A 55,802-nucleotide genomic window follows, 5' to 3' on the forward strand; every position below is an offset into this window, starting at 1 on the left:
GGGTGCTGGGCGGCTTCACCACATTTTCGAGCTTTTCGCTCGACACCATCGCGCTGATCGAGCGCGGCGAGATCGGCCAGGCCCTTCTCTATGTCGGGCTGTCGGTTGTTCTGTCGCTCGGCGCCTTGGCGCTGGGGCTGGTTGTGATGCGGGGAGTGCCGGCATGAGCGGAGTGCGTCAGCAGATCGTCGCGCGCGACGAGGATGGCATGCGGCTCGACCGCTGGTTTTCGGTGCATTTCCCGCAGATCGGCTTCGGCCATCTCCAGAAGATCCTGCGCTCCGGCCAGGTGCGCGTCGATGGCGGCCGCGTCAAGGCCAATGCAAGGCTCGTTTCGGGGCAGGTGGTGCGCATTCCGCCCGTCGAGCCGGCGCCCGACCGCGTCGCGGGCGTGCCCGACAGCAAGGATGCGCAATTCCTGCGCGAGCTGATCCTTTATGAGGATGACGATCTCTACGTCTTCAACAAGCCCCATGGCCTCGCCTCGCAGGGCGGTTCGGGCACCAAGCGCCACATGGATGGGTTGCTCAAGAGCCTCACCGGTCGCGATGGCGAAGCCCCGCGGCTTGTCCACCGGCTCGATCGCGATACGTCGGGCTGCCTCGTAGTGGCCAAGACCCGCGCTGCCGCGACCCATTTCGGCGCCGTGTTCAGCTCGCGTTCGGCCCGCAAGATCTACTGGGCGGTGGTTGCCGGCAATCCCACCCCGCGCCAGGGCCGCATCTCGTGCTTCCTCGCCAAGCAGCAGAAGGGCGATGGCGATGGCGAACAGATGGTGGTCGTCTCCAACGGCACGCCGGGCGCGGTGCACTCGATGACCCATTATTCGGTCACCGACACCGCCAGCCGCCGCTTTGCCTGGGTGACGCTGAAGCCCGTCACCGGCCGCACCCATCAGCTGCGCGTGCACATGGCCGAGCTCGGCACGCCCATCATCGATGATCCGCGCTATTTCAACATCGAGAACTGGCAGCCCGCGCCCGGGCTGGGCGAGGGGCTGCATCTGCATGCTCGCCGCATCAGCCTGCCCTTGCGCGATGGCTCGCGGCTCGATATTTCGGCGCCGCTGCCCCCGCATATGCAGCAGAGCTTTGATGCGCTGGGTTTCGATGCCGAGCGCTATGACGTTCAGGATGTGGATCCGGAGACCGCCTGATGCTCGTGATGTTCGACATGGATGGCACGCTGATCGATACCCAGGGCCTGATCTGCGAGCACATGGCGGGCGCCTTTTCGGGCCACGGCCTGCCGGCTCCCACAGATGCCGATGTGCGCTCGATCATCGGGCTCTCCCTGCCCATCGCCATCGGCCGGCTCGCCGCAAGCGAGGATGCGGTGCTCATCGATGGGCTGGTGTCGAGCTACAAAACGCTCTATCGCGCCTCGCTCGAACTCAATGCCGATCGTGAGCCGCTCTATCCGGGCGCCCGCGATGCGCTCGACCGGCTCAACGCTAAAACCGAGACGCTGCTCGGCATCGCCACCGGCAAAGGGCTCAACGGCGTCAATCGCATCCTCGGGCTGCACGGGCTCGAGAAGCACTTCGTCACCCTTCAGACCCCCGACCACAACCCCTCCAAGCCCCATCCCGGCATGCTCCTGCGCGCGATGGGTGAGACCGGCAAGGCGCCGGGCGAAACCGTTATGATCGGCGATACCGCCTTCGACATGGAGTTGGCCAAATCCGCCGGCGCCTTCGCCATTGGCGTCACCTGGGGCTATCACGACCGCGAGTTGCTGCTGGGGGCGAAGGCCGACATCCTTATCGACAGCTATGACGATCTCGATGCCGCCATAGAGAAGGTGATGGCCTGATGCGCGACCAGCTCGAAGACGCCGCCCTGCACCGCGACGATGGCTATGGCCGGGCGCAAAAGCATATTCAGCAGACCTTCCCCAAGCGCTTCTATGCCGAAACCGGCGTCGCCGAGACGCCCGAGGGCTGGGCGGTCACCCTCGATGGCAAGCCCATGCGCACCCCGGGCCGCAAGCCCGTGCGCGTGCCCACCCGCGCGCTGGCCGAAACCATCGCCACCGAATGGGCCGGCATGGGCACGCATATCATGCCCAACCAGATGCCGGTGACGCGGCTGGTCAATTCCGCCGTCGAGACCGGCCCCGAGGGCGCCGCCGCGCTGCGCCAGTCGATCCACCAATATGCCGCCGGCGATCTGCTGCTCTATCGGGCCGAATACCCGACCGATCTCGTGGCAGCGCAGGAGGCGGCCTGGGACCCGATCCTCGTCGGCCTCGCGCGCCGGTTCGAGATCGTCTTCCAGCCCACCATCGGCATTCTGCACCAGCAACAGCCGGCCACGACGCTCGCCCGGCTCGCGGCCCTGCTCGAGCCCGAGGATCATTTCGCGCTGGCCTCGATGGTCGCCATCACCGGCATCACCGGGTCGGGGCTCATCGCCATCGCCTATCGCCACAGTCTTGTCACCCGCGAGCAGGCGCTGACCGCCGCCTATGTCGATGAAGACCACAATATCCGCATGTGGGGCGAAGATGAGGAGGCGGCCGCCCGCCGCGCCGACAAGATCGCCGATTTCGATGCGGCGCTGGCGCTGCTGGCTAGGCTGCCCGGCGCCCCGTCCGCATGAGGTCTTCGAGAAGCGCCACGGCATTGGCCGTGCCGTTCTCCTTGGCGAGCTTGAAGGCGAGCCGCTCCGCCGCCAGCGCATAATCCGGGTCGGTCGTCAGATCCTTGAGCTTTGCCGCGAGGATCTCGGCCGTCAGCGCCTTGAGCGGCACAGGTGCCGGCCCGCAGCCCAGCGCATGCACGCGCGAGGCCCAGAACGGCTGGTCCACCGTCTGCGGAACAATGAAGCCGGGGCGCCCCAGATGCAGCCCGGCAGAGGTCGTGCCGGCCCCGCCATGATGCACCACGGCCTTCACATGGGCAAAGAGCCGGTCATGCGGGGCGTGTTCGATGGGAAAGACCGTCGCGGGCAGGGCGCTGGGATCGATCCCGCCCCAGCCGCGTGCCACCACCGCCCGCCCGCCCCAGAGCGCCATGGCCTCTTTCAGGATCTGCGTGTTGCGGGCGGCCCCGAACGGCATCGAGCCGAAGCCGATATAGACCGGCGTGTCGCCGGCCGAGAGAAAGGTTTTGAACTCGGCCGAAGGCTGCCAGCCGCTGTTGTCGGCCAGCCGGTAATATCCGGTTACATGGGCGCTGGCCGGCCAGTCTGCCGGGCGGGGTGAAACCAGCCCCGAATAGCAATGCAGGACCGGCAGCAATCTGCCGTCGACATCCTTGAAGAACCCGCCGCGCCTGAGCGGGGGCAGGGCCAGCAGCTCGGCCCGCAGTCTCTTGCGCGCGCGGTTGAAATAGGCCTGCTGCGCCTCCATCCCCCGGTAGGAAAGGCGGTTGAGGGCCCGCCCCATCTGCCGGGCGCCGAAGATGCAGAGCGGAAAATCCCCCGTCGGCACCAGCGGCTGGGGCGCAATCATCGCCACGGGCACCTGGAGCGCCTCGGCAAAATCGATGCCGAAGCTCGTATTCATGTTGAGCACGATGAGGTCGGCGCCCTGGCACATCTGCCAGCCGGCCCGGCCGGCTGCGTCCACGAGTTCAAGCCCCTGCTTCAGAAGGGCGGGCACGTTGGAGAGGGCGCGCGAGGACATCGCCTTGTCAAAGCGCGTCTGGCTCAAAAGCGCCTGGATATTGCCACCCAGCGACTGGTAGGGCACCCCATAGCTCGTGACGAAGCGCTCGAAATCGCCGGGCGCGCCCAGCACCACCTCGTGCCCGCGCGCCTTGAGCCCCAGCGCGAGCGCCAAGAAGGGCTGCACGTCGCCCTGCGTGCCGATGGTCATCAGCGCTATGCGCATCGCGCCGTCACTTCCCGGGCCATGCGGCCCCATTTACTTCCGCGCCGACGCAGCCTACAAAGCCCGCCTGTCGTTCGCCTACACGGCGATGAGCATCAGGGCAAGTCCGGATGGCGCTGGCTGTCTCCGCAGCATCGATCGGGATGAGGGCGCGCGCCGCAGGCGCCGTCGCTATTGGGCTCTTCCCGATGGCCGCCTAGCGGCCGGGAAGAGCGGATCGAAAGCCCGCCGCATCGCGCGGCACAGGCCCTGTCGGGCCATTCATCCTTTACGAACCACAATTCCGCGATAATCGCGGAGTCCCCTGATCAGGACCGGCCCGGGCTGCGCAGAGGCGCGCCGCCGGTCGATCTGGCCGCTCTGGCCGCCGAGGAGCATCATGTCTTACGATTTTCACCGCATCCGCCGCCTCCCGCCTTATGTGTTCGCCCATATCGACCCCATCAAGGCCAAGGCGCGCGCCAATGGCGTGGATGTCATCGATCTGGGCATGGGCAACCCCGATATGCCCACCCCGCAGCACATCGTCGACAAACTCAAGGAGACGGTGAAAGACCCGCGCACCCACCGCTATTCCTCGTCCCGCGGCATTCCGGGGCTGCGCAAGGCGCAGGCGAGCTATTATGGCCGCCGCTTCGGGGTGAAGCTCAATCCCGATACCCAGGTGGTGGCGACGCTGGGGTCCAAGGAAGGCTTCGCCAACATGGCCTCGGCCATCACCGCCCCGGGCGATGTGGTGCTGGTGCCCAACCCCACCTATCCCATCCATTCCTTCGGCTTCATCATGTCGGGCGGCGTCGTGCGCTCCATGCCGGCCGATCCCAATGAAGATTTCATGCGCTCGCTCGATCGGGCCGTGCGCCACTCGATCCCCAAGCCCATCGCGCTGGTGCTGAACTATCCGGCCAACCCCACCGCCTACACGGCCACTCTCGATTTCTACAAGGAAGTCGTGGCCTATTGTAAGGCGCACAACATTTTCATCCTCTCCGATCTCGCCTATTCCGAGATCTATTTCGATGGCGAGGTGCCGCCTTCGGTGCTCGAGGTGCCGGGCGCCATCGACATCACCGTCGAGTTCACCTCGATGTCCAAGACCTATTCGATGCCCGGCTGGCGCGTCGGCTTTGCGGTGGGCAATGAGCGGCTGATCGCGGCTCTGGCGCGGGTCAAGTCCTATCTCGATTACGGCGCCTTCACCCCCATCCAGGTGGCCGCCGCCGCCGCCCTCAATGGCGATGATTCGGTCATTTCCGATGTGCGCGAGATCTATCAGGCGCGCCGCGACGTGATGGTCGAGAGCTTCGGCCGCGCCGGCTGGGCTCTGCCCTCGCCCAAGGCCACCATGTTCATCTGGTCGCCCATCCCCGACCAGTATGCCCATCTGGGCTCGCTCGAATTTGCCAAGCTCCTCATCCAGGAGACAGGCGTGGCCGTGGCGCCCGGCGTCGGCTTCGGCGAATATGGCGACCAGTATGTCCGCCTCGCCCTCGTCGAGAACGAGCAGCGCATCCGCCAGGCGGCCCGCAACATCAAGAAGTTCCTCAGCACCGGAGCCAGCGGCCGCAGCAACGTCGTCCCGCTGCCCCAGGCTGCCGGCTGATCATGCAGGGGGCGGCCGAGGACATCTTCGCCGCCCCCGCCTTCACGCCTTTGCGCCAGCGCTGGGCGCTCGGCCTTTCGATCTTCTTTGCGCTGCTGTTTCTCGTCGGCGCCATCGCCGTCTGGCATCGCTTCCCCGACGAATTCTATTCGTGGACAGAACTGATGCTCTCCTATGCCGGCGGCTTCATGCGCCGCGGCCTTCTGGGAGAGCTGGCCTGGCAACTGCGCCACGTCATTTCTCCCCAACTGCTGCTGACCGCTCTTGTCTGGCTCGCCCATACCGCGGTCGCCATCTGGTTCGTGCGCCTCGTCCTCGGCCGGCCCGGCCTTGCGAGCCTGATGTTCCTCTTTTCCCCGGCGCTCCTGCTGCTGCCGCTTTATGATTTCGAGGCTTTCGCCCGCAAAGATGCGTTCATCGTCCTCGCCGTCTGCCTGTCGATCTCGGCGGCGCGCCATGTGCGCGCGCTCGGGCTCGCCATCGCCCTCATCATCCTCGCCTTCACGATTGCCGGGCTCATCCACGAACTGGCCTTCTTCTACATGCCGCTGGCGCTGGTCCCCATCGCGCTGCGGCTCCATCACACGCGCGGGCCTCGGGCGCTGTGGCCGCTCGCGCTCGGCACGGCCGCCTATCTCGCCTTGATGCTGGGCTTCTCCATCGTCTTCAAGGGCGATGCCGGCGATGGCGCCCTGATGATCGAGACCTGGCGGCAACTCTATCCTGGGGCCTTCAGCGAATGGCCCGGCGCCTTCGGCTTCATCGGCAATTCGCTGGGGCAGGGGCTGGCGCTGCAGGCGTTCTTTGTCGGCCGCTTCCAGTCCTGGGGTGCCTATGGGATGGGCCTGCTCCTCACGCTCTTGCCGCTGCTGCTCTATCTGCCGGGTCGGGGGCTTGATCGGCATTTCGATCATCGCCTGCTGCGCATCGGGCTCGTGCTCGCGATCGTGAGTGCGCTCATGCCCTTCGTCATCGCCGGGGATTGGGGGCGCATCATCAACATGTTCGGGCTTTCGCTCGGCGCGCTGGTCCTGTCGCTGCGCCCCACCGAAGCCGGCCCCGATGCCGATGGCTGGTGGCGCGCGAGCCCCGGTGCCTTCTGGGCCGGCTGGGCGCTGTTCGGCCTTTACGTCCTCTCCTGGCGCATCCGGCATTCGTCGCCCGAAGATATTGCGCTTATGCCCGGCACGATTTTCCTGATATTCGGTCTTGCGCCGTGATGGACCGGTCGATTGCCTATTGACGGATAGGCCTGTTCCTATTCATCTGCCGGCCATGAGCGACATCCAGAGTTTCCGCCAGTCCGTCGAGGCCTTCATCGCCAGCCGCGGCTGGACCCCCACCCGGTTCGGCCGTGCCATAGCCGGCGATCCGCTGTTCGTCTTCGATCTGCGCGAAGGCCGCGAGCCGCGCAGCGAGACCCGCCAGCGAATCCTGCGCGCCATGCAGGACATGGCCGAAACCGGCGACACCGCGCCCTTGCGCATCGGCGTCGCCGGGCTGGGCAATGTCGGGGCGACCCTTGTGCGCATCCTGCAAAAGGATGGCGACATTCTCGCCCGCAAGCTCGGCCGCCGGTTGGTCGTCACCGCCGTTGCCGCCCGGTCCCGTTCGCGCGATCGCGGCATCGATACCGCCGACATCACCTGGTTCGATGATCCGGTGGCGCTGGCCAAATCCGATGGCATCGATCTCTTCGTCGAGCTCATCGGCGGGGAAGATGGGCCGGCGCTCGCTTCCGTCAAGGCCGCGCTCGAGCTCGGCCGCCCGGTCGTTACGGCCAACAAGGCGTTGCTGGCCCGTCATGGCGTGGCGCTCGCCCGCGTCGCCGAGGAGAGCGGCGCCCAGCTCGGTTTCGAGGCGGCGGTAGCCGGGGGCATTCCCGTCATCAAGACGCTGCGCGAGGGCCTCGGCTCGGCCCGTATCGCACGCGTCTATGGCATCATGAACGGCACCTGCAACTACATCCTTACCCGCATGGGCAATGAGGGAATCTCCTTTGCCGAATGCCTCAAGGATGCGCAGGCGCTCGGCTATGCCGAGGCCGACCCGAGCTTTGACGTCGAGGGCTACGACACCGCCCACAAGCTCGCCATCCTCGCCAGCCTCTGCTTTGGCTGCGAGATCGCTCCCGACGAAATCCTCGTCGAGGGCATCACCGGCATCACCCAGGCCGACATCAAGGTGGCGGCTGATCTGGGCTATCGCATCAAGCTGCTCGGCATCGCCCAGCGCAGCCCGGAGGGTATCGAGCAGCGCGTGCATCCCACCCTCGTGCCGCGCTCCAGCGCCATTGCCGGGGTCGATGGCGTGCTTAATGCCATCGCGCTCGAAACCGATCATGTGCACGAGCTGCTCCTCGCCGGCCCCGGCGCCGGCGGCCCGCCCACCGCATCCTCCGTGCTCTCGGATATTCTCGATATCGCGCGCGGCACCCGCGTGCCGCCGCTGGGCGTCCCCAGCCATGAGCTCACCCCTTATCGCCGCGCGCCGATGCGCGCCCATGAGGGCGGCTATTACATCCGACTAAATGCCAAGGACGTGCCCGGTGCGCTTGCTGCTATAGCCAGTCGCATGGGGGAAAGCGGCATTTCGCTCGAAAGCGTCATCCAGCGGCCAGATCTTCAGGTTACCGCCGAGGAGGGTGGTGGCGCTGGCACGCGGACGGTGATTCTGCTGACCCACTCCACCTTCGAGGCGGTGGTGCGCGAGACCATTGCGCGCATTGCCGGCGATGGTTTCACCGTGGGTGAGCCCCAGCTCATCCGCATCGAGGCGCTCTAGCCCGCTTCCAGGCGAACCGGCGACCGGTTCGCGATCGGGATGCGCAGCAAGAAGGCGGCGCCAGTCGAGCCTGCCGGGGCCCTTGGCTTTGGCGGGGGGCAGAGGCAGTGATGACGCTCAGGAAGACCGAAACCGCCCGCAGCCCCGCCCTCATCGACCGTTCGCTGACCCTTGAACTCGTGCGCGTCACCGAGCGCGCCGCGATCGCCGCTGCCGCCTGGCGCGGCAAGGGGCAGGAGAAATCGGCGGATGGCGCCGCCGTCGAGGCGATGCGCGCCGAACTCGAGCGGGTCCACATTTCGGGTCGCATCGTCATCGGCGAGGGCGAGCGCGACGAAGCGCCGATGCTCTATATCGGCGAGCAGGTCGGGTCGGGCGACGGGCCGGAGGTCGATATCGCCGTCGATCCGCTCGAAGGCACCACGCTCTGCGCCAAGAACCAGCCCGATTCCATCTGCGTGCTGGCGATGGCCGAGCGGGGCGGCCTGCTGAACGCGCCCGATGTCTATATGCAAAAGATCGCGGTGGGGCCCAACTATCCGCCCGGCGTCGTCGATATCGATGCCTCCGCGCTCGACAATGTGCGTGCGCTTGCCGCCGCCAAGGGCGTGCCGGTGGCCGAAATCACCGCCTGCGTGCTCGACCGGCCCCGCCACGGCGCCCTCATCGAGGATCTGCGCTCGGCCGGCTGCGCCATCAAGCTGATCTCCGATGGCGACATCGCCGGCATCATCCATGCGGTCAATACCGAGGATACCGGCATCGATATCTATCTGGGCTCGGGTGGGGCACCCGAAGGCGTGCTGGCGGCCGCCGCGCTGCGCTGTATCGGCGGGCAGATGCAGGGGCGGCTCATCCTCGACAGCGCCGAAAAGCGTGCGCGCGCCCGCCGCATGAGCATCACCGATCCCGATCGTCGCTACAGCGTCGGTGATCTGGCCTCGGGCGACGTGCTCTTTGCCGCCACCGGCGTCACCGATGGCACGCTGCTCGCAGGGGTCAGATATCGCCAGAACGCGGTGCGTACGTCCACCATCGTCATGCGCTCCTGGAGCCAGACGGTGCGCTGGATCACTGCCCAGCACGCCCGCTGATGCCCCGCCGCAGCGATGCCGAGGCCGTCGCCGACTGGCTCGCGGGGCTCGATCCCCCGCGCCGCCCGCTGGTCGATGCGCTGCGGTCCGCCATCCTCGCGGCCGGCCCGACTCTTTCGGAACGCATCAAGTGGAATGCGCCGAGCTATCATCGCGACGGCATCGATCTGGGGGCCATGAACCTGCGCGAGCCTCAGAGCCTGCGTCTGGTGGTCGTCTATCCCCACGGCGCCCCCACCGACCGCTTCGGCCTCCTCGAAGGCGACTGGCCCGACCGCCGCATCATGGGTTTCACCTCGCCCGAGGATATCGCGACCAAGTCGCCAGCCCTGTCTCAGGTCATAGCCGACTGGCTCGCCCGCGCCTGATCCGCACCCATCTTCCAATCTCCGATATCATTCCTGCCACTGAGGAATTTCTGTTCTCAGGGCGAGCACCGCAAACGGAGGTCCCTGCTTTCGCAGGGACGACAGTGTAAAGCGGCGGCACAGCCGGCGCTTTACCTCTCCCCTGGGGGGAGAGGTCGGCGCGTAGCGCCGGGTGAGGGGGCCTTGCCACAGGCGAGATCGCGGGCCCCTCACCTTGTCCGTCTCCCCGGCAGGGAGAGGGGACGCAGGGGCCAAGGCATCCAGGCGCCAAAACACAGAGCCCTCATGGTGAGGAGCGGCGCTAGCCGCGTCTCGAACCATGGGGGCGGCGCCCCCCAAACAAAAAGCCGGGCCTCTTTCGAAGCCCGGCTCGATCATTCGCGCTAAAGCCCGATTACGGCTCTTGCACCGCCGAGAGCAGCCACTCGCCGCCGCGCTCGCGGCGGAAGGTCCAGATCTCGGTGGTGGCGCTCAGCTCTTCGGATCCCGAGACGATCGCGCCGCTCGCTACGTTCCGCATCACGTCGCGCGATTCGTAGCGCAGCGCCACGGTCGCGTAGTCGACATTGCCCTCGGTCCAGGCCTCGGCCACGCTGCCATCGAGCAGCTTGACGTCATAGACCTCGTTGCGCACGCCATTGGCGGCGTTTTCCTCGAGTTCTTCGCTGAGAAAGCCGAGCACTTCCGGCGTCGTCAGGGCGGCGAGGCGCTGCCGGTCGGCATGCGAAAACGCATCCTGCACCGCCGAGAGCCGGCCTTCGAACAGCGCCAGGTCGGCGTCGCTGACTTCATAGACGCTCGTCGACGGCCGGCTGGCGGCGCTGCCTCCACCAAGGCCGAAGCCGCTGAACGGCTTGCCGCCAAAGCCCGTGGCGCCAGCGTTCGGCGCGCGCGGCGCCTCGAACTTGAAGCCCTGGGCGGGCTTGGGTCCGCCCGCTGCCGCCAGCTTGCGGCGGCCGAAAAAGGCCAGCGCCAGCCAGACGAGGCCGCCGATCAGCACCACCTGGAACAGCAGCGACAAAAGCCCGCCGATCCCGCCGAAGCCCGCGCCCATCAGCAGGCCGAAAAGCCCGCCGATGAAGAGCCCGCGCATCAGCCCGCCACTGAAGAGGCCGGGCGCGCGCTGGCCGGCGGCCGGGGTGGCGCTGGCGGCGCGATTGGACGTCGAGGGTTCGGCGGTGGTGCGCTGCACCGGCGCCGTCGTCGTCGGCGAGGTGCGGGTCGCCGGCACGCTTTCGGTCGTGCGCACGCCGCGATTACCGAAACCACCAAGGCCGCCGCCCATGCGACGCGCCTCGGCCGTATCGATGGTCACCATCGAGAATACCACCAGCAGGCTGGCAAAGAGCGAAAAGAGCCGGAACTTGCCGGAAGTGAACATATACGGGGTCCCCCCTTCAAAGGTCTGCCGATATATGGGGGCACCGGCGCCAGAACGGTAGACGTCTTTCCGCCGCATCCTGAATTTTTCCATAGGCTTCATGTCCGCTCCCCACCGCCACTTCCTCGATGTCGCCCGCTCGGTCACCGGCAAGGCCTGGGTCGACCGGCTCGATGCGGAAGCGGCGCGCCATGCCGGCGCCATCGCCCAGCAGCAGGAGATTTCTGAAATCCTCGGGCGCATCGTTGCGGGTCGCGGCATTGGGCCGGACGAGGCCGCGAGCTTCCTCACCCCTACCATTCGCGATCTCATGCCCGATCCCTCGAGCCTCACCGACATGGATCGGCTGGCCGAGCGGGTCGTCAGGGCCATAACCGACAATGAGCGGGTCGCGCTGTTTGGTGATTACGATGTCGACGGCGCCTGCGCCTGCGCGCTGATGGCGCGCTATCTGAGGCATTTCGGACTCGAGCCGGTGATCTACATTCCGGACCGCATTTTCGAGGGCTACGGCCCCAATGTCGCAGCCATGGATCAGTTGATCGAGCAGGGCGCGACCCTCATCCTCACCCTCGATTGCGGCACGGTCAGCGATGGGCCGATCGCCCATGCGCGGGGGCGGGGGGTGGACGTGCTCGTCATCGATCACCACCTCTCCGATCATGAGCTGCCGCCGGCCACCGCGCTCGTCAATCCCAACCGCCCCGACGACATTTCCGGGCTGGGGCATCTTTGCGCCACGGGCGTCGTCTTCATGGTGCTGGTGGCAACGAGCCGCATGCTGCGCGAGCGGGGCGACAGCGGCCTTCCCGACCTGATGGGCCTCACCGATCTCGTGGCTCTTGCCACGGTGTGCGATGTGGTGCCACTCAAGACGCTTAATCGCGCTTTCGTGCTCCGCGGGCTCGATGCGGCGCGGCGCGGGGGCAATCGCGGCATTGCGGCGCTGGCGCTCGCCGCCCGCATCAACGGCCCGCTCAACCCCTATCATCTGGGCTTCCTCATCGGTCCGCGCATCAATGCCGGCGGCCGTATCGGCGATGCGGCGCTGGGCTCGCGGCTCCTCTCCCTGCATGACGAGCATGAAGTGCTGGCGATTGCCGCCCGCCTCGAGGAGCTCAACCAGGAGCGCCAGCGTATCGAGCGCGAGGCGCTCGAAGAGGCCATCCGCGCTGCCGAGATCGAGATCGGTATCGGCGAGGGTCCACCGGTCCTCGTGCTCGCTTCGGCCAACTGGCATCCCGGCATTGTCGGTCTCGTCGCCGCAAGGCTGCGCGAGCGGTTCGAGCGCCCCACCTTCGCCTTCGCGCTCGGGCCCGATGGCGGGGGCACCGGGTCGGGGCGATCGATGTCGGGCGTCGATCTCGGGCGCGCCGTCATCGCTGCGGTTGAGGCCGGCATTATCGCCAAAGGCGGCGGCCATGCCATGGCGGCTGGCGCGACCGTCCGGCCGGGGCAGATCGGCCCATTCCGCGCCCACCTGACCGAAGCGCTCGCCGCATCCGTCGGCACCGCGCGCGCCGCCTCCGCCCTAAGGATCGACGCGGCGCTGACCGCCCGCGGTGCAACGACCGCGCTTTGCGGCGAGATCGAGCGGGCAGGCCCGTTCGGTGCTGGCAATCCACAACCGGTTTTTGCCTTCCCTGCCCACACCGTCCGCTTTCCCGAAATCGTCGGGCAGGGGGGCCATGTCCGGTTCACGCTCTCATCGGGCGATGGCGGCCGGGTCAAGGCCATTGCCTTTCGCGCCGCCGATACCGATCTGGGGCGTGCGCTGCTCGGTTCGGGCGAGGCCCCGCTGCATCTGGCCGGCACCTTGGCGCTCGACCATTACCAGGGGCGCGAATCCGTGCAATTTCGCGCCATCGATGCTGCCGTGCCCTGAAACTTCACGGTGATCCGTGTCGTCTCTATACCCGTTGAAAACACTTGGATTTCGCCGAGGTGCAGTTTATGGCGCGTCGTATAGCGGTCATCGGTTGCGGAGTGTCCGGGCTCTCGACGGCCTGGCTCCTGGCCGGCGGCAACGCCGTTACCGTCTATGAAAAGGCCCAGCGTCTCGGGGGCCACATCAATACCGTCACGGCTGACACTCCCGACGGCCCGGTCGCGGTCGATACCGGCTTCATCGTCTACAACGAGCGCAACTACCCCAATCTGACGGCGCTCTTTGCCCATCTCGAGGTCAAGACTGCCGCCTCCGACATGAGCTTTTCCGTCTCCCTCGACCAGGGTGCGATGGAATATTCGGGCCGCCACCTCAACGGTCTCTTCGGCCAGCGCAGCAACATCATCCGCATCGAACACTGGCGGCTCGTGTCCGATATCCTGCGCTTTTTCCGCGAGGCCGAGCGCGGGCTCGATACGGTGAGCGACGAGATCAGCATCGGCAAATACCTGGCCGACAACGGCTACTCGCGCGCCTTCATCGAAGATCACATCCTGCCGGTATCGGCTGCGATCTGGTCGACCCCGGCGCGCGCCATGCTGGATTTTCCGGCCAGAACCTTCATCCGCTTCTTTGCCAATCACGGGCTGCTTAAGGTTGCCAACCGCCCGGCCTGGCGCACCGTCATCGGCGGGGCCCGCAGCTATCTCGACAAGCTCCTGGCAGACCGGCCGTTTGCGACGGTCACCGATGCCGGTATCCGGGCCGTGACCCGTAGGGATAACGGTGTCGAGCTGCATTTTGCCGATGGTCGCCGCGAGCGGTTCGACCAGCTCGTCATGGCCTGCGCTCCTGGCACGGCGCTCAGCCTTCTCGGCGATGCAGATACCGAGGAGCAATCAGTTCTCGGCGCCTTCGGCCGCACGGTCAATCGCGCCGTGCTCCACACCGACCGGCGCTTCATGCCGCGCCGCAAGCGCCTCTGGACGTCATGGAACTACCTGCGCAGCGGGCCCGCACAGGAGCCCGATCTCAGCCTCACCTATTGGATGAACCTGCTCCAGCCGCTCAAGACGCGCACGGATCTTTTCGTAACCCTCAATCCAGGCAGCGATTTCGCTCCCGGCACCGTGCTCGCCGAAATCGACTACGAGCATCCCCTGTTTGACGCCAGCGCCATCCGCGCGCAGCAGCAGATGGGGCGGTTGCAGGGCCGGCGGCGCACCTGGTTTGCCGGGGCCTGGATGGGCTATGGCTTTCATGAGGATGGCTTGCAGTCGGGCCTCGAAGTCGCCGAGCGGCTGGGCCCCGACATTCGCCCCTGGTCGCGGCCGGGGCAGCGGGCGCGCATCGCCCATTGCTGGCCCGAGGAAGGTCCGATGTGGGCGGCGCAGTAGCCACGACGCCTTCGCTGCGAGGAGCCTTTCCCGCCAGCCTCTATGTGGGCGAGGTGGTGCATCGCCGTGCCCGCCCGCGCCGGCACAGCCTGCGCTACAGGGTGTTCTCGCTGCTCATCGATCTCGATCGGTTCGAGGCTGGCGAGGCGCTTCCCTTTCCGCTGCGCCGTGGCCGCTTCGGTCTCGTCTCCATCCACCCCGCCGATTTCGGCCCGCGGGACGGCACTTCGCTCGCAGCGTTTGCGCGCAGCAAGGCGCGCGAGGCCGGTATCGCGGTGCCCATCGCCCGGGTTGAGATGCTGGCCTATCCGCGCATGCTGGGCTACGCGTTCAATCCGCTCACCCTCTATTACCTCTATGACAGCGCCGATCACGTCGTGATGCTGCTGCACGAAGTTCGCAACACCTTCGACGAGCATCACTTTTACGCCGCGCCGGTTCAGGCCGATGCCGAGGGCCTCCTGCGCCACACGGCACCAAAGGCCTTCTATGTGTCGCCCTTCAACACGCTGGAGGGCTGCTATCGCTTTACCGTCCGTCCGCCCGGCGCCGAGGTGTTCCTGGGCATCGTGCTCTCGACCGAGGAGGGCGGGCTGGTCAACGCCTATTTCCGGGGGCAGCATCGGCCGTTGACGAGCCCCGCGCTCTTCAAGCTCGCGCTTGAATATCCCCTTATGACGGCTAAAGTAATGGCCGGCATTCACTGGGAGGCACTCAGGCTCTGGCTCAAAGGCGTGCCGACGACCTTGGCGCTGCGCCATGCCCACAGGTCACCCGGGACCGCCAAAGAGTAGTGCCGGAACAAACGCTATGACAAAGACTGCGGTCGACCGCGCCGACGCTGGTAACGCGCTGTTCAACGCCTTCGCCTCGCGGATTGCCGAATGGATCGGCCCGCGCATGATCGGGCAGCCCCGGCGCGGCGCCGTCACCATCGTGCTCCCCAACGGCCGGAGTCGGACGCTGGGCAACCCCGCGACCGGCGAGCATGCCGTGCTGCGGCTGCGCAATTTCCGGGTTCTGAGCGAGGCGATGCGGCGCGGCACGGTGGGCTTTGCCGCAGCCTATCTCGATGGCGACATCGAGATCGACGATCTGACGGCCATCTTCCGTTTCTTCCTGCAGAACCGCGATATCCTGAGCGTTTCCGGCCGCGGCCTTTTCCGCCGTGCCGCCCAGGACATCGCCTATCACTTGGCCCGCGCCAACACGCGCGAGGGCTCGCGCCGCAATATTTCCGAGCATTACGATCTCGGCAACGACTTCTACGGGCAGTGGCTCGATCCCTCGATGACCTATTCCTCCGCCGTCTTCACGGCCGAGGACCAGTCGCTGGAAGAAGCCCAGCGGCAGAAATATCATCGCGTCGCCGATATGGCCGGCATCGCTCCGGGGCACACCGTGCTCGAGATCGGCTGCGGCTGGGGCGGCTTCGCCGAGACGGTCGCGCGCGACTACCAGGCGTCGCTGCGCGGCATCACGCTCTCGCGCGAGCAGCTGCGCTACGGTCTGGAACGCCTCGAACGGCAGGGGCTCGACCAGTTCGCGCGGCTGGTCTTCGAGGATTATCGCGACACCCAGGGCAGCTTCGACCATGTCTGCTCCATCGAGATGATCGAGGCGGTGGGCGAGGATCACTGGCCCACCTATTTCGAGGCCGTGCATGATCGGCTGAAGCCGGGCGGCACCGCCGCCATCCAGGCCATCACCATCAACGAAGCCGATTTTCCCGGCTACAGGTCGGGCCCCGACTTCATCCAGCGCTACATCTTTCCGGGCGGCATGCTGCTGACCAAGACGGCGATGCGTGAGCAGGCCGAGCGCGTGGGGCTCGTGCTCGAGGCGGTCGAGACCTTCCGCCACTCCTACGCCCGCACCTTGAAGCTCTGGCGCGAGCGCTTCCTCGATCGCTGGGACGAGATCGCCAAGCTCGGCTACGACGACTATTTCCGTCGCAAATGGGTCTATTATCTCAGCTATTGCGAAGCCGGCTTCACCGAGGGGTCGATCGATGTCGGCATCTATCAATATCGCCGACCGGCCTGATCGCGGCGGCGCGCGGCTGGCTCATACCTTGCGGATGAGCCGCGTCATGGCCGCAAAGAACATCGGATAGGGCAGGAGGCGGATCGCCTTCATCAGCCACACCATGCGGAGCGGAAAGGCGATCTCGAAGCGTTCCGACCCGGTCAGCCCATCGACGATCCGTCGCGCCGCGTCGTCGGTTTCCATCAGGAACGGCATCGAGAAGTCGTTGCGGGCGGTGGCTTCCGATTTGACAAAGCCCGGCGCGATCATCCGCACAACGATGCGCTCGGGGGCAAGCTCGGTGCGCATCGTTTCGAGCAGGTTGATCATCGCGGCCTTGGTCGATGAATAGGCCGCCGCGCGAGGCAGGCCGAAATACCCGGCAACCGAGGCGATAGCCGCCAGCTGCCCACCACCCTGGCGACGGAACTGCGCGATCGCGGCATTTGCCACCCGCACGAATCCCATGAAGTTGGTGTCGACGATGGTCGAGAACTTCTCGAGCCCATAATCGCCCACGGGCATCGGCTCCCATGCGGCGGCGCCGAAAAGCACGAGGTCGATGCGCCCATGCCGCGCCGCAATCCGCTGTACGGCCACCGAAACCGCGCCGGCATTGGTCACATCGAGCGCAAGGGTATGGATGCGGGCATTGTCGCTCGCCACATCGGCAAGCCTGTCCTGCCGACGGCCCGAGATGATCACCGTCCAGCCCCGCTCAGCCATGAGACGGGCGACGGCGGCTCCGATGCCGGAGCCGCCGCCGATGATCCAGACTATGCCCGGGGGCTGGGCCATCGCTGTGCGCACTCAGAGATTGAAGAGCGGCTGCAGCGTGCGGATCAGCCGCGAGCGGAAGCTCAGCTTTGCGTCGACGGCAACGAGGCAGATACAGTCCTGGCCGGGCTCGGCGATGGGCTGGTGCTCCACGTCCTCGTCATGGTCGGCGATGTCACCAGCCGCGAACACGCCGAAGCGATCGCGATAGGCGCCCTGAAGGATCAGCGTCAGCTCCTGCCCGCCATGGCTGTGCTCGGGCACCTTGCGGCCGCCGGCAACCTTGAGCAGCAACAGGCGCGAGGCCGAATTGCCGGGCGAGGGCAGATCGGCGGTCGCGACGCCGGGTCCGGCAAACCGCCACTTCACGCTGCCAAGGCCGCCCGGCAGATAGGGCGCCAGAGGGGCGGGTACGTCGGTGGGCAGATCGGCGGGCGCGTCGATCGCGATCGTGTCCTCATCGTCGATGGCGCCAAGAAGCCGGTCGAGCGAGCCGGGGCTCAGCTCCGCAGTCGGTTCGGCATGCAGAAGCGCGCCACCGATGAGATCGGTGCGCTTGAGATTATGCCGGCAGGCTTCGCACATCGCCAGATGCGTGGATACGACCACCGCGAAGGGCTCATCCAACGTACCGGCGCTGAAAGCCATCAGCGTCGCGATGTCGGGGTGGAAGGCGACAGTCAATGCAGGTCCTCCAGAAGGGGGCGCAGCCGATCATAGGCAAGGCGCAGCCGGGATTTGACGGTGCCCAGCGGAATACCGACCCGCTGGGCGATTTCGGAATGCGGCATCTCCTGAACAAAGCTCAGGCGGACGACCTCGCGCTGCTCCTCGGGCAGCAGGTCGAGTGCCTTGGCCACCCGCGCGACGATCTGGTTCTGCTCGGCCGTGGCCGATCCGATCGGGGCGTCGCTGGGCAGGTCGACGGTCTCGTAGTCGACATAAGGCTTGGACGACTGGCGCCGCAGCATGTCGATGCGCAGGTTTCGGGCGATGGTGAAGATCCAGGTGCTGGGCGCGCCCCGTACCGGCGAATACAGATGAGCTTTTCGCCAGACCGAAACGAATGTCTCCTGCACCAGGTCTTCAGCCGAGGCCGAATCGGCCCCCAGTTTGAGCAGCATTGACTTCAGCTTGGGACCGAAGAGATCGAAAAGCGCAGCAAGCGCCTTGCGATCTCTTTGCGTGGCCACGCGGGATAGAAGGTCCGCGGGGTCTATGGCAGTCTCAGCTGCGGTCATGCGACCTGCTCCGGCTTGTCTCACGCCAAGCGTCTGCATTCTGCACTCCGTATGCAACTGTTTCCTCAACGGAGGGGAGGGCCCGGCGGATCACTTTTCGTCTGCGGGCCGATCGGCTTGCGAAGGTGATGCGGCCTGTGCAGAATCAAGCTAAAAGGCTTGACGTCCGGCAAGAGAGCCGCGGAGTTCCCTGCAAGAGCCATGGCGCGCGCACTCCACATCGTGATCAACAGCATGGATCGGTGGTGGGTCGACTTCGAAGGTCGGGCCACAGGGCCGTTCGAAACCATCCAGCAGGCTGCCGTCGAAGCCCAGGCCATCGCCCGCGTGACCGCGCGCGAAACCGGGCGGATCGCCGAAGTGCTGGCGCCCGACGCATCGGGCAAGTATTGGGTTGTCTGGACGAGCGCCCGTGATGGCGCGCCAAAGGCCTTAGAGTTTCTGACCGGGCAGGCCGCCTGAGGCCGGCTCCGGTCCCTCAACCGTTCCGGAAGCTGATCCATGACCTATGCCGCAAGCCCGACCCGCTATGATTCCATGCTCTATCGCCGCACGGGGCGGTCCGGCCTCAAGCTGCCGGCGCTGAGCCTCGGGCTCTGGCAGAATTTCGGGGGCAATCGCGACTATCCTGGCGCGCGCGAAATCTTCACCACGGCGTTCGACGCCGGCATCACCCATTTCGACCTCGCCAACAATTATGGCCCCCCGGCAGGGTCGTCCGAAGAGCTGTTCGGGCAGGCGCTGGCGCGTGACTTCAAGCCCTATCGCGACGAGCTCATCGTCTCCACCAAGGCCGGCTACCGCATGTGGCCGGGTCCCTATGGCGAGTTCGGGTCGCGCAAATACCTGCTCGCCAGCCTCGACCAGTCGCTGTCCCGGCTCGGTCTCGACTATGTCGACATCTTCTATTCCCACCGCTTCGATCCCGAGACCCCGCTCGAGGAGACCATGGGCGCGCTCGCCCATGCCGTGCGCTCGGGCAAGGCGCTCTATGTCGGCATTTCGAGCTATCCCCAGCAGGAAACGCGCGAGGCCCACCGTATCCTTGCCGAAATGGGCGTACCCTGCCTCATCCACCAGCCGAGCTATTCGGTGCTCAACCGCTGGATCGAGACGGATGGCACCATCGATGCCTGCGGCGAGCTCGGCATCGGCATGATCGGATTTTCGCCGCTGGCGCAGGGGGTGCTCAGCGGCAAGTACAATCGCGGCGGCAAGTCCGGCACGAGGGCCGAGAACAGCGCCGGGTCGCTGCGCCCGAGCCATCTCGAACCCCGCGTCCTCGACGCCGTCGACAAGCTGGGCGACATCGCCGAGGCGCGCGGCCAGTCGATGGTGCAGCTCGCACTGGCCTGGGTGCTGCGGCGCAAGGAGATGACGTCGGCCCTGATCGGGGTGCGCACGCTCGACCAGCTCAAGGATTGCCTCGGCGCCCTTTCCAACCTCTCGCTCTCGGACGACGAGATCCGCGCCATCGACGAGGCCACAAAGGGCGGGCTCATGGACCTCCAGCCCCGCCCCAGCGGCTGGCTCCGCTGACAGCGGCTCGATCACCTTCAACGCGGCACGGCATGCCGGCGCAGGAATTCCTCCAGCGCCGGCTTTCGAAAGCGTCCGGCCTCGAGGTGATCGGTGATGAAGGCGAGAAGCGTCGCGTTGTCGGCGTGGATCTTGTGGCCGTTAAGCCTCAGAAAGACGTCGGCGGCGGCAAGCCCGACGCGTTTGTTGCCGTCCACGAAGCCGTGGTTCATCGTCAGGCTCTCCCAAAGAACCGCTGCCTCATCGATGAGGTCCACGTGATAGCCTGACTGGGGACGCTGGAGAGCGGACAGCAGAAGGTCGATGTCCCGGATGCCGTCGGCGCCGCCAAACAACTTGATCTGCTCGCCGTGAATGAAGAGCAGGTCGCGCAGCGTCAGATAGACCCGTTCGCCCACCCTAGCGCCTTTCGCCGTTTCCTTGAAACGGCGCAAAGCTCCCGGTCATTGTCTTGTCGCGTTTCCTGCGGTGAACAGGCATCCACTTCACCGGTAAACACCCTATTTGGCGAGCGCTCGGTAGACGGCAGCGTTCGCGCTTAAGCTCTCTTGAAGTGCTTCCCTGACGCCGGGGCTGATGCCGGAGCGAGCGGCGGCCTTCAACGCCTCGAACTCCTGCGCGGAAACCACGACGGCCACGGAGCGTCCATCTTCCTCGATGTAGACGGGCTCGGAACGGGCGGCGTCGAGCAGGTCGGAGAAGCGAGCCTTTGCCTCTGCTGCGCTGAGAGTTGCCATTTCGCCTCCTGTCGATCCCACCAAGATAGGCCTCGTCGATGATGTCGACAAGAGAAAGGCCCGGGGATCGCTCCCCGGGCCTTTGTGCTTGTGCGCGCTGCAGGCTGCTATTCGGCGGCCTGGCGGGAGATGACGGTGACGCCGTTCTTTTCGGTTTCGACGAGCCCCGTGCCGTCCGCGGTGATGTAGCGGCGTGCGCTGTCGGTGCCCTCGGGGATCGTCACGGTCACGCCTTCGGGGGTCACCGCCTCGCGCGAGCGGCCGAACAGCCGGTCGAAGATGCGCGAGATGCTGGCCCAGAGCACCGAGGGCGCCGTGATCATCACCGGCACCATCACGAGGGTCAGCAGCGTCGAGACGAACAGGCCCGAGACCAGCGCCGCCGAGAGGTGGATGAACCACTGGCCGGCGATGCCGCCCACCACGATTTCGCGGCGGATGAAGTCGAACTCCACATTGGCCCACATCGGGATGACGCCGAGCGCCGTCACGGTGGCGGTCAGCAGCACCGGTCGGATGCGCTGGCTGGCGGTGATCAGCATCGCCTTCTGCGCCTCGACGCCTTCGTCGCGGTGATAATGGTTGTAGGTATCGATGAGCACGATGCCGTTCTTCACCACGATGCCCGCGAGCGCAACGATGCCGAGCCCGGTCATGATGGCCGAGAAGCTCATGCCCGTCACCAGCATGCCCAGGAGCACGCCAGCGATCGACATCACCACCGTCGTGAGGGTCACCAGCACCTGGTAGAAGCTGTTATATTCGAGCAGCAGCACCAGGAAGATGATGAACATCGCCGCGGCCAGCGCCTGGATGATGAAGGCGTTTGTCTCCTCGATCTGCTCGGTGGCACCGCCATAGGCGATGTTGACGCTTGAAGGCCAGGTCTGGGTCTGCTGCCATTCCTGGATCTGGGCGATCTTCTCGTCGCTGGCGACGCCGGGTTCGAGATTGGCCGCGACATTCATCGAATAGAGGCCGTTGCGCCGGGTGATGTTGGCCACCTTGAGCACGGCCTGGCGCTCGATGAAGTTCGAAACCGGGATCAGGCCGGCACTCGTGGCGATGCGCAGGGAATCGAGGTTGTCGAAAGTCCTCTCATCGGCCGGCAGGCGGACGCGGATATCCAATTCGTCCGTCGCATCGTCCGGCCGGTAGCTGCCGAGCTTCACGCCGTCAGTGACGAGCTGGATATAGGGGCTGAGCTCGCGCACGCCGATGCCGTATTTGGCCGCTTCGGCGCGGTCGATCGTCACCTGCCAGTCGATGCCGGGGGAGGGGCGCCCGTCCTCGACGTCGATGGCGCCGCCCAGGTCGTTTTCGATATAGGTGCGCAGCTGCGCCACAGCCGGAGCCAGGTCGTCATAGACCGTGCCCTCGACGCGCAGGTTGATCGCCTTGCCGGCCGGCGGGCCGTTTTCCTGCGCCGCGATCTGAACCTGAAGGCCCGAGATATCGGCGACCCGGTTGCGGATATCCTGGAAGATCTCCTCTGCCGGCAGGCGCTCGTTGTAGTTGATGAGCTGGAGCTGGAACTGGCCGATCGTGTCGGGCGGCGAGCCGCCGGCCATCATGCCGGTGCCGCCTCCGAAGGTCATGATCACGTCCTGCACGCCCTCAACCTGCAGCACCTCGTTCTCGACCTCGACGAGCAGGTCGCGGACCTCTGTAGCCGAGTAGTTGCCGCGCGCCACGACATTGATCGTGCCGAATTCAGGCTCCGACGCCGGGAAGGCCTCGACGCCCGTCGGGTTCTGCACATAGGCAAAGAACGACAGCCCAACAAGCGTGAAGCCGATGCCGAGCGTGATGACGGGGTGCCGCAGCAGGTGCTGCAGGCCCCGCACATAGACGCCGGTCAGCCCACGGACCTTCTTCACGTCGAACTTGTCGGCATACATGACGACGTCGGCGGCTTCCTTCTCCTTCTGGTCGACATGGCTCGAAGCGATGATCGCGCCGATCACCGGCATGAAGATCAGGGCCGAAACCAGCGAAGCGACCATCACGACGATCACGATGATCGGCAGATAGCTCATGAACTTGCCGATGATGCCCGGCCAGAAGAGCAGCGGGATGAAGGCGCCCAGCGTCGTGGCGGTGGCCGAGACCACCGGCACGAACATCTTGCGTGCCGCGAGGATGAAGGCATCCCGTTTGGAAACGCCCTCCTGCAGCTTTCGCTCGGCGTATTCGACCACCACGATGGGGTCGTCGACAAGCACGCCCACCGCCAGCACCAGCCCGAACATGATCATCATGTTGATGGTCATGCCCAGCATCTGCACGACGAGGAAGGCGATCATGAACGAGATCGGGATCGAGGTGCCGATCATGATGGCGGCACGCAGGCCGAGCGTCGCGACGCAGGTGATCATCACCAGCGCGATGGCGGTGAACACCGCCGCCTCGAGCGAGCGATAGAGATGCTTGGTGGTCTCGGCCTGGTCGATGAGGAACGAGTAGTGCAGACCGGCCGGCCAGTCCTTGGCGAATTCGGTGGTCACCGAACGCACCTGGTCGGACAGGTCGATGACGTTGCCGCCGATCTTCTTGACCACGCCGAGCGTGATGGCCTGCTGGCCGTTCACATGGGCATATTCGGTCGCATCCTTGAAGGTGCGGGTGATGGTGGCCACGTCCCCGAAGGTGACGACGGTGTCGCCATCGGTCTTGAGCGGCAGGTTGTAGACGTCCTCGGCCGTCATGATGAGGCCGGGCACTTCAACGTTGAACGTGCCCTGTCCGGTATCGAGGCTGCCGCCGGCCACGACCATGTTGTTGCGCGACACGGCGTCGAACAGCTGGCTGGCGGTGAGATTATAGGTCTCGAGACGATTGGTATCGATGGTGACGGCGAGGATTTCCTCGCGCGAGCCCGAGATCGAGACGCTCTGCGCGCCGGGAATGGCTTCGAGCGCGTCCTGCAACGCCTCCGCATGACGCACGAGGGTGCGTTCGGGCACCTCGCCATAGACGGCGACCGAGATCGAGGGCGTGTCCGAGAACGACACCTCGGTAATCGTCGGCTCCTGCGCGTCGGCCGGCAGTTCCGAGGTCACGCCATCGAGCTTTGCGCGAATGTCGGCCAGCGCCTTGTCGTTGTCGGCATTGGCGTTGAATTCGAGCGTGATCGAGGCATGGCCGGTGGTGGCCGTCGAGGTATAGGTCTCGAGCCCGTCGATATCCTTGACGCGGTCTTCGATCGGCTTGGCGAGAAGCCGCTCGGCGTCGCGCGGGGACACGCCCTGCTGGGAGACCGAGATGTAGAACACCGGAATATCGATGGCCGGGAAGCTCTCCTTGGGCAGCGTCTGGTAGGCGCCGAACCCGGCGATGAGCAGCAGGGCCATCACCGTCAGCACCACCCGCGGCATGCGCAGGATGCGTTCGAGCAGGTTCATCATGTCGGCTGACCTTCAGCGGCGGGCGCAGCTGCCCCCTCGGAGACATTGGTTGGGTTCACCAGCTGGCCGGCGCTGACGAAATCCTGGCCCACGGTGATGACGTCGACGCGCGGCGGCAGGCCGGTCACCCAGATGCCTTCGCGGGTGTCGCGCATGATGGTGACGGGATAAAACGCCACCCGCTTGTCGGCATCCACGGCGCGCACGCCCAGAACGCCCTGATCGTCGAGGGTGAGGGTCGATTGCGGCAGCAGATGCGCCGGCGCCGTGCCCAGATTGACGATCGCCTGGGCGGTGAGCCCGTCGAGAATGCGACCATCGGCATTGGGCAGCTCGATCTCGACCGGGAAGGAGCGGGTAGCGGAGTCGGCGACCGACGCCAGGAACGTCACCTGGCCTTCGGCGGTCTGGCCGGTCACCGTCGTCACCTTGGCCTCGAGCCCCAGCCGGGCCAGCCCCATCCGCACCTCGGGCACGGAGCCTATGAACAGCATCGGGTCGAGTTCGACGACGGTGGCGCAGGGGGTCTGGCCGGCCATGAACTGGCCGATGGTCGCGAGCGGATCCTGCACTACGCCCGCCACCTTTGTGCGCACCTCGGTGCGGGCCAGTTCGGCGCGGGCGTTTTCGAGCCCGGCCTGCGCGGCCTTGAGGTTGGCCTCGAGCGGGAAGCCGCTATTGGCGGGCGCGAGGCCCTTGTTGCGCAGCTCGGCATTGGAATCGAGCGCCGACTGGGCCTGCGCCACGGTGGCTTCGGCCTGGGCGACGGCCGCGGCGCGGGTGCCCTGGTCGAGCGTGCAGATCAGGTCGCCGGCGGCAACGCGCTGGCCCTTCTGCACATGCACCGCCTGCACGATGCCCTGCGTCTCGGGCATGACATTGACCGAGGCCTTCGCCTTGGTGCGGCCGCGCAGCGGCACTTCGATGGCCATGGGCTGCACGGTGAAGGTCTCGACCCGCACCGAGCGGGCCGTGGTTTCGCCGCCGCCGGCCTGCGCGATGCGCTCGGCGATGGTCAGGTGCGGGTCGATGCCGCTCTCGTCATGGTGCTCGGCTGCAAGCCCCGAGGCATTGAGGGCGTCCGTCACCGGCCCGCCATTTTCCTCGAAAAGCGCCACCACGGGACGCGTGCCGTTGCCGGGCCCGTTCCCGCCGATCACGAGGGCGCCCGTGCCGAGCCAGAGCGCCAGCCCCAGCACGATCAACCCTGCCAAACCATAGGAATAGAGTGCACGCATCCGTCGCTGTCCCTTACTCGGCTGCCTTGCTGTCGCGGTCATCCTGCCGCGCGAGCGCAACCAGTTCGCCCCTGTGGGCTGCTATATACTCCCGGGCCGAAGCCATGCAGGTGCGCCCATAGGCGATCACCCATGCATCTCCCGGATGGCTCCGCTTGGCGCAGAGCCGGTCGAGTTCCTTGATCTGCCCGTCGATCTGCTTGAGCCGCTCGTCGAGCCGCTGCTCCACCAGCGCGGCCGGAAGCTCGGAGGCAAAGCGCGCGAAAAGCAGGAATTCGCTGCGGAAATCGTCTTCGCCCAGCGTCTCGAAGAGAGCGGCGATGAAGCTGCGCCGACCCTCCTCGGTGATGGCGTAGACCTTCTTGGAGGGCTTGCCCTCCTGCAATTCCACGCGGCTCGTCACCAGCCCTTCGCCTTCGAGCTTGGCGAGCGCCGGATAGATCGAGCCGAAACTCGCGTCGATGAAATAGGCATATTCGCCTTCCACCGAGAGCTTGCGGATTTCATATCCTGTGGCCTCGCCATCATAGAGAATGGCAAGGCATACGGTTCTGACGTTCATGGACCTATCGTTCCGGCATATGCTGGACGAGAATATGGCTGGCATATATATGCCGGCCCGCCATAGTTCAAGTGTACGGCCCGCTGGCGCGGCGGATCATTTAAAGTCCAATTGTATCGATCGGCTCAGGCGAGAAGGCGCGCCATGCGTTCGGCGGCAGTGCGTGCCAGCTCCGGTTCGTCGGCAGCCACGAAGAACGGATTGAGATGGCGGCTGCCGGACTTACCATAGCCGAGTGGCCTGCCATCCAGTGTCAGTACGCTGCCGCCCACCGCCTCCAGAATGGCCTGGCCCGCCGCTGTGTCCCATTCCCAGGTCGGCGTGAAGCGGGGGTAGAGCCGCGCCGCGCCCCTGGCGAGAAGGCAGAATTTGAGCGACGAGCCGATCGACACATCCTCGACCACATCCATCTCGTCGCAGAGCCGCGCGAGGGCCGCATGGCCGTGCGAGCGGCTCGCCACCACCCGCATCTCTGCGTCCCGGTCCACCTTGAGCGACCGGCGCGCCGTCGCCGCCCCGTCGACGATCGTGAAGGCTTCAGCGCCGCCCGCACCGCCCGAATAGCCCTCGCCCATCGCCGGCGCCAGAACGACGCCGAGGATCGGCCGGCCATTCTCGACGAGCCCGATATTGACGGTGAATTCCCCGTTGCGCTTGATGAATTCCTTGGTGCCATCGAGTGGATCGACGACGAAATAGCGGTTGCCCAGCTCGGGCACCCGACCCTCCGCCGCGCTTTCCTCGGCGAGGACGGGAATGCCGGTCTCGGACAGCATGGCGATGATGATCGCCTCCGAGCGCGCATCGGCGACCGTCACGGGCGACCCGTCGGCCTTGTCGATGGCCGCAAACTCGGTGGCATAGACATCCATGATGGCGCGGGCGCCCGCCAGGGCCGCCGCCTCCATCAGTCCCAGCAGCGCGCGCGTCATTGGATCACCACGTCGAGCCCGAGATCGAGCGGTGGCGCCGCCATGGTGATCTGGCTGGTCGAAATGAAATCGACCCCCGTCTCGGCGATGGACCGCACCCGATCAAGCTTTACCCCGCCCGAGGCTTCGAGACGCGCCCGGCCGCGCGTAATGGCGACGGCCTGACGCAGCGTGTCGTTTTCCATGTTGTCGAGCAGCACGATGCGCGCCCCGGCTGTCAGCGCCTCCTCGAGCTCGGCGAGCGAACCCACCTCGATCTCGATGGCCACGAGATGCCCGGCATTGCGCACCGCCATCGCATAGGCCGCCGCCACGCCGCCGGCCACCGCGATATGATTGTCCTTGATGAGGATCGCATCGTCGAGCGCATAGCGGTGGTTGGTGCCACCGCCGCAGCGCACCGCGTATTTTTCGAAAGCGCGGAGGCCGGGCGTCGTCTTGCGCGTGTCGCAGATGCGCGCGCCCGTCCCTTCGACGGCATCGACATAGCGGCGCGTCAGCGTCGCGATGCCCGAAAGCCGGTTGAGGAAGTTGAGCGCCACGCGCTCGGCCGACATCACCAGCCGGGCAGGCCCTTCGACCCGCGCCACCACTCCGCCGGGCAAAACGCCATCGCCATCGGCAAGGGCAGGGGAGAAGCTTACGCCCGGCCCGATGAGGCGGAAGGCCGCGGCGGCCAGCGCCAGTCCCGCAACGACCCCCGCTTCCCGCGCAACGATCTCGGCCGTGGCGCGCGATTCGGCCGGCAGCGCAGCCTGCGAGGTGAGGTCGCCGGCAAGCCCGAGATCTTCGGCCAGCGCCCGCATCACGGCATCGTCCACGAGGTGTTGCGGCACTGCGCCAATCATCGGCCTGATCCCTGGATGGCCCGGGCAAGCCCGGTATTCCGGCCGGTTTACTGGTCCGGCGCCCCACTGGCAACTGGCGCGAGTGGGTGCGGTTGGTCCGATTGCGGGGCGTCGGCGTAAGCAAGCGTGAACCGACCCGGCGATCAGCCGGGGCTGCCCGCTTGGCGACATCGCTCGAATTGCCGTAAGAGAGGCCGTTCGGGCAGCTTGCCGGAGATTGAACCACGATGCCGATACCGGGGCAGGGCCCGCTTGTGCTTGTCGGGGCGGGGCTCGCCAGCGCGCTCATCGCGCAGCGGCTCGCGCAGAGTTTTCCCGACCAGCCGATCCTCATGCTCGAGGCGGCCGCCGCGCCCTTTGGCGAACACACCTGGTCGTTTCACGAGCCCGATATCAGCAGGGCCGACTGGCAGTGGGTCGGCCCCCTGGTCGCCCATCGCTGGCCCGGCCAGCAGGTGCGCTTCGTCGCTCACGCGCGCAAGCTTTCGACCGGCTATGGCTCGCTGACTTCCCAGTCGGTCGCCGACGCCATGGCGCGGCTCGCCAACCTCACCATCCGCACACTGGCCCCGGTGCGCGATATCCGGCCGGATGGAGTGACGCTCTCGAGCGGTGAGGCCATCCCCGCCGCCTGCGTCATCGATGCCAGCGGCCACCGCCAGAGCCCGCATATGCTGCTGGGCTTCCAGAAATTCGTCGGCCTCGAGATCGAGACCACCGAGCCCCATGGCGTCGATGTGCCGATGATCATGGATGCGTCCGTCGACCAGAAGGACGGCTACCGCTTCGTCTACCTCTTGCCCTTCTCGCCCACCCGCATCCTCATCGAGGATACGCGCTACGCCGATGGCGAGGCGCTCGACATGCAGGCGCTCGCCGCCGACATTTCGGCCTATGCCGAGGCGAAAGGCTGGACCTTACGCACGGTGGTGCGCGAGGAGCATGGCGTGCTGCCCATCGCACTTGCCTTCGATGCAGAGCGCTTCTGGGCCGATGCGCCCAAGGATATTCCGCAGGCCGGCATGCGAGCCGGGCTTTTCCACCCCACCACCGGCTATTCCCTGCCCGAAGCCGTGCGGATCGCCAATCTCGTGGCCGAGAGCTGGCCCGCCGGCAGCGCCGCGCTGGCCGAGCGCATCCGCCGCCACGCGCTCAAGCGTGCCAAGGACCAGAGTTTCTACCGCTTCCTCAACCGCATGCTGTTCAAGGCCGCCGTACCGGATCGCCGCCACCTCGTGCTGCAGCGCTTCTACCGGCTGCCGCAGCCGCTGGTGGAGCGCTTTTATGCCGGGCGCACCCATTGGGGCGATATAGCGCGGATCCTTATCGGCAAGCCGCCCGTACCCGTATCCCGCGCGCTGCCCTGCCTGCTCGAAGCGCCGCAGCTCAACCGATCGAACAAGAAGACAGTGACCTCATGACCAAGACCGCAGCTATCATCGGAGCCGGGTTCGGCGGCCTTGCGCTCGCCATTCGCCTGCAGAGCGCCGGCATCGCCACCACCATCTTCGAAAAGCGCGACAAGCCCGGCGGGCGCGCCTATGTCTACGAGCAGGATGGCTTCACCTTCGATGCCGGCCCCACCGTCATCACCGATCCGGCCTGCCTCGAGGAACTCTGGACGCTGTCCGGCCGGAAGATGTCCGACGACGTCACCCTCGTGCCCATCTCCCCCTTCTACCGGCTCTGCTGGGAAAACGGCACGCGCTTCGACTATGTCAACGACCAGGCCGAGCTCGACCGCCAGATCGCCGCCATGGCGCCCGAGGATGTCGATGGCTATCGCCGCTTCCACGCCTATTCCGAAGAGCTTTACCAGGAAGGCTATGTGAAACTGGGCTCGGTGCCCTTCCTCAATTTCTGGCAGATGATGAAAGCCGCGCCCCAGCTTGTGCGGCTCGAAAGCTATCGCAGCGTCTATTCCAAGGTCGCGAGCTTCGTGAAGAACGAGCATCTGCGCCAGGCGCTGAGCTTCCATACCCTGCTGGTGGGCGGCAATCCCTTCGAATCCTCCTCGATCTACGGGCTCATCCATGCGCTCGAGCGTCGCGGCGGGGTGTGGTTCGCCAAGGGCGGCACCGGCGCGCTGGTCAAGGGCATGGTCAAGCTCTTCACCGATCTGGGCGGCACCATCCGCACCAGCGCCGAAATCCACCGCATCGAAGGCCAGCCCAACCGCGTCCGGGCCGTCGTCACCGCCGATGGCATCGCCCATCCCTTCGACATGGTCGCCTCCAATGCCGATGTGGTGCACACCTACGCCAAGCTGCTCGGCGGGCACGAGCGTGGCCGGTCCTATGGCAAGTCGCTGGCAAACCGCCGCTATTCGATGTCGCTGTTCGTCATCTATTTCGGCCTCAAGGGCAAAAGGCCCGAGCTTGCGCATCACTCCGTGCTCTTCGGGCCGCGCTATCGCGAGCTGATCAAGGAGATCTTCACCGCGCCCAAGCTAGCCGATGATTTCTCGCTCTACCTGCATGCCCCCTCGGTCACCGACGACAGCCTCGCGCCCGAGGGGCACAGTGCCTATTACGTCCTCTCGCCCGTGCCGCATCTGGGCACTGCCGATATCGACTGGGATGTCGAAGGGCCGCGCTACCGCGACCGCATCCTCGATTATCTCGACCAGCGCTATATTCCCGGCCTGCGCCGCGACCTGGTCACGGTTCGCCACATCTCGCCCTTCGATTTCCGCGACGAGCTTAATTCGCATCTGGGCTCGGCCTTCTCGGTCGAACCCATTCTCACCCAGAGCGCCTGGTTCCGCCCGCATAACCGCGATGACCTGATTTCCAACATGTACATCGTGGGTGCGGGCACCCATCCGGGCGCCGGCATTCCCGGCGTCGTGGGTTCGGCCAAGGCCACGGCGGGCCTGATGATCGCCGATGCGGGCGCGCGCGCATGAGCGCAATGGCCGAAGACAGCGTCGTCGCCTCCTCCGAGGCGGCGATCCGCGACGGCTCGAAGAGCTTTGCCGCCGCCGCGCGCCTCTTCGACAAGTCGACGCGCGACGACGCGGTCATGCTGTATGCCTGGTGCCGGCATTGCGACGACGTCATCGACGGCCAGACCCTGGGGCACGACCAAGAGGCCGATTTCCGCCGCGGCCAGGCTGAGCGGCTCGCCGAACTCCGCCGCAAGACAAAGGCGGCGCTCGAGGGCGGGCAGGCCGAAGACGAGATCTTCGAGGCGCTGCGGCGCGTGGTTGCCAACAACGCCATCCCCGCAATCCACCCGCAGGAGCTGCTCTACGGTTTCCAGATGGATGTCGAGGAGCGCCACTATGCGACCCTCGATGACACCTATGAGTATTGCTACCACGTCGCCGGTGTCGTCGGAGTGATGATGGCGATGATCATGGGCGCGCGCGATCCGGCCGTTCTCGACCGCGCCTCCGATCTCGGCATCGCCTTCCAGCTCACCAACATCGCCCGCGACGTCGTCGACGATGCGCGCATGGGGCGCTGCTACCTGCCCGACGAGCTTCTGGCCCGTCACGGGGTGACCAGCGTCGATCCCGACGATCCCGAGCAGCGCCGGCGCCTGCACAACGCTGCTCTCGAGCTGCTCGACATCGCCGATCGCTATTACGATTCCGCTCTTGTCGGCATGGCGGCGCTGCCGCCGCGCTCCGCCTGGGCCATCGCCGCCGCCCGCCGCGTCTACCGCGCCATCGGCGCCCGTCTCAGGTCAGGCGGCCCCTCGGCCTGGGATCGCCGCGTCTCGACCACCCGCGCCCAGAAACTCGCCCTCCTCTCCACCGCGCTCCTCGACGTCGCCACCAGCCGCATCGCCCCCCACCGCACCAACCGCACCGCCCTCTGGACCCGCCCAGGGCGAGGTTGACCTCAGGCACAGGGGGCACCGCACCAGGTATCGCCCCACCCCCCCAATTCTCGAGCCTCGCGCGCCCTTAACCTCTCCCCCAAAGGGAGAGGTGAAGAGGAGCCCCGCACTAAGCATCATGCCAGAACCGCCATTCCCAAGGCTCGCGCACCCTTACCTCTCCCTTCGGGGGCTTCGAGGCGACGGCGAAGCCGGTCAATCCGTCCGGTGGACGGATTGAAGCCGAGAAGGCCATGAGAGCTATGCTCGAATGGCGCGAGGTCGGCCGCAGGCCGGGTGAGGGGGCCTTGCCGCTTGCGCGTTACGGGGCCCCTCCCACCCCAACGCTCCCCCGCGCCGCGTCGCACTCCTCGCATCCCGCCTCGGGGCCGTGCAGAAACACCAGCGGATCAACCCGCAGCCGCATCACGGCTGCCTCGACGACATCGCGCGATCTCATCAGCCGCCCCGTGCCGTGCCCGACTGGACCGATGGCGATCCTGCCCTCGGCGGACAGCCAGTCGTCGGCCAGCGAAAACCGCTGGCAGCAATGGTCGGGCTCGTCGACCGCCACGCGCACCGGCTGGCCATCGCGTTCGATGGTCAGGAACGAGCGGCTTGAATAGGGCACGCCCGCCAGGCTCTCGGCCATATGCAGCGTGGTGTTGGCATCCTGCCCAACGCCCAAAAGCAGGATCTTGCCGTCGAGGCGGTGGATATGCCCGACCGGGCTCGCGGGCCCATGCGGGGGCAGCGGCAGGTCGCCGGAGACGACCTCGGCGGCCAGCGGCCCCTTCGCGATGAAAGCCATCGGATGGCTGGAGCGTTCAACCCCCGGCATGCGCCGGAAGGTCTCGGCGGTGATGCCGAGATCGGCGGGGCAGGGGGTCAATGCCGGGTCGAAGATCGCGTCGTCTTCGCTCGTCCAACCCGGCATGGCGAGCGTGCCCTCACGCCCCACGGCGTCGAGCAGGCCCAGCACCAGCCCCTCGGGTCCGCCCGCGATAGGCCGCACGGCGCGAAACGAGGTGTGCACGAGCAGCAGATCGCCCGGCATGACGCCCAGGTCGCGCAACTGCGCGACGAGAGCCTCTCGCGTCACCGGATCGCGCGCCATCGCTCAGTGCAGCGCGGGGCGCTCGTCATCGTCGAGATGGGCGGTCTTGTCATAGGGCTTGGGCTGGTTGTCGAGCTTCTTGACCAGTTTGTCGACCGGCTCGGCATAGACGAACCCGAAGGACACGCAGCCCTCCTTGCCCTTGACCGCATGATGCAGGCGATGCGCCTGGTAGACGCGCTTCAGATAGCCCTTGCGCGGGATATACTTGAACGGCCAGCGCTGGTGCACCAGCCCGTCATGAAAGAAGAAATAGAGGAAGCCATAGATAGTGATGCCGATGGCGATCCACAGCAGCGGCTGCCAGTAGAACGACCCGACATAAAAGAGCCCGATGGCAAAGCAGGCAAACACCACCGCATAGAGGTCGTTGAGTTCGAGCCCGCCCTCATGCGGCTCGTGGTGCGATTTGTGCCAGCCCCAGCCCCAGCCATGCATGATGTGCTCGTGGCTCCAGGCCGCGAACCATTCCATGAATGCGACGGTGCCGGCGATCATCACGACCGGAACGAGGAAATCGAGAAAACCCATTGACGTCTCCTTCGGCTCAGAGCCGCAGGCGTATGCGCGAAATCACCAGGGCCGCCAATACGCCTATGGCAGCGGTCGCGGCAAGTGGCGCGAAAGACGCAGCCAGCTCTTCGAGCGACTCTCCGCGCCATAATACGCCATGATAGGCCTCGATGGACCACGCATTCGGCGTGAACCAGCCCAGTTGCTGCAGCCAGGGCGGCATCATGAAGCGGGGCACCATCGAGCCCCCGATGGCCGAGCACACCAGCACGATGAAGGTGGAAATCGTCTGCGCCTGCTGCTTGGAGGTGCAGGCCGAAGCCACGAGCAGCCCGAGCCCCGCCGCCGCCGCCGCCGCCAGCAGCGTCGTCAGGCTCCAGGCCAGGGCTTCATCCCAGAACGCCACGCGATAGGCGATCGCCGCAACGAGGAAGATCAGGAAAACCTGGATGACCCCCTGCGCTGTCAGGAACAGGAACTTGCCGATCACCACCACATCCGTGCCCGCCGGCCCCACGGCCAGCCGGTCGACGATGCCCGAATTGCGCTCCTCAATGAGGGTGGCGGCGCCCTGCATCGCCGAAAACAGCAGGAAGAGGATGGCGACGGCCCCGGCATAATAGGTGACGGTGGCGCTGGCTTCCCCGCTCGGGCCCGTGGTGTCGAGCCTCACGAGCGCATCGCTGCCTTCGGTGGGCGGCGGCTCTGCGGCCACCGCGTCGAGGCCTGCGGCAAGCCGCGCCTGCTGCTCGGGCGAGAAGCCTCCCACCAGCTGCCCGATCGCCGGGGCGGTGCGCGAGAGCCCGATCTCGGGCAGCTTTTCGGCCAGAATGCGCTGCACATGGCCCGAAACGATCGATCCGGCCATCAGCTTGCCCGGGTCGATCACCACCACCACAGGCGGTTCCTCGCCGCTGCCATCGAGCGGCCCGACAACTGCGATGGCGGCATCGGCCTCGCCATGCAGCACCGTCTCGCGCAGCGCCTCGAGCGAACCATAGGTCTCCGCGCGCATGCGCAGTGAGGGTTCGGCGCGCAATTCGGCTTCGAGCCGGGTCGCTGCGGACGAGGGGGCGAGCCCGGCATAAGCAACCTGCAAACGCAATTCGTCGCCCGATGTGCCCGAAAAGATCGCCGCGAAGATCACGAAGATCGTCGGGGGCAGGATGAACGCCATCGCCAGCGCCCCCCGGTCGCGGATGAGGCTCAGCGCCAGCACCTTGAGCATGGCGAAAATCATGCCGCTTCCTCGATGACCATCGGAGCGCGGTCGGTCTTCTTGCGCGACAGGTGGAGGAAGAGGCTGTCGAGCCCGGGCTCGCGCAGGCGGATCTCGCGAACGAGGATGCCGACGCGTTCGAGCCGCTCGGCCAGCCCCACCGAGGTGCTGCCATCGGCCGCACCCATCACCGACCAGCTCATTTCCGAGGTGCCGGCGATGAAGCTCGAGCGCACGAGCGCATCGCGCTGCTTCTTGGTGAGCTTGCGGCGCAACTCGAGGATGATTTCCTTCTGCCCCTCGAAGGTCTCAGCGATCAGCCCGCGCGGCGTGCCCTTGGGCGCGATCACCCCGTCGCGCAGAAAACCGACGGTGGCGCATAGCGTTTCGGCCTGGTCGAGATCATGGGTCGCAAGCAGCACCGCCATGCCCGACAGGCTGAGGTCGCGGATGACGTCCTGCAGCTCGTTGCGCGCATCGACGTCTACGCCAACCGTCGGCTCGTCGAGGATCAGCAGGCTCGGATTGTGCAGGATGGCGGCGGCGATATTGACGCGCCGCTTCCATCCCCCCGACAGGATATCCACCGGATCGTCGGCCCGCTCGCGCAGCCGCGCCGCTTCGAGCGCCCAGTCCACGGCCCGGTGCGTGTCCTTGCGCCGCAGCCCTGAGAGCCTGCCGAAGGCGACGAGGTTCTCGCGCACGCTGAGGTGCATGTAGAGCGCCAGCTCCTGCGGCACGAGCCCGATATGGTTGAGTGCCGCCCGCTTGCCGCGCTTGTGGCCGGCAATCGTCACGTCACCCGCAGTCGGGGTCACCCGGCCGCAGATGGTGCGGATGAGCGTCGTCTTGCCCGCTCCATTGGGTCCGAGCAGGCCGAAGATCTCTCCCGAGGCGATGGCGAGGTTGAGCCCGCGCAACACGTTGCGTGTCCCGAAGCGCACTTCGAGCGCCTCGACGGCGAGAATGGGCGTGGCGGCAGGCGTCAAGGCTGTCCCCGGAAGACGGCGTCAGGTGGCCGAACCGGTGCTCCGCGTCTGGAACACGCGCGCCACCAATTCGTCGAGCCTTGTGGCATCGATCCGCGCTTCGGCCAAGGCCCGTCTCGCAAGGTTGAGGTGCTCCGCGCAGCTCAGGCGCGCCTGCTCGATCCCGAGGAGGGAAACGAGCGTCGGCTTGCTGCCGTCCTGGTTGACGTCCTTGCCCGCTTCCGCCGGCTTGGCCGTCTGGTCGATGAGGTCGTCCGCCGTCTGGAAGGCGAGCCCGAAATGCCGCGCAAAGCTCCTGATCGCGCCCACCTGCTGGGCATCGAGGCCGCGCAGCACCGCGCCCATTTCGGCCGAGGCGACGAACAGCACGCCGGTCTTGAGCCAGTTGAGCTGCTCGACCGGCTTGGCGTCCGTCAGCCCGTCGCGCCCGTTGATGTCGATTTCCTGCCCGGCCACCAGCCCATTCGAGCCGATGGCATCCGAGAGAATCGCCGCCAGCCGCGTCCGCACGGGCGCGGGCACCTGCTCGAGTTCGGCGATGATGCCGAAGGCGCGGTTCATCAGCGCAATGGCGGCGAGAATCGCGGTGGCCTCGCCGAACTGCACATGCGTGGTGGGGCGCTGGCGGCGCATTGCCGCATCGTCCATGCAGGGCAGGTCGTCGAGGATCAGCGAGGCGGTATGCACCATCTCGATGGCGCACCCCACATCGAGGGCCGCTTCACGCAATGATTCGCCGGGGTCGGCGATGAGGAAGCACATCACCGGCCGCACGCGCTTGGAGGGCGCGATCAGGGCGTGGCGCATGGCCAGATGCAGGTTCCTCGGCTGCGCATCGCCCGGCGGCACCAGCAGTTCGAGCCGCTCATCCACCAGCCTGCGCACATGGCCGAGCGAGCCGCCACCCTCATTGGCCGCAACGGGGGGACGGGCAGGGGATGCTGCGACTGCTGCCGATTGGCCGGCGCTGCTCATGGGCGAAACGTCCCCGAAAGTGGCGAAACGATGTGAACCTGATCCTATCAAGCATTTGCAGCCCTTTGCCACAAGCACTGCGTTAGCCTCATGGTTTCCCGATCCATTCCGCCGCGCCCCGTTGTGGCCGCTGCGCAACTATCGCGCCGGCGACGCGAAAACGGCTCCCCGCCGTGCCGTCGCGAGGGGGCGCGTCAGCCGCTTGCCGCAGCCCGGCCTGTTTGTTATGCTTCATAACAAATGGAGGAGGGGCCGATGGAGGATGGTCAGCCGGCATTGCGTGCCGTGCGCATGGGCACGCTGCGCGTGACGATGGAGCGCGATCCCGGCGGGGTCATTCGCCTTGCCTCGCCCGACGCCCTTCCCGAGCCCGCCCGTTCCATGCCCCAGCGCATCGCCTACTGGGCCGAGCGCACGCCCGATGCGGTCATGATCGCCGATCGCGGCGAAAACGGCTGGCGCACGGCAAGCTATGCTGACGTCGCGCGCCGCATCCGGCCGCTCGCGCAGGCCCTGCTCGATGCCGGGCTTTCTGCCGAGCGGCCGCTGGTTATCCTCTCTGGCAACCGCATCGAGCACGCGCTTTTAGGCTATGCCGCCATGCTGGCCGGCATCCCGCATGCGCCGCTCTCGCCGGCCTACTCCCTGGTGTCCAAGGATTTCGGCAAGCTGCGCTACATCCTGGACCTGCTGAACCCCGGCATGGTCTATGCCGAGGATGGCGCGGCCTTCGGTCCGGCGATCGAGGCCGTCGTGCCCGCCGATACGGCGGTGGTCGTCTCGCGCAATCCGCTGCCGGGCCGCCCGTCGCAGCTCCTCTCCGACCTCGAGACCACCGCGCCCACCCCCGCGCTCGACGCCGCAGCCGCCGCAATCGGGCCCGATACGATCGCGAAATTCCTGTTCACTTCCGGCTCCACCGGCAGCCCCAAGGCCGTCATCACCACCCAGCGCATGCTGACCACCAATCAGGAGATGATCCGGCACGCTCTCGCCTTCCTCGCCGATGAGCCGCCGATCCTCATCGACTGGATGCCGTGGAACCATGTCGCCGGGGGCAGCCACAATCTGGGCATCGCGGTCTATAATGGCGGCGCCTTCTATATCGACGATGGCCAGCCAACCCCTCAGAACATCGGGCGCACCATCCGCAACCTCTCCGAAGTGTCCCCGCACGTCTATTTCAACGTGCCCAAGGGCTACGAGATGCTGATCGAGCCGCTGCGCACCAACGCAGCGCTGCGCGAAAGCTTCTTCAAGAACCTCAAGCTGCTTCAATATGCCGGCGCCGGCCTCAGCCAGTATGTCTGGGACGGGCTCGACGCCGCCGCCCGCGATGCGACCGGCGAGCGCATCATGATGATCACCGGCTATGGCTCGACCGAGACGGCCCCCTTCGCCTTCACCACCACCTGGCCGGTGGAGCGCGCCGGCATGGTGGGGCTGCCCGCGCCGGGCCTCGAGATCAAGCTCGTGCCCGATGGCGAGAAGATGGAGCTGCGCCTGCGCGGCCCCAACGTCACGCCGGGCTATTGGAAGGATGCCGAAAAAACCGCCCAGGCCTTCGACGCCGAGGGCTATTACTGCATCGGCGATGCGCTGAAATTCGCCGACCCCGACGATGTCTCGAAAGGCTTCGTCTTCGACGGCCGGGTGAGCGAGGATTTCAAGCTCGCCACCGGCACCTGGGTCAACATGGCCGCCGTACGTGGTGCCGCACTTGCAGCCGCCACGCCGCTGGCGCGCGACCTCGTGCTCACCGGGCTTGATCGCAACCATATCGGCGCGCTGATCTTCCCCGATCTCGAAGCCTGCCGCCGCCTAGCCGGCCTGCCCGAAGGTTCAGCGCCCGCCGAGATTGCCGGCCATCCTTCCGTGCGCGCAGCGTTCGAAGACAAGCTCGGGGCGCTCGCGCTCAAGGCCACCGGCAGCTCCAACCACCTGGCCCGCGCCATCCTCCTCGCTCTGCCCCCGCAGATGGACAAGAGCGAGGTCACCGACAAGGGCTCGATCAACCAGCGCGCCGTAATGGCTGCCCGGGCCGCACAGGTCGAAGATCTCTATCGCGATCCGCCGCCCCCGCACGTCCTCGTCTTCCCGCGAAAGGTGAACTGACATGGCCAATACCCCACGGGGACTCAGGCTTTCCTTTACCGATGCCTGGCTCATCGATGGCGCCCGCACGCCCTTCATCGATTATCGCGGGGCCCTTTCGCAGGTCTCGCCCATTGATCTCGGCATCAAGGTGGCGCGCGAAGCCGTGCGCCGCTCCGGCATCGATCCAACGCGCATCGGCACCACCATTGCCGGCTCGATGGCCCAGGCTTCCTTTGATGCCTATGTCACCCCGCGCCATATCGGGCTTTATGCCGGCGTGCCGGTCGAAGCGCCGGCCCATCTCGTGCAGCGCATCTGCGGCACCGGGCTCGAAGTCATCGCCCAGGCCGCCGACGCCGTCGCGCTCGGCCGCATCGAGCTGGCGCTGGCCGCCGGCACGGAGTCCATGAGCCGCAACCCCATCGCCGCCTATACCCACCGCAATGGCTTCACCATGGGGCAGGTGGAGTTCAAGGATTTCCTCTGGGAGGCGCTCTACGACCCCGCAGCCTGCGTCAACATGGGCGACACGGCCGAAAACCTCGCCAAACAATACGGCATTGCCCGCGAAACCGTCGACCGCTTCGCCGCTCGGAGTTTTGATCGCGCCATCAAATCCCGCGACGAGGGCTTCCTCGCCGGCGAGATCGTCGCCGTCGAAACCGAGACTTTCGCCATCGAGGGCCTCGAGCCGCGTGGCATCAAGCTGCCCAAGGGGGTCGATCGCGTCGAGGCCGACAGCCACATCCGCCCCTCGCCCTATGAGGTGCTCGCCAAGCTGCGCCCCGCCTTTGGCGGTGTGCAGACAGGCGGCAATTCCTCCGCCATCGTCGACGGCGCCGGTGCCGTCATCGTCGGCACTGAGGCCGTCGCGACCGAAAACGGCCGCACGCCCTTGGCCCGCATCGTCGCCTCGGCCGCCGTCGGTGTGCCGCCCGCCATCATGGGCATCGGTCCGGCACCCGCCATTCGCGCCGTGCTCGAAGAGGCTGGCCTGACGCTCGCCGATATCGGCCGCATTGAGATCAACGAGGCGTTCGGCGCCCAGATCCTCGCCTGTATCGCCGAACTCGGGCTCGACGAAACCAAAGTCAACGTGAATGGCGGGGCAATCGCCATCGGCCATCCGCTCGGGGCAACCGGCATTCGGCTAGCGCTGACACTGGCGCGCGAACTGCGCCGATCCGGCCAGCGCTATGGCATTGCCTCGGCCTGCATCGGGGGCGGGCAGGGCATTGCCCTGCTGCTCGAAAATCCGGAGGCCAGGTGATGGAGATCGCCGGCAAACTGGCGCTCGTCACCGGCGGTGGGTCGGGGCTTGGCGCCGCTACCGCCCGGGCTCTCGCTGAACAGGGCGCGCGCATCGCCATTCTCGACCGCAACGCCGATGCGGCACAAGCCGTCGCGACCGAACTGGGTGGTCGGGCCTTCGCTTGTGATGTCGCCGACGGCGAGGGCGCCACGGCCGTCGTCGCTGCCATCACCGCCGAACTCGGCACGCTGTCCATCCTCGTCAACTGCGCCGGCATCGGCACCGCTGCCCGCATCGTCGGGCGCGAGGGCCCGATGCCGCTCGACGCCTTCGAGCGCGTCGTGCGGGTCAATCTCATCGGCACCTTCAACATGCTGCGGCTTGTGGGGCACGCCATGTCGCTGGCCCAGCCCGATGCGGCGGGCAATCGCGGCGTTATCGTTTCCACCGCCTCGGTCGCGGCCTTCGAGGGCCAGATCGGGCAGGCGGCCTACGCGGCATCCAAGGGCGGCATCGCGGCCCTGACTCTGCCGGCGGCCCGCGAACTCGCGCGCTTCGGCATCAGGGTGCTGACCATCGCACCGGGCCTCTTCGAAACCCCGCTGCTCGCCGAACTGCCCGATGAGGTGAAGGCCGGGCTTTCCGCTGGCATTCCCTATCCGGCCCGGCTGGGGGCGCCGGCCGAGTTCGCGAAGCTCGTGCTGGCCATGGTCGAGAACGACTATCTCAATGGCGAGACCATCCGCCTCGACGGCGCGCTGCGCATGCAGCCGAAATAGGACAAGCCGATGTTCATCAATCGCTTCGAGGTGGAAATTCAGTTCGGGGATTGCGATCCGGCCGGCATCGTCTTTTACCCCAATTATTTCCGCTTTTTCGATGCCGCGACCGCCAAGCTCTTCGAGGCCGCGCTGGGTGAAAAGAAGATCGCCTGGACGAAGCGCTTCGGCGTCCTCGGCATCCCGATGGTCGATACCGGCGCCAAATTCATGAAGCCCTCGCGCTTCGGCGATGTCGTGACCATCGAAACCGAGATCACCGGCCTCAAGCGCTCGAGCTTCACGCTGGTCCATCGCCTCTACAATGGCGGCGCGCTCTGCATCGAGGGCCATGAGGTCAGGGTGCTGGTCGGCCCCGACCCCGACGCCCCCGGCGGCATCAAATCCCTCCCCATGCCCCCCGAAATGGTCGCGGCCCTCACCGGCGAGATCACCGCGTGACGGCTCAAGCTCGGACCTTGCAGCCGGCCCTCCCTTACCTCTCCCTTTGGGGGCTTCGAGGCGACGGCGCAGCCGGACAATCCGTCCGGTGGACGGATTGGAGCCGAGAAGGCCATGAGAGCTACGCTCGAATGGCGCGAGGTCGGCGCGCAGCGCCGGGTGAGGGGGCCTCGCCCCGCGCGTCTTTCTGTCAGGCAGGCAGCTGCATTCGGCTCCTACCGCTCCACGCCCTCCCTTACCTTTCCCTTAGGGGGAGAGGTCGGCGCGAAGCGCCGGGTGAGGGGGCCTTCCTGCCTTCCCAAATGCAAGAAAAGGCCTCTGGCCGTCCCCTACCGGCCAACGCCCATCAGCCTGTCCAGCATCGCGAGAAAGTCGCGCGCCTCGGCCTCCCCGCCCAGCCGCGCAACGCAGTCCGCCTCGAATCGCGCCTGCAGCGCATCGAGCCTTCGCATGGCCGCTTCGCCCGCTGCCGTCAGATAAAGCGCGTGGCTGCGCCGGTCGCCGTCGCGGGCGCGGCGCTCGACCAGTCCGCGCGCATCGAGCCCGCCCACCAGCGAAACGAAATTGGCCCGCTTGATACCCAGCACGGCCGCGATCTCGGTCTGCTTGCGGCCCGGATTGTCGCGGATCAGCGCCAGCGTCGAATAATCGGCCGGCCGCAGATCCTCGTCGGCGAAGCGGTCGATGAAGCTCTGGAAGATGTGCAGCTGCGCGCGTCGCAGCCTGTAGCCGATGATGCCGGTCACCGCTGCCGTATCGATGGCGTCGCTCTCGTCCTGCGCCATCGGCGGGCCGCGCTCCTCTTTCGTCCTCGTGCCCGATTTGACCCGTTAAACGCCCGCGCCGCAAGTCGCGCCTGCCCCTTTGCGCCCATCACCGGCCGCGCTTCCTGTTCAAGGATCACCCGATGACCAGCCCCGCAACCGACGCCGAATCCCCGCTGCTGATCACGCGCGAGGGCACTATCGCGCATCTGCAGTTCAACCGCCCCGCCAAGCGCAACGCGCTCAACGACGCGGCCATCGAGGCGTTGCGGCAGTTTTTCTCGGCGCCGCCCGAAGGCGTGCGCGTCGTCGTGCTCTCGGGCAAGGGCGGGCATTTTTCGGCCGGGCTCGATCTGTCCGAACAGGTTGCGCGGCCTCCGCTCGATGTCATGCGCCATTCGCGCAACTGGCACGCCGTATCCGGCCTCATTCAGTTCGGCGGGCTGCCGGTTGTCGCGGCGCTCGAAGGCGCGGTGATGGGCGGCGGGCTCGAGATCGCCGCCTGCGCCCATGTCCGTGTCGCCGAAACCGGCACCATGTTCCGCATGCCTGAGGGCCAGCGCGGCATTTTCGTGGGTGGCGGCGCCAGCGTCCGCGTCGCCCGCCTCATCGGGGCCGACCGGCTGGCCGAGATGATGCTCACCGGCCGCACCTATTCTGCCGAGGATGGCGAGCGGCTGGGCCTTGCCCATTACGTCGTGCCGCAGGGCCAGGGGCTCGAGCGCGCCATGGAGCTGGCGCGCGCCATCGCGGGCAATTCCCCTACAGTCAACCACTTCATCATCCAGTCCATCGCCCGCATCGCCAACATGGCGAGCGAGGACGGGCTTTTTACCGAAAGCCTTGCCGCCGCGCTGAGCCAGACGGGTCCCGATGCCGAAGAAGGCTTGCGCGCCTTCCTCGAAAAGCGCCGCCCCAATTTCGGCTGATGGGGTTCGCCCTTCGAACCTCTTTGCCCGGTCGCCGCTTTTCGCTATGGCGAGAGGACAATGCCGCTGACCCAATGCGGTGCCGGGGGAGGATATCGTGACCATCATCATCGCCGGAGCCGGCATTGCCGGGCTCACCCTTGGCCTGTCGCTGCGCCAGATCGGCGTCGCCGCCGAAATCTACGAGCAGGTGCCCGAGCTCAAGCCGCTTGGCGTCGGCATCAACGTCCAGCCCCACGCGGTGCGCGAACTCTTCGAGATGGGGCTCGAAGCCGATATGGATGCCACCGGCATCCGCACCCGCGAGCTCTGCTATTTCACCAAGAAGGGCCTGCCCATCTGGTCTGAGCCGCGCGGCACCGAGGCCGGCTATCGCTGGCCGCAGTTTTCCGTCCATCGCGGCAAGCTGCACATGATGCTGCTGCAAACGGCCATCGCCGCCGGTGTCCCGGTCCATACCGGGCAGGCGGTGACCGGGGTGGCCGAAACTGCCGATGGCGTCGACGTCACCCTGCGCGGTGCCGACGGCGCCACCCGCACCGTGTCGGGAAGCCTGCTCGTTGCCGCCGATGGCATTCATTCGGCCGTGCGCGCGCAGTTCCATCCCGGCGAGGGCGCCCCGCGCTGGAGCGGCGCGGTGCTCTGGCGCGGCACGACGGTGGCAAAGCCCTTTCTCAGCGGCGCCTCGATCGCCTCTGCCGGCCACGAATTCCAGAAATTCGTCACCTATCCCATCGGCCCGGCCGATCCCGAAACCGGCCTGGCGCTGATCAACTGGATCGCCGAGCGCAAATTCGATCCGGCCATGGGCTGGAAGCGCGAGGATTACAGCCGCGCCGGCGCCGATGGCGATTTTCTGCCCTGGTTCGAGCCCTGGGTGTTCGACTGGCTCGATGTGCCCGGCCTCATCCGCTCGGCCGAGCAATGCTATGAATATCCGATGGTCGATCGCGACCCGCTCGAACGCTGGACCTTCGGGCGCGTGACGCTGATGGGCGATGCTGCCCATCCCATGTATCCCATCGGCTCCAACGGCGCCTCGCAGGCCATTCTCGATGCCCGCGTCTTCGCGCGCGCCGTTCAGGATCATGGCGTCGGCCTTGATGCCCTTGCCGCCTACGAGGCCGAGCGCCGCCCCGCCACCACCCGCGTCGTGCTCGCCAATCGCGGCAACGGGCCCGACCATGTAATGCAGATCGTCGAGGAGCGCTGCGGCGGGCAGTTCGGCCATATCGACGAGGTGCTGTCGCCGGCCGAGCGCCAGGCCGTCGCCGATGGCTACAAGAAGATCGCCGGCATGGATGTCGAAACGCTCAATCAAAAGCCTTCGATCGTGGTAAGGTCCGCGCCCGGAGCCATCGCCGCGCAGTGATGGTGGACAGCCATGGAGCAGAGCCATGCCCAGCAAGATACTCGCCCTGATCGACGGATCGATCTACGCCCGCAGCGTCTGTGATTATGCCGCCTGGATCGCGAGCAAGAGCGGCGCGCCGGTCGAGCCGGTCCACGTCCTCGCCCGGCAGGAGCTGGCGTCCGCCCCGATGATGATGACGGGCAGCCTCGATATCAACGCCTCGGCGGTGCTGCTGCAGGAGCTTGCCGAGCTTGACGAGGATCATGCCCGGCTCGCCGCCGGTCGCGGGCAGCTCATCCTCGACCAGGCCGAATCAGTGCTGCGCGCTGGTGGTATCGATGTCATCAAGCCGACCCTCAGGCGCGGCGACCTCGTCGAAGTGCTGCGCGAGCTCGAGGACGATGCCGACCTCCTCGTCATCGGCAAGCGCGGGGAGGGTGCCGATTTCGCCCGTCTGCATCTGGGCAGCAATTTCGAGCGCATCGTGCGCGGCACCAAGCTGCCGGTCTTTGTCGCGCCGCGCGCCTTCAAGCCGATCACCCGCGTCATGATCGCCTTCGACAATGGTCCGTCGGTCAATGCCGGCATCGACCGCATCGCGCAGCGGCACCTCTTCCCCAACCTCACCTATCACCTGCTACATGTGGGCAAGGAGAGCGAGGCGATGAGCGCTGCCCTCGCCACGGCAGCGGCCAAACTGACCGCCGCCGGCTATGCCGTCACCACCGAGATCGCGGCCGGCGAGCCCGATCAGGTCATCGCCCAGCGCGTCGTCACCGATGGCATCGATCTGCTGATCATGGGCGCCTTCGGCAAGTCGCGGCTGCGCCAGCTCTTCCTGGGGTCGACAGCCACCGAAGTCATCCGCTCCTGCCTCATCCCCATCGTGCTCTATCACTGACCCGCTTCGGTCTTGTGCCTTCGGCTTCCGGAGCCCGTTGCTGACGGGTCCCGGGGGCCTTTTTTATCTGGCCATGCGAGGTCAGTGACGAGGTCGGGGCATTTTCGCTTGTCGCCGCCGTTAGCCTCCTGCTATGAGAACGCCTGCTCGCATATGTGAACAAGGGAGGGTTCTCATGGCGCGGCCCAATATCCTTTGGCTTTTTGCCGATGAACTGCGCGCCCCGGCGCTCGGTTGCTATGGCGAAGCCTGGGCGCCGGTGCACACCCCGCATCTCGACAGCCTCGCGGCACGCGGCGTGCGCTTTACCAATGCCTATTGCAATTCACCCGCCTGCGTACCCTCGCGACTCTCCATGCTCACGGCCAATCTGCCCGAGCGCACGGGCGTCTATTCAAACGAGGGGTCGTGGCGGTCCTATCCGCTGCCCCACATCCTGCCGACCTTCCCGCAGCATTTCGCCGCCGCCGGATATCGCGTCGCGAGCATCGGCAAGAGCCATCATCACGCCGCCTACCACCCTTGGCCCGAAGACAATGGCGAGGGATCGTCCATGCATGGCTTCGGGCTCGATACAAACCCCAAAGCCCTCGAACCCATCGTGCCGGCCGGCATTCCGTCGCCCGTCGGCGGCGTCTTTCCCTCCGACAAGCCCTATCCGCCCGAGGCCGTGACGTGGAACGCCACGCGCTGGCTCGATGCGCATGCCGGGGAGGAGCCGTTCTTCCTGCGCGTCTCGTGGCTCCAGCCCCACACCCCCGTGCTGCCGCCCGCCCATTACCGCCGCATGTATCGGCCCTCGGACTGGCCGGGGCACAACCTGCCGGCCTTCGAAGGCAGCGTCTATGAGGAGGCCTTCGCCGAAATGGTCGGCGGCCGCGCCTTCAGCCACGAGCAGATGCAGCAGGCGCAGGCCGATTATCATGCGCTGACCACCTGGGTGGATGCGCAGGTCGGGCTGGTGCTCGGCATGCTCAAGCTCAGGGGCCTGCTCGAGAACACCATCGTGCTCTTTACCGCCGATCACGGCGCTTCGCTCGGCGAAAACGGCCTCTTCGCAAAGGTCGTCCATGCCCGCCAGAGCCAGCGCGTGCCGCTCATCGTCTCGTGGCCGGGCCATCTGCCCGAGGGCGAGGTGCGGTGTGATCTGGCGCAGGGGCTCGATCTCGCCCGCACCTTCTGCGGCTTTGCCGGCCTTGCGCCCGACGACAGCTTTGCCGGCCGCGATCTCTTTGCCGATCCCGAGCCCGATGCAATCTGGTCGACGCTCGGCAGTGGCGCGTCGGGCTCGCGTGCCTCGTCGGCCGCCAACAACGGCCTTTGGCGCAATGGCGGAGGATGGCCGCGCCGCACCTGCATCCGCACCGCCCGCTACCGCTTTGATATGAATGTCCGGCAGGATGGCGCTGCGATTGCGCCCGCTGAGGAAGATCCCTTCCTCGCCGACACGCTTGCCGATCCACTCGAGCAGCACAATCTCGCCGCCGATCCCGCCCATGCCGGGCTGATCGCCGAATTCCGCGCCCGCGTGCTCGCCCATGCCGCCACCGCCATCGAGCCCGATTTCGTGCCGGCCTTCTCGCCCGATGAATCGCCCGAATTCCTCCCGCCCCGCATCGCCGCTCACTAGAGCGTTCCAGCCGAAGTGGATGCCGGTTCGCCGTCCGGAAACGCGTTGAAACAAAGCCTGTCCACCCCAACGGAGTGTCTTCATGCCGCAAGCCAAACTGCGAGCCGCCGTCATCGGGGCAGGCTGGTACGCTGCCGCCAACCACATTCCCGTCCTTGCCTCGCGCGAGGATGTGGCGCTCGATGCCGTCTGCCGCCTCGGGCCTGCCGAACTCGCCCGGGTGAAGGACCATTTCGGCTTCGCCTTCGCCTCCGAGAGTTATGAGGAGGTTCTGGCCCGCAAGCCCGACATCGTCGTCATCGCCTCGCCGCACCAGTTGCACTACGCCCAGGCCAAGGCGGCGCTCGAAGGCGGCGCCCATGTGCTGTGCGAAAAGCCGATGACCCTCGATCCGGTCGAAGCCTGGGACCTTGTGCGCATCGCGCGCGAGACCGGCCGGCACCTGCTGGTCTCAAACGGCTACCAATATCTGCCGCAGGTCGAAGATCTCCGCCGCCGCATCGCTGACGGCCTCGTGGGCGAGATCGAGCATGTGATGGCGAGCTTCATCTCCGCCACCCGCGACGTCTTCCACGGCGATCGCGGCCTCGACAGCTGGAAGACCACCTTCTTCCGGCCCGATCGCTCGACCTGGCAGGATCCGGGGCAGGGCGGGGGCTTCGCCTATGGCCAGCTCTCCCATTCTCTGGCGCTGATGATGTATCTGACCGGCCTCGAACCGGTCGCCGCCTCGGCTCACGCCTTTGCCCGCGACGTTGTCGATCTCGCCGATAGCGGCGCATTGAAGCTCAATACCGGCGCCGTGGCGTCGATTTCGGGTGCTGCCGCCATGCCGCAGGGCAATCGCGGCCTCATGCGCCTCTTCATCGCCGGTTCAGGCGGCGTGCTCTCGGCCGAGTTCGACCGCGACCTCTGCGAGTGGAAGACCCATGACGGGCAGACCCACCGGCTCGATATCCCGTCCGGCGACTGGGTCTATCACTGTCGCGGCCCGGTCCATGCGCTGTGCGATCTGGCGCAGGGCAGGGGCACCAACCAGTCCCCCGGCTGGATCGGGGCGGCCACCACATCCACCATCGCGGCCATGCTGGCTTCGTCTGCTGCGGGCGGGGCCCCGCAACAGGTCTATTCACTCAAGGGAGAACACCGTTGAACTGGTCTTCGCTCAAAGGCAGCGCCTTCATCCTGCGCGTCAAGCCCGGCATGGCCGAGGAATATGAGAAGCGCCACGATGCGCTCTGGCCCGAAATGTCCGAGGCGCTCAAGGCACAGGGCATCGTGTTTTACGAGATCTTCCTCGATATCAAGACCAACCGCGTCTTCGGCCACATGATCCGCGACCGGCATTACGACCCCGATACGCCCGAGCCCGAGATCGTGCTCAAATGGCGCCGCCACATGGCCGATGTGCTCGAGTTCGAGGGCGACAAGCCGGCCCGTGATCCGCTCAAGCGCGTCTTCTACCTCACCGCCTGACCGGCGCCGGTGGCAAAGCCCAGCCGATAGCGCCCCGATTCCACCAGCGCGGCGATGGCCTCGGCGGCCGTCGCCGGGTCGGCCAGCGCCGAAAGCCGCGGGTCGGCCCGCCGGCTGCCCGAGCGCTGCGAGATCGAGAGACTGCCCTGCGCCACGAGCGACAGGGCCTCGCTCAACGCCGGCACCGTCGCGCGGGAAACGGGCACAGAGACGCTGATGGCGTTGCTGGCGCGGTCCTGCCCGGCATGCACCGGCACGGCCACGCAGAAGACGCCGGGGGTATATTCCTCATTGTCGATGGCAAAGCCGCGCAGCCGCGTCTCGGCGAGTTCGGCGAGCAGCGCCTGCGTGCTGCCATGGGTGTTGGCGGTATAGACCGGCAGGTCGGGGCCGGGGAAGCGCGCCTTCACCTCCTCATTGCCAAGCTGCGCCAGAAGCGCCTTCCCCACCCCCGTCGCATGGGCTGAAAGCCGCGTTCCCACCTCCGATTGCAGGCGCAGCGGATGGGTGGAATCCACCTTCACCAGATAGACGTTTTCGGCCCCCACCAGCCGCGCCAGCTGCGCCGTCTCGTTGACGCGCGCCACGATGCCCGCCAGCACCGGCTCGGCTAGCCCGATCACCGAATGGTGCCGCTGATAGGCCTGCCCGGTCTCCCAGGCGCGGATGCCGAGCGAATAGCGCCGCGCCACCGGGTCCAAATCGACATAGCCGCGGTTGAGCAGCACCGCCAGCAGCGCATGCAGGCTCGATTTGGGAATGGCGAGCTCGCTCGAGAGCCCCGAAAAGCTCGCGCCGCCCGGCATGGTGCCGATGGTTTCGAGCAGGTCGAGCACCCGCTCGGCCGATTTGACCGACCGGCCGGCCTCGCCAGCGTCCTTGGTGTCACTCGTTGTCATGGACCCTCCGGTCGAACCATCACGGCGGCTTGACGCCTACCCCGCCGCCATGTACCAATTTTTGCAGAACTGCTGTTCTCATATGTGAATACCAATAGAGACATCGGATCGATCGCGCAAGCCGGAGGAGGAAACCGGCTTCGCCCCAGAGGAGGAAACTATGCTTTCGAGGAGCCTGTCGCGGGCGCTCGGCGCGTTGCCGAGTCTCGCCATCATCGCATCGCTCATGGCCACCACGCTGCCGGCTTCGGCCCAGTCGGTGCCCGATGTGCCGCGCAACCGCACGCTGATTTCCCAGGGCTGGGATTTCCATAACCAGGTGCCGGCGCCCGACAATTTCAATCCCTATGCCGGTGTGCTGTTGCATGCGCGCAACAGCCTGCACTACACCGTCACCGAGCACCTGTTTTACACCAACCACAACACCAACGAGCTCATCCCGTGGCTGGCCGAGAGCTATGCCTACAATGATGATTTCACCGAAGTGACGGTGAAGCTGCGCGATGGCGTCAAGTGGAGCGATGGCGAGGCCTTCGACGGAGAGGACGTCGCCTTCACCTTCGAGATGCTCAAGGGCGCCGCGCCCGACCTGCTGTTCTCCTCGGCCATCGCCGAGTGGGTGGAAAGCGCCACGGTCCCCGATCCGCTGACCGTTGTGATCAAGCTCAAGAAGCCGGGCCCCCGCTGGGCAGCCGACTTCCTCGCCACCGGCCAGTCCACCCGCTTCATCGTCGTTCCCAAGCACATCTGGGACGGGCAGGACGCCAAGACCTTCGCCAATTTCGATCTCGCCAAGGGCTGGCCGGTCGGCACGGGCCCCTACAAGCTGGTCAAGTCCGACGCCAATTCGCTGTTCTACGATCTGCGCGACAGCTGGTGGGCGGTCGATGCCGGCGTCGTCGACGAGATGCCCAAGGTTGAGCGCATCGTCTATGTCCCGGCCACTGCCGAGGCCATGCCGCAGCTCTACGCCTCCAACCAGATCGATCTGGGGCGGTCCATCCAGCCCGGCGCCTATGACGCCATACGCTTCCAGAACCCGGCTCTGGTGTCGTGGAACAAGGAAGGTCCCGTCTGGGGCACGCCCGATGGCTGCACCTTCGCCATCATGTTCAACAACCAGCGCGCGCCTTGGGACAATCGCCTCCTGCGCCAGGCGATCAACTACGCGGTCGATCGCGAGCAATATGTCAACCTCGCCTATGAAGGCTCGGTGACCCAGGCCGTGCTGCCCGTCTCGTCCTATCAGGGCATGCTCAACTATGTCGACCAGATGGCCGACGATGTCGGGGCCACCGCGCTCAACGGTCCCGATCTCGCCAAGGTCGACCAGTTGATGGCCGAGGCCGGCTATACCAAGAACGGCAATGGCTTCTGGGCCGATTCTGCCGGCGCCGTGCTGCAGGTCGAGCTCGATGTCGCCCAGGGCGATCCTTCGGGTCCGGTGCTGGTCGAGCAGTTCCGCCAGGCGGGCTTCGATGCCATCTTCCGGGCCATGCAGGGCACCGCGCAGGTCGAGGCCGTCACCTCCGGCAATTACGCGCTGGCCGTGCGGCCGCATTGCGGCTCGCTCTATGATCCGTGGCAGACGCTCGAGCACTTCCACTCGAAGTACGCGCGCGATGCCGGCCAGCCCGTGCCCAACCTGCGTGCGCCCACCCGCTACAGCAATCCGGAAATGGATGCGCTGCTCAACCAGATGGAGCAGATGCAGCCTTCCCCGGATGATCCGGCCTATATGGACCTCGTGCAGAAGGCCACGGCGATCTTCGTCAACGACCTGCCGGAAATCTCGCTGGCCGAGGAGTTCCACACGCTGGTGTTCAACTCCACCTACTGGACCGGCTGGCCCAATGCCGAGAACCCCTACATCGCCCCCTATCTCCCCTGGGAAGGTTTTGCGCGGGTGATCCACAACCTCGAGCCCACGCAGTAATCGCAACCATCATGAAGGGGCGGTCCCGGTCGCCCCTTCATCCACCCTTGCGACCTCCATGTCCGTAGCTGCCCGAGCCAGACCATGCCCAAGATCAAGGAAATCCGCGCCTTCCGCATCAAGAGCGAGATGACCGGCGCGCTTTATCGCGATGGCGTCGAGCAGACCGGCACCCCGCCGCGCCGCTCGCCCTGGACAAAGGATGCGGAAGTTGCCGGCTCCATGTCCAATTACGCGCGCTTCAAGAAGCTGCGCTCCACCTGGCGCTTCGATGGCGCGGTGGGCTGCCTCGTCACCGCCGATGATGGTACCACCGGCTTCGGCATTTCCCGCTACGGCCAGCCGGTCATCAGCCTCATCAACGAGCATTTCGGCCCGCTGCTGATCGGCGAGAACGCCCTAGCCACCGATCGGCTGTGGGACATGATGATGCGCATGTCCATGCCTTACGGAAACACCGGGCTTACCTCCTACGCCATCTCGGCGGTCGATCTGGCGCTGTGGGATCTCAAGGGCAAGATGCTCGGCGTGCCTGTCTACGAGCTGGCCGGCGGCCCGGCCCGCGAGAGCCAGTTCTGCTACGCCACCGGCAATGATACCGATTGGCACATGGAGCTGGGCTTCAAGGCCACCAAGCTCGCCTGTCCCTATGGCACCCATGACGGGCTCGATGCGCTGCACAAGAACGAGGAACTCGTGGCCAAGACCCGCGAGTTCATCGGCAGGGATGTCGAGCTCATGCTCGATTGCTGGCTCGCCTTCGATGTCGAATTCGCCGTGCGCCTGGCCGAAAGGCTCCGGCCCTATGGCCTCAAATGGATCGAGGATTGCCTCGTCCCCGAAAATCTCGATGGCCATGAGGCGCTGCGTCGCCGGCTGCCCTGGCAGACCCTCGCCACCGGCGAGCACTGGTACGGGCCCTATCCCTTCGCCCATGCCGCCGCGCGGCAGATGGTCGATGTCTTCCAGCCCGATATCGCCTGGGTCGGCGGGTTCACCGGCTGCCAGCGCATCAACCATATCGCCGAGGCGGCGGGCATCGAGGTCATCCTCCATGCCGGTATGAACACGCCCTATGGCCAGCATTTCAGCTTCGCCAATCCCAATGTGCGCTGGGGCGAATATTTCGTCGGCGGCGGCCCCGGCACCCCGCTTGAGGAGACGGTGGTCTTCCCCGGCATGGCGGTTCCGAAGGATGGCCGGCTCGTACCCAATGACGCGCCCGGCTTCGGCCTCGGCCTCACCGACGAGGTGCTCCAGCGCATGCTGGTCTAGCGCCGGGCAGGGCAGGGGCCGCTCGCCGACCCTGTGCCCGATCAGGCGATTTCAAACGCATTGCCCCGCGAGGGAGGCGGCATGTATCTCGACTATGTCATTCGCCGCTTCGGCGTCATGGTGCTGGTCATCTTTCTGGCCGTCACCATCAATTTCGCCCTGCCGCGGCTCATGCCGGGCGACCCGATCGAAGCCCAGCTCAACCAGCTGATGGCCTCGGGCGGCGGCCAGATGGGCGATGTCGCCGCCATGGTCGAGGCCTACCGCTCCCGCTTCGGCCTCGATCAGCCGGTGTGGATGCAATATGTCGCCTACTGGCAGTCGATCCTGCGCTTCGATTTCGGCTTTTCCCTCGCCAATTATCCCGAACGCGTCAGCCACGCCATCGCCGCCAGCCTGCCCTGGACGCTGGGGCTGCTGGGCTTTTGCACCATCGTCAGCTTCGTCATCGGCACCTGGCTCGGCGGCGCCATCGCCTGGCCGCGCACGCCACGCTGGCTGCGCACCGCCGGCTCCAGCCTCCTCATCCTCTCGGCCGTGCCGTATTTCCTCATCGGGATGATCCTGCTCTACGTCTTCGCCATCCTCGTGCGCTGGTTCCCGGCCGGCGGCGGCATGCCCTTCGGGCTCAATGTCGGCTGGAATTTCGAGACGCTGAGGGGCATCCTCTGGCACGCGACCCTGCCGGCGATTTCGATCATCATCGCCGAGATCGGCGCCTGGGCCATCGGCATGCGCGGCATGCTGGTCTCGGTGCTGGGCGAGGACTACATCACCCTGGCCGAGGCCAAGGGCAACAAGAACCGCCGCATCTTCCTGCGTTACGGCATGCGCAACGCGCTTCTGCCGCAGCTGACCAAGCTGGCGCTGACCCTCGGCCACATCGTCTCGGGCGCCATCCTCGTCGAAGTCATCTTCTCCTATCCCGGGCTGGGCTTCCGCCTCTACCAGGCGATCCAGACCAAGGACTATTTCGTCATCCAGGGCATCGTGCTCCTGCTTTCGGTGTCGATCGCGGTGGCCATGTTCATCCTCGATCTCATCTATCCGCTCATCGATCCCCGCATCACGGCAAGGAAGAGCTGAGCCATGGCCACCACCACCATGCCCCGCCGCGGCATCGATCTTTCCGCGTTCGGGCGCAATCGCGCCCTCTTGGCCGGCATCGTCGTGCTCGGGCTCATCTGCCTCTTCGCGCTCCTGGCCCCGCTCTTTGTCGATCCTTCGCAGGCCCGTGTCGGGGTCACCGTCCCGCGCCGCCCGCCCTCGGGCAGCAACTGGCTGGGCACGGACGGGCAGGGGCGCGACATGTTCACGGTGATGGCGCTTGCCCTTCCGCAGACCCTCAAGATAGGGCTCCTCGCCGGCCTCATCAGCCTTTCGGTCGGGGTGGCGCTGGGGCTCGTCGCGGGCTTTGTCGGCGGCATCATCGATACGGTGATCCGCACCGCGTCGGACGTGATGATGACCATTCCGGGCATTGCCATCCTCGTACTGGTCGCCGCCAATGTGCGCGAAATGACCGTCGAGCTCATGGCCCTCATCGTCGCCGCCCTCTCCTGGATGGTCGCCACCCGCACCATCCGCGCCCAGACCCTGTCACTGCGCGAGCGCGGCTATGTGCAGGTGGCGCGGCTCAACGGCACCTCGGGGCTCAAGCTCATCTTCATCGAAGTGCTGCCCAATCTCCTGCCCTTCATCGCGGCCAGCTTCGTGCTCACCGTTTCGCAGGCGATGCTCGCCACCGTCGGGCTCGAAGCCCTCGGCCTCGGCCCGCAGAACGATCTGACCCTGGGCATGACCATCTACTGGGCGCAGTTCTACTCCGCCATCATTCGCGGCATGTGGTGGTGGTGGGGGCCACCCATCTTCGCCATCGCCCTCATCTTCATCGGGCTCATGCTCACCTCGATCGGCATGGACAGCTTCGTCAACAAGCGGGTGGGCACGCAATGACCGCTCCCGTCCTCGAAATCTCGCATCTCGATGTCGAATACCGCACCGCGCGCGGCCCCTTCCGCGCCGTCAAGGATCTGAGCTTTTCCCTCATGCCGGGCGAGCGCTTCGGCCTTGTGGGCGAAAGCGGATCGGGCAAATCCACCGCCATCCTCGCGCTCATGCGCATGCTGCGCGGCGGCACCATCACGGGGGGCGACATCCGCCTCAACGGCCGCGACCTCAAGGCGCTGACCGAGCGGCAATATCGCGAGCTGCGCTTTTCCGAAATGGCGCTCGTGCCGCAGGGCGCGATGAGCTCGCTCAATCCCGTGCTCGTCATCGGCGAGCAGATGGGCGACATCTATGACGATCACGGCATCCGCCATTCGGGCCGCGAGCGCCGCCGCGTGCTCGGCGATCTCTTAAAGCGCGTCGGCCTCGGCCCGGAGGTGCAGGATCTTTATCCCCACCAGCTCTCGGGCGGCATGAAGCAGCGCGTCTGCATCGCCATGTCGATCGCGCTGCGCCCCAGCCTCATCCTGGCCGACGAACCCACCTCCGCCCTCGATGTCATGGTGCAAAAGCAGGTTTTGGCGACCCTCGGCAGCGTGCAGCGCGACCTCGGCTGCGCCATCCTGCTGATCGGCCACGACATGGCGCTCATGGCCCATTTCGTCAATCGCATCGGGGTCATGTATCGCGGCGAACTCGTCGAAACCGGCCCGGTCCGCGAGGTTTTCGCCAACCCGCAACATTCTTACACCCGCATGCTGATCAACTCGCTGCCCTCCTTCGACAGCGTCCGCACCTTCCGCACCAGCCTCGAAGCCGAAGGAGCCGCATCATGAGCAAGCAGCTCGATGTGCGCGACGTCGATGTCGTGTTCTCCGGCGGCTTCGGCGGCCGCATCAAGAACAAAGCGCTGAGCGAGATTTCGCTGTCGGTGGGCGGCAAGCGCCCCTCCATCACCGCTGTGGTGGGCGAGAGCGGTTCGGGCAAATCCACGCTCATCCGCCTGCTGCTCGGCTTCCAGGCGCCCTCGCGCGGCGCCGTGTTCTACGATGGCAAGCCCGTCGCCGGCATGGATGCGGCAGGCCAGCGGCTGTTCCGCCGCGAGGTCCAGGCGATCTTCCAGGACCCCTTCGACGTCTTCAATCCCTTCTACAAGATCGACCATCCCCTCATCACCCCGCTCAACAATTTCGGCCTCGTGCGCTCGCGCGACGAAGCCTATGCCAGGATCGAGAAGACCATCGCGCGGGTGGGGCTGAGGCCTGAAGAGACGCTTGGCAAATACCCCCACCAGCTTTCGGGCGGGCAGCGCCAGCGCGTCATGATCGCCCGGGCCCTGCTGCTCGAGCCGCAGATCATCCTTGCCGACGAGCCCGTCTCGATGGTCGATGCGTCGCTGCGCTCCACCATCCTCGAAATCCTCTTCAACATGTATCGCGAGGAGAGCATTTCGCTGATCTACGTCACCCACGATCTCGCCACCGCCTATCAGGTGGCCGAGACCATCGTGGTGCTTTATCGCGGGCAGGTGATGGAGGTCGGCGCCGCCGACGATGTCATCCACCGCCCCCGCCACCCCTATACCAAGGCTTTGATCGAAGCCGTGCCCTCTCCCGACCCCGATGTGCCGTGGGATCTCGACAATCCAGAAGCAGGGGAAGCCGAGCGCCGGGCGCTTGCCGCCTTCGATGGATCGACACGGCTCGCGCTCTTCCGCACCGATCCGCTGCGCGCCGTCGCCGCGCCCTATGATTCGCCGGGTGAGCGCGTCACCGCCGGCGCCATCCAGCAGGCGGTGAGCGAGGCGCGGCTCGCCT

At 66.4% G+C, this 55,802-nt stretch carries 53 protein-coding genes (2 of these 53 cut by a window edge); 34 read left to right on the plus strand and 19 right to left on the minus strand.

The window, feature by feature from the left end; all coding sequences use genetic code 11:
* The 4 genes in view from crcB to BT183_RS01705 are tightly spaced (each overlapping or abutting the next) and all read left to right on the plus strand, a layout consistent with a single transcriptional unit that may run on beyond the window.
* On the plus strand, window positions 1-167 hold the 3' portion of the coding sequence (gene crcB / locus BT183_RS01690; RefSeq protein WP_072338681.1) for a fluoride efflux transporter CrcB. Its footprint begins 217 nt before the window's first position; the window shows 167 of its 384 coding nt (coding positions 218-384); its start codon lies off the left edge, out of view; the stop codon is at window positions 165-167.
* Entirely contained in the window at window positions 164-1,156 is a 993-nt protein-coding gene (locus BT183_RS01695) for an RluA family pseudouridine synthase (RefSeq protein ID WP_072338682.1), read from the plus strand. The genes crcB and BT183_RS01695 overlap by 4 nt, the downstream gene beginning before the upstream one ends.
* A complete protein-coding gene (locus tag BT183_RS01700; RefSeq protein ID WP_072338683.1) occupies window positions 1,156-1,815 on the plus strand; it encodes an HAD-IA family hydrolase in 660 nt (219 codons plus the stop codon). Before BT183_RS01695 ends, BT183_RS01700 begins: the two co-directional genes overlap by 1 nt.
* On the plus strand, window positions 1,815-2,603 hold the full coding sequence (locus BT183_RS01705; protein ID WP_072338684.1) for an ATP12 family chaperone protein: 789 nt from the start codon (window positions 1,815-1,817) through the stop codon (window positions 2,601-2,603). The genes BT183_RS01700 and BT183_RS01705 overlap by 1 nt, the downstream gene beginning before the upstream one ends.
* On the opposite strand, the gene BT183_RS01710 is transcribed toward BT183_RS01705, so the two are convergent.
* Window positions 2,575-3,837: a glycosyltransferase gene (locus BT183_RS01710; RefSeq protein ID WP_072338685.1), complete on the minus strand. Its 1,263-nt coding sequence runs from the start codon at window positions 3,835-3,837 to the stop codon at window positions 2,575-2,577. The two genes, BT183_RS01705 and BT183_RS01710, sit on opposite strands and share 29 nt — an antisense overlap.
* 379 nt (window positions 3,838-4,216) lie before the next feature.
* Between BT183_RS01710 and BT183_RS01715 the strand changes: the two genes are divergently transcribed.
* The 5 genes from BT183_RS01715 to BT183_RS01735 all read left to right on the plus strand — a co-directional run bounded on the left by BT183_RS01715 (window position 4,217) and on the right by BT183_RS01735 (window position 9,686).
* Window positions 4,217-5,440, plus strand: a complete 1,224-nt coding sequence (locus tag BT183_RS01715) for an LL-diaminopimelate aminotransferase (protein ID WP_072338686.1) — start codon at window positions 4,217-4,219, stop codon at window positions 5,438-5,440.
* Between the two features lie 2 nt (window positions 5,441-5,442).
* A complete protein-coding gene (locus BT183_RS01720; protein WP_072338687.1) occupies window positions 5,443-6,660 on the plus strand; it encodes a hypothetical protein in 1,218 nt (405 codons plus the stop codon).
* 232 nt (window positions 6,661-6,892) lie between these two features.
* Window positions 6,893-8,224 carry a homoserine dehydrogenase gene (locus tag BT183_RS01725; protein WP_072341344.1) on the plus strand — a complete coding sequence of 444 codons (1,332 nt, stop codon included), beginning with the start codon at window positions 6,893-6,895 and terminating at the stop codon, window positions 8,222-8,224.
* 110 nt (window positions 8,225-8,334) lie between these two features.
* On the plus strand, window positions 8,335-9,318 hold the full coding sequence (gene glpX / locus BT183_RS01730; RefSeq protein WP_072338688.1) for a class II fructose-bisphosphatase: 984 nt from the start codon (window positions 8,335-8,337) through the stop codon (window positions 9,316-9,318).
* Window positions 9,318-9,686 (plus strand): DUF1801 domain-containing protein, encoded by a 369-nt coding sequence (locus BT183_RS01735; RefSeq protein WP_072338689.1) that lies wholly within the window; start codon window positions 9,318-9,320, stop codon window positions 9,684-9,686. Before glpX ends, BT183_RS01735 begins: the two co-directional genes overlap by 1 nt.
* Before the next feature lie 394 nt (window positions 9,687-10,080).
* Here the strand turns inward: BT183_RS01735 and BT183_RS01740 are convergent, their stop codons facing one another.
* On the minus strand, window positions 10,081-11,067 hold the full coding sequence (locus BT183_RS01740; RefSeq protein ID WP_072338690.1) for a Tim44 domain-containing protein: 987 nt from the start codon (window positions 11,065-11,067) through the stop codon (window positions 10,081-10,083).
* Between the two features lie 100 nt (window positions 11,068-11,167).
* Here BT183_RS01740 and recJ point away from each other — a divergent pair, with 100 nt between their 5' ends.
* The 4 genes from recJ (at window position 11,168) to BT183_RS01760 (ending at window position 16,398) form a co-directional block, all read left to right on the plus strand.
* Complete coding sequence (gene recJ, locus BT183_RS01745; protein ID WP_072338691.1) at window positions 11,168-12,952, plus strand: single-stranded-DNA-specific exonuclease RecJ; 1,785 nt, start codon at window positions 11,168-11,170, stop codon at window positions 12,950-12,952.
* Window positions 12,953-13,020: 68 nt separating this feature from the next.
* Window positions 13,021-14,352, plus strand: coding sequence for an NAD(P)/FAD-dependent oxidoreductase (locus BT183_RS01750; protein ID WP_072341347.1), 1,332 nt, complete (start codon window positions 13,021-13,023; stop codon window positions 14,350-14,352).
* A complete protein-coding gene (locus BT183_RS01755) occupies window positions 14,337-15,146 on the plus strand; it encodes a DUF1365 domain-containing protein (protein WP_177282350.1) in 810 nt (269 codons plus the stop codon). Before BT183_RS01750 ends, BT183_RS01755 begins: the two co-directional genes overlap by 16 nt.
* A 16-nt stretch (window positions 15,147-15,162) precedes the next feature.
* Window positions 15,163-16,398 carry an SAM-dependent methyltransferase gene (locus tag BT183_RS01760; protein WP_084603182.1) on the plus strand — a complete coding sequence of 412 codons (1,236 nt, stop codon included), beginning with the start codon at window positions 15,163-15,165 and terminating at the stop codon, window positions 16,396-16,398.
* Window positions 16,399-16,419: 21 nt separating this feature from the next.
* Here the strand turns inward: BT183_RS01760 and BT183_RS01765 are convergent, their stop codons facing one another.
* The 3 genes from BT183_RS01765 to BT183_RS01775 are packed head-to-tail and all read right to left on the minus strand — an operon-like array spanning window position 16,420 to window position 18,398.
* Window positions 16,420-17,178 (minus strand): SDR family NAD(P)-dependent oxidoreductase, encoded by a 759-nt coding sequence (locus tag BT183_RS01765; RefSeq protein ID WP_072338692.1) that lies wholly within the window; start codon window positions 17,176-17,178, stop codon window positions 16,420-16,422.
* A gap of 12 nt (window positions 17,179-17,190) precedes the next feature.
* The gene (locus BT183_RS01770; RefSeq protein ID WP_072338693.1) at window positions 17,191-17,841 is read right to left on the minus strand and encodes a ChrR family anti-sigma-E factor; all 651 of its coding nucleotides are present in this window, start codon (window positions 17,839-17,841) and stop codon (window positions 17,191-17,193) included.
* On the minus strand, window positions 17,838-18,398 hold the full coding sequence (locus BT183_RS01775) for a sigma-70 family RNA polymerase sigma factor (protein WP_072338694.1): 561 nt from the start codon (window positions 18,396-18,398) through the stop codon (window positions 17,838-17,840). Before BT183_RS01775 ends, BT183_RS01770 begins: the two co-directional genes overlap by 4 nt.
* Before the next feature lie 201 nt (window positions 18,399-18,599).
* Here BT183_RS01775 and BT183_RS01780 point away from each other — a divergent pair, with 201 nt between their 5' ends.
* A complete protein-coding gene (locus BT183_RS01780) occupies window positions 18,600-18,860 on the plus strand; it encodes a hypothetical protein (protein ID WP_072338695.1) in 261 nt (86 codons plus the stop codon).
* A 39-nt stretch (window positions 18,861-18,899) separates the two neighbouring features.
* A complete protein-coding gene (locus tag BT183_RS01785) occupies window positions 18,900-19,937 on the plus strand; it encodes an aldo/keto reductase (RefSeq protein WP_072338696.1) in 1,038 nt (345 codons plus the stop codon).
* A gap of 17 nt (window positions 19,938-19,954) precedes the next feature.
* On the opposite strand, the gene BT183_RS01790 is transcribed toward BT183_RS01785, so the two are convergent.
* The 7 genes from BT183_RS01790 to nadC form a co-directional block, all read right to left on the minus strand.
* Window positions 19,955-20,371 carry a type II toxin-antitoxin system death-on-curing family toxin gene (locus BT183_RS01790; RefSeq protein ID WP_244545233.1) on the minus strand — a complete coding sequence of 139 codons (417 nt, stop codon included), beginning with the start codon at window positions 20,369-20,371 and terminating at the stop codon, window positions 19,955-19,957.
* 66 nt (window positions 20,372-20,437) lie between these two features.
* The gene (locus BT183_RS01795; RefSeq protein ID WP_072338698.1) at window positions 20,438-20,674 is read right to left on the minus strand and encodes a type II toxin-antitoxin system Phd/YefM family antitoxin; all 237 of its coding nucleotides are present in this window, start codon (window positions 20,672-20,674) and stop codon (window positions 20,438-20,440) included.
* A 107-nt stretch (window positions 20,675-20,781) separates the two neighbouring features.
* Window positions 20,782-24,081: an efflux RND transporter permease subunit gene (locus BT183_RS01800; RefSeq protein WP_084603184.1), complete on the minus strand. Its 3,300-nt coding sequence runs from the start codon at window positions 24,079-24,081 to the stop codon at window positions 20,782-20,784.
* Entirely contained in the window at window positions 24,078-25,319 is a 1,242-nt protein-coding gene (locus BT183_RS01805; RefSeq protein ID WP_177282352.1) for an efflux RND transporter periplasmic adaptor subunit, read from the minus strand. Before BT183_RS01805 ends, BT183_RS01800 begins: the two co-directional genes overlap by 4 nt.
* Before the next feature lie 13 nt (window positions 25,320-25,332).
* A complete protein-coding gene (locus BT183_RS01810; RefSeq protein ID WP_072338701.1) occupies window positions 25,333-25,881 on the minus strand; it encodes a PadR family transcriptional regulator in 549 nt (182 codons plus the stop codon).
* A gap of 125 nt (window positions 25,882-26,006) precedes the next feature.
* Window positions 26,007-26,813: a 3'(2'),5'-bisphosphate nucleotidase CysQ gene (gene cysQ / locus BT183_RS01815; RefSeq protein ID WP_072338702.1), complete on the minus strand. Its 807-nt coding sequence runs from the start codon at window positions 26,811-26,813 to the stop codon at window positions 26,007-26,009.
* Complete coding sequence (gene nadC / locus BT183_RS01820; protein WP_072338703.1) at window positions 26,810-27,661, minus strand: carboxylating nicotinate-nucleotide diphosphorylase; 852 nt, start codon at window positions 27,659-27,661, stop codon at window positions 26,810-26,812. The genes cysQ and nadC overlap by 4 nt, the downstream gene beginning before the upstream one ends.
* A gap of 227 nt (window positions 27,662-27,888) precedes the next feature.
* On the opposite strand from nadC, the gene crtY reads away from it, so the two are divergent.
* From crtY to BT183_RS01835, 3 genes are read left to right on the plus strand one after another with little or no spacing between them, the layout of a single operon-like run.
* Window positions 27,889-29,082 carry a lycopene beta-cyclase CrtY gene (gene crtY, locus BT183_RS01825; protein ID WP_072338704.1) on the plus strand — a complete coding sequence of 398 codons (1,194 nt, stop codon included), beginning with the start codon at window positions 27,889-27,891 and terminating at the stop codon, window positions 29,080-29,082.
* Window positions 29,079-30,569 carry a phytoene desaturase gene (locus BT183_RS01830; protein WP_072338705.1) on the plus strand — a complete coding sequence of 497 codons (1,491 nt, stop codon included), beginning with the start codon at window positions 29,079-29,081 and terminating at the stop codon, window positions 30,567-30,569. Before crtY ends, BT183_RS01830 begins: the two co-directional genes overlap by 4 nt.
* Window positions 30,566-31,510: a phytoene/squalene synthase family protein gene (locus BT183_RS01835; RefSeq protein WP_210185432.1), complete on the plus strand. Its 945-nt coding sequence runs from the start codon at window positions 30,566-30,568 to the stop codon at window positions 31,508-31,510. Before BT183_RS01830 ends, BT183_RS01835 begins: the two co-directional genes overlap by 4 nt.
* 301 nt (window positions 31,511-31,811) lie before the next feature.
* Here BT183_RS01835 and BT183_RS01840 read toward each other — a convergent pair whose 3' ends face one another.
* From BT183_RS01840 to BT183_RS01860, 5 genes are read right to left on the minus strand one after another with little or no spacing between them, the layout of a single operon-like run.
* Window positions 31,812-32,606 (minus strand): AAC(3) family N-acetyltransferase, encoded by a 795-nt coding sequence (locus BT183_RS01840; RefSeq protein ID WP_072338707.1) that lies wholly within the window; start codon window positions 32,604-32,606, stop codon window positions 31,812-31,814.
* Window positions 32,607-32,609: 3 nt separating this feature from the next.
* A complete protein-coding gene (locus tag BT183_RS01845; protein WP_072338708.1) occupies window positions 32,610-33,137 on the minus strand; it encodes a sterol desaturase family protein in 528 nt (175 codons plus the stop codon).
* Between the two features lie 16 nt (window positions 33,138-33,153).
* Window positions 33,154-34,359, minus strand: a complete 1,206-nt coding sequence (locus BT183_RS01850) for an ABC transporter permease (protein ID WP_072338709.1) — start codon at window positions 34,357-34,359, stop codon at window positions 33,154-33,156.
* The gene (locus tag BT183_RS01855; protein WP_072338710.1) at window positions 34,356-35,327 is read right to left on the minus strand and encodes an ABC transporter ATP-binding protein; all 972 of its coding nucleotides are present in this window, start codon (window positions 35,325-35,327) and stop codon (window positions 34,356-34,358) included. The genes BT183_RS01850 and BT183_RS01855 overlap by 4 nt, the downstream gene beginning before the upstream one ends.
* 21 nt (window positions 35,328-35,348) lie before the next feature.
* On the minus strand, window positions 35,349-36,302 hold the full coding sequence (locus BT183_RS01860; protein WP_072338711.1) for a polyprenyl synthetase family protein: 954 nt from the start codon (window positions 36,300-36,302) through the stop codon (window positions 35,349-35,351).
* 255 nt (window positions 36,303-36,557) lie between these two features.
* Here BT183_RS01860 and BT183_RS01865 point away from each other — a divergent pair, with 255 nt between their 5' ends.
* From BT183_RS01865 to BT183_RS01880, 4 genes are read left to right on the plus strand one after another with little or no spacing between them, the layout of a single operon-like run.
* Complete coding sequence (locus tag BT183_RS01865; RefSeq protein WP_072341356.1) at window positions 36,558-38,417, plus strand: feruloyl-CoA synthase; 1,860 nt, start codon at window positions 36,558-36,560, stop codon at window positions 38,415-38,417.
* Between the two features lies 1 nt (window position 38,418).
* Window positions 38,419-39,669, plus strand: coding sequence for a thiolase family protein (locus BT183_RS01870; protein WP_072338712.1), 1,251 nt, complete (start codon window positions 38,419-38,421; stop codon window positions 39,667-39,669).
* Window positions 39,669-40,430 (plus strand): SDR family NAD(P)-dependent oxidoreductase, encoded by a 762-nt coding sequence (locus BT183_RS01875; protein ID WP_072338713.1) that lies wholly within the window; start codon window positions 39,669-39,671, stop codon window positions 40,428-40,430. Before BT183_RS01870 ends, BT183_RS01875 begins: the two co-directional genes overlap by 1 nt.
* A gap of 9 nt (window positions 40,431-40,439) precedes the next feature.
* Window positions 40,440-40,871, plus strand: coding sequence for an acyl-CoA thioesterase (locus tag BT183_RS01880; protein ID WP_072338714.1), 432 nt, complete (start codon window positions 40,440-40,442; stop codon window positions 40,869-40,871).
* Window positions 40,872-41,200: 329 nt separating this feature from the next.
* Here BT183_RS01880 and BT183_RS01885 read toward each other — a convergent pair whose 3' ends face one another.
* Window positions 41,201-41,656 carry a MarR family winged helix-turn-helix transcriptional regulator gene (locus BT183_RS01885; RefSeq protein WP_072338715.1) on the minus strand — a complete coding sequence of 152 codons (456 nt, stop codon included), beginning with the start codon at window positions 41,654-41,656 and terminating at the stop codon, window positions 41,201-41,203.
* Window positions 41,657-41,778: 122 nt separating this feature from the next.
* Here BT183_RS01885 and BT183_RS01890 point away from each other — a divergent pair, with 122 nt between their 5' ends.
* The 6 genes from BT183_RS01890 to BT183_RS01915 all read left to right on the plus strand — a co-directional run bounded on the left by BT183_RS01890 (window position 41,779) and on the right by BT183_RS01915 (window position 47,925).
* A complete protein-coding gene (locus BT183_RS01890; RefSeq protein ID WP_072338716.1) occupies window positions 41,779-42,564 on the plus strand; it encodes a crotonase/enoyl-CoA hydratase family protein in 786 nt (261 codons plus the stop codon).
* Window positions 42,565-42,661: 97 nt separating this feature from the next.
* Window positions 42,662-43,936, plus strand: a complete 1,275-nt coding sequence (locus BT183_RS01895; protein WP_072341358.1) for a flavin-dependent oxidoreductase — start codon at window positions 42,662-42,664, stop codon at window positions 43,934-43,936.
* Between the two features lie 25 nt (window positions 43,937-43,961).
* Window positions 43,962-44,819: a universal stress protein gene (locus BT183_RS01900; protein WP_072338717.1), complete on the plus strand. Its 858-nt coding sequence runs from the start codon at window positions 43,962-43,964 to the stop codon at window positions 44,817-44,819.
* 175 nt (window positions 44,820-44,994) lie between these two features.
* A complete protein-coding gene (locus BT183_RS01905; protein WP_072338718.1) occupies window positions 44,995-46,449 on the plus strand; it encodes a sulfatase family protein in 1,455 nt (484 codons plus the stop codon).
* Between the two features lie 82 nt (window positions 46,450-46,531).
* Window positions 46,532-47,602 carry a Gfo/Idh/MocA family protein gene (locus BT183_RS01910; RefSeq protein ID WP_072338719.1) on the plus strand — a complete coding sequence of 357 codons (1,071 nt, stop codon included), beginning with the start codon at window positions 46,532-46,534 and terminating at the stop codon, window positions 47,600-47,602.
* Entirely contained in the window at window positions 47,599-47,925 is a 327-nt protein-coding gene (locus tag BT183_RS01915) for an L-rhamnose mutarotase (RefSeq protein WP_084603188.1), read from the plus strand. Before BT183_RS01910 ends, BT183_RS01915 begins: the two co-directional genes overlap by 4 nt.
* Here the strand turns inward: BT183_RS01915 and BT183_RS01920 are convergent.
* Window positions 47,910-48,824 carry an IclR family transcriptional regulator gene (locus BT183_RS01920; protein WP_072338720.1) on the minus strand — a complete coding sequence of 305 codons (915 nt, stop codon included), beginning with the start codon at window positions 48,822-48,824 and terminating at the stop codon, window positions 47,910-47,912. The genes BT183_RS01915 and BT183_RS01920 overlap by 16 nt on opposite strands.
* 160 nt (window positions 48,825-48,984) lie before the next feature.
* Between BT183_RS01920 and BT183_RS01925 the strand changes: the two genes are divergently transcribed.
* From BT183_RS01925 to BT183_RS01950, 6 genes are all read left to right on the plus strand, one after another.
* The gene (locus tag BT183_RS01925) at window positions 48,985-50,760 is read left to right on the plus strand and encodes an ABC transporter substrate-binding protein (RefSeq protein WP_072338721.1); all 1,776 of its coding nucleotides are present in this window, start codon (window positions 48,985-48,987) and stop codon (window positions 50,758-50,760) included.
* An 84-nt stretch (window positions 50,761-50,844) separates the two neighbouring features.
* Entirely contained in the window at window positions 50,845-52,035 is a 1,191-nt protein-coding gene (locus BT183_RS01930; RefSeq protein ID WP_072338722.1) for an enolase C-terminal domain-like protein, read from the plus strand.
* A gap of 81 nt (window positions 52,036-52,116) precedes the next feature.
* Window positions 52,117-53,121, plus strand: a complete 1,005-nt coding sequence (locus BT183_RS01935; RefSeq protein WP_072338723.1) for an ABC transporter permease — start codon at window positions 52,117-52,119, stop codon at window positions 53,119-53,121.
* Window positions 53,122-53,124: 3 nt separating this feature from the next.
* On the plus strand, window positions 53,125-53,991 hold the full coding sequence (locus tag BT183_RS01940; RefSeq protein ID WP_084603189.1) for an ABC transporter permease: 867 nt from the start codon (window positions 53,125-53,127) through the stop codon (window positions 53,989-53,991).
* Window positions 53,988-54,821, plus strand: coding sequence for an ABC transporter ATP-binding protein (locus BT183_RS01945; protein WP_072338724.1), 834 nt, complete (start codon window positions 53,988-53,990; stop codon window positions 54,819-54,821). Before BT183_RS01940 ends, BT183_RS01945 begins: the two co-directional genes overlap by 4 nt.
* Window positions 54,818-55,802, plus strand: the 5' portion of a protein-coding gene (locus BT183_RS01950) for an ABC transporter ATP-binding protein (RefSeq protein WP_072338725.1). The gene runs 17 nt beyond the window's last position; 985 of the gene's 1,002 nt are visible here — the first part of the coding sequence; its start codon is at window positions 54,818-54,820; its stop codon lies beyond the right edge, outside the window. Before BT183_RS01945 ends, BT183_RS01950 begins: the two co-directional genes overlap by 4 nt.

The sequence above is a fragment of the Devosia enhydra genome (assembly GCF_900119845.1).
GTDB lineage: Bacteria > Pseudomonadota > Alphaproteobacteria > Rhizobiales > Devosiaceae > FPKU01.

What these genes read in the sequence shown, in the direction of transcription:
- BT183_RS01695 (WP_072338682.1), top strand. Translation starts at nt 164, where the DNA reads ATGAGCGGAGTGCGTCAGCAGATCGTCGCGCGCGACGAGGATGGCATG.
- BT183_RS01700 (WP_072338683.1), top strand. Translation starts at nt 1,156, where the DNA reads ATGCTCGTGATGTTCGACATGGATGGCACGCTGATCGATACCCAGGGC.
- BT183_RS01705 (WP_072338684.1), top strand. Translation starts at nt 1,815, where the DNA reads ATGCGCGACCAGCTCGAAGACGCCGCCCTGCACCGCGACGATGGCTAT.
- BT183_RS01710 (WP_072338685.1), bottom strand. Translation starts at nt 3,837, where the DNA reads ATGCGCATAGCGCTGATGACCATCGGCACGCAGGGCGACGTGCAGCCC.
- BT183_RS01715 (WP_072338686.1), top strand. Translation starts at nt 4,217, where the DNA reads ATGTCTTACGATTTTCACCGCATCCGCCGCCTCCCGCCTTATGTGTTC.
- BT183_RS01720 (WP_072338687.1), top strand. Translation starts at nt 5,443, where the DNA reads ATGCAGGGGGCGGCCGAGGACATCTTCGCCGCCCCCGCCTTCACGCCT.
- BT183_RS01725 (WP_072341344.1), top strand. Translation starts at nt 6,893, where the DNA reads ATGGCCGAAACCGGCGACACCGCGCCCTTGCGCATCGGCGTCGCCGGG.
- glpX (WP_072338688.1), top strand. Translation starts at nt 8,335, where the DNA reads ATGACGCTCAGGAAGACCGAAACCGCCCGCAGCCCCGCCCTCATCGAC.
- BT183_RS01735 (WP_072338689.1), top strand. Translation starts at nt 9,318, where the DNA reads ATGCCCCGCCGCAGCGATGCCGAGGCCGTCGCCGACTGGCTCGCGGGG.
- BT183_RS01740 (WP_072338690.1), bottom strand. Translation starts at nt 11,067, where the DNA reads ATGTTCACTTCCGGCAAGTTCCGGCTCTTTTCGCTCTTTGCCAGCCTG.
- recJ (WP_072338691.1), top strand. Translation starts at nt 11,168, where the DNA reads ATGTCCGCTCCCCACCGCCACTTCCTCGATGTCGCCCGCTCGGTCACC.
- BT183_RS01750 (WP_072341347.1), top strand. Translation starts at nt 13,021, where the DNA reads ATGGCGCGTCGTATAGCGGTCATCGGTTGCGGAGTGTCCGGGCTCTCG.
- BT183_RS01760 (WP_084603182.1), top strand. Translation starts at nt 15,163, where the DNA reads ATGACAAAGACTGCGGTCGACCGCGCCGACGCTGGTAACGCGCTGTTC.
- BT183_RS01765 (WP_072338692.1), bottom strand. Translation starts at nt 17,178, where the DNA reads ATGGCCCAGCCCCCGGGCATAGTCTGGATCATCGGCGGCGGCTCCGGC.
- BT183_RS01775 (WP_072338694.1), bottom strand. Translation starts at nt 18,398, where the DNA reads ATGACCGCAGCTGAGACTGCCATAGACCCCGCGGACCTTCTATCCCGC.
- BT183_RS01780 (WP_072338695.1), top strand. Translation starts at nt 18,600, where the DNA reads ATGGCGCGCGCACTCCACATCGTGATCAACAGCATGGATCGGTGGTGG.
- BT183_RS01785 (WP_072338696.1), top strand. Translation starts at nt 18,900, where the DNA reads ATGACCTATGCCGCAAGCCCGACCCGCTATGATTCCATGCTCTATCGC.
- BT183_RS01795 (WP_072338698.1), bottom strand. Translation starts at nt 20,674, where the DNA reads ATGGCAACTCTCAGCGCAGCAGAGGCAAAGGCTCGCTTCTCCGACCTG.
- BT183_RS01800 (WP_084603184.1), bottom strand. Translation starts at nt 24,081, where the DNA reads ATGATGAACCTGCTCGAACGCATCCTGCGCATGCCGCGGGTGGTGCTG.
- BT183_RS01805 (WP_177282352.1), bottom strand. Translation starts at nt 25,319, where the DNA reads ATGCGTGCACTCTATTCCTATGGTTTGGCAGGGTTGATCGTGCTGGGG.
- BT183_RS01810 (WP_072338701.1), bottom strand. Translation starts at nt 25,881, where the DNA reads ATGAACGTCAGAACCGTATGCCTTGCCATTCTCTATGATGGCGAGGCC.
- cysQ (WP_072338702.1), bottom strand. Translation starts at nt 26,813, where the DNA reads ATGACGCGCGCGCTGCTGGGACTGATGGAGGCGGCGGCCCTGGCGGGC.
- nadC (WP_072338703.1), bottom strand. Translation starts at nt 27,661, where the DNA reads ATGATTGGCGCAGTGCCGCAACACCTCGTGGACGATGCCGTGATGCGG.
- crtY (WP_072338704.1), top strand. Translation starts at nt 27,889, where the DNA reads ATGCCGATACCGGGGCAGGGCCCGCTTGTGCTTGTCGGGGCGGGGCTC.
- BT183_RS01830 (WP_072338705.1), top strand. Translation starts at nt 29,079, where the DNA reads ATGACCAAGACCGCAGCTATCATCGGAGCCGGGTTCGGCGGCCTTGCG.
- BT183_RS01835 (WP_210185432.1), top strand. Translation starts at nt 30,566, where the DNA reads ATGAGCGCAATGGCCGAAGACAGCGTCGTCGCCTCCTCCGAGGCGGCG.
- BT183_RS01840 (WP_072338707.1), bottom strand. Translation starts at nt 32,606, where the DNA reads ATGGCGCGCGATCCGGTGACGCGAGAGGCTCTCGTCGCGCAGTTGCGC.
- BT183_RS01845 (WP_072338708.1), bottom strand. Translation starts at nt 33,137, where the DNA reads ATGGGTTTTCTCGATTTCCTCGTTCCGGTCGTGATGATCGCCGGCACC.
- BT183_RS01850 (WP_072338709.1), bottom strand. Translation starts at nt 34,359, where the DNA reads ATGATTTTCGCCATGCTCAAGGTGCTGGCGCTGAGCCTCATCCGCGAC.
- BT183_RS01860 (WP_072338711.1), bottom strand. Translation starts at nt 36,302, where the DNA reads ATGAGCAGCGCCGGCCAATCGGCAGCAGTCGCAGCATCCCCTGCCCGT.
- BT183_RS01865 (WP_072341356.1), top strand. Translation starts at nt 36,558, where the DNA reads ATGGAGGATGGTCAGCCGGCATTGCGTGCCGTGCGCATGGGCACGCTG.
- BT183_RS01870 (WP_072338712.1), top strand. Translation starts at nt 38,419, where the DNA reads ATGGCCAATACCCCACGGGGACTCAGGCTTTCCTTTACCGATGCCTGG.
- BT183_RS01875 (WP_072338713.1), top strand. Translation starts at nt 39,669, where the DNA reads ATGGAGATCGCCGGCAAACTGGCGCTCGTCACCGGCGGTGGGTCGGGG.
- BT183_RS01880 (WP_072338714.1), top strand. Translation starts at nt 40,440, where the DNA reads ATGTTCATCAATCGCTTCGAGGTGGAAATTCAGTTCGGGGATTGCGAT.
- BT183_RS01885 (WP_072338715.1), bottom strand. Translation starts at nt 41,656, where the DNA reads ATGGCGCAGGACGAGAGCGACGCCATCGATACGGCAGCGGTGACCGGC.
- BT183_RS01890 (WP_072338716.1), top strand. Translation starts at nt 41,779, where the DNA reads ATGACCAGCCCCGCAACCGACGCCGAATCCCCGCTGCTGATCACGCGC.
- BT183_RS01900 (WP_072338717.1), top strand. Translation starts at nt 43,962, where the DNA reads ATGCCCAGCAAGATACTCGCCCTGATCGACGGATCGATCTACGCCCGC.
- BT183_RS01905 (WP_072338718.1), top strand. Translation starts at nt 44,995, where the DNA reads ATGGCGCGGCCCAATATCCTTTGGCTTTTTGCCGATGAACTGCGCGCC.
- BT183_RS01910 (WP_072338719.1), top strand. Translation starts at nt 46,532, where the DNA reads ATGCCGCAAGCCAAACTGCGAGCCGCCGTCATCGGGGCAGGCTGGTAC.
- BT183_RS01920 (WP_072338720.1), bottom strand. Translation starts at nt 48,824, where the DNA reads ATGACAACGAGTGACACCAAGGACGCTGGCGAGGCCGGCCGGTCGGTC.
- BT183_RS01925 (WP_072338721.1), top strand. Translation starts at nt 48,985, where the DNA reads ATGCTTTCGAGGAGCCTGTCGCGGGCGCTCGGCGCGTTGCCGAGTCTC.
- BT183_RS01930 (WP_072338722.1), top strand. Translation starts at nt 50,845, where the DNA reads ATGCCCAAGATCAAGGAAATCCGCGCCTTCCGCATCAAGAGCGAGATG.
- BT183_RS01935 (WP_072338723.1), top strand. Translation starts at nt 52,117, where the DNA reads ATGTATCTCGACTATGTCATTCGCCGCTTCGGCGTCATGGTGCTGGTC.
- BT183_RS01940 (WP_084603189.1), top strand. Translation starts at nt 53,125, where the DNA reads ATGGCCACCACCACCATGCCCCGCCGCGGCATCGATCTTTCCGCGTTC.
- BT183_RS01945 (WP_072338724.1), top strand. Translation starts at nt 53,988, where the DNA reads ATGACCGCTCCCGTCCTCGAAATCTCGCATCTCGATGTCGAATACCGC.